The organism is Mesoplasma grammopterae ATCC 49580, from assembly GCF_000701525.1.
Taxonomy (GTDB): Bacteria; Bacillota_I; Bacilli_A; order Mycoplasmatales; family Mycoplasmataceae; genus Mesoplasma; species Mesoplasma grammopterae.
The window spans coordinates 230,686-288,356 of record NZ_JNJC01000001.1; the positions used below are offsets into that span (position 1 = coordinate 230,686).

56 protein-coding genes, 1 other RNA gene and 1 riboswitch (2 of these 58 only partly in view) are annotated in these 57,671 nt (G+C 27.1%); of the genes, 10 read left to right on the forward strand and 47 right to left on the reverse strand.

All coding sequences use genetic code 4. The annotated features are described in order from the left end of the window. From T314_RS0101105 to T314_RS0101125, 5 genes are all read right to left on the reverse strand, one after another. A protein-coding gene (locus T314_RS0101105) for a hypothetical protein (protein ID WP_029511814.1) crosses the window boundary here: on the reverse strand, positions 1-1,856 show its 5' portion. 22 nt of this gene lie to the left of the window's left edge; the window shows 1,856 of its 1,878 coding nt (coding positions 1-1,856); its start codon is at positions 1,854-1,856; its stop codon lies off the left edge, out of view. Between the two features lie 105 nt (positions 1,857-1,961). Next, complete coding sequence (gene rpmE / locus T314_RS0101110) at positions 1,962-2,240, reverse strand: 50S ribosomal protein L31 (RefSeq protein ID WP_029511815.1); 279 nt, start codon at positions 2,238-2,240, stop codon at positions 1,962-1,964. Positions 2,241-2,369: 129 nt separating this feature from the next. Next, the gene (gene fba / locus T314_RS0101115) at positions 2,370-3,260 is read right to left on the reverse strand and encodes a class II fructose-1,6-bisphosphate aldolase (protein WP_029511816.1); all 891 of its coding nucleotides are present in this window, start codon (positions 3,258-3,260) and stop codon (positions 2,370-2,372) included. A 70-nt stretch (positions 3,261-3,330) separates the two neighbouring features. Continuing rightward, positions 3,331-4,194, reverse strand: coding sequence for an ABC transporter permease (locus tag T314_RS0101120; RefSeq protein ID WP_029511817.1), 864 nt, complete (start codon positions 4,192-4,194; stop codon positions 3,331-3,333). After that, complete coding sequence (locus T314_RS0101125; RefSeq protein WP_029511818.1) at positions 4,194-4,898, reverse strand: ABC transporter ATP-binding protein; 705 nt, start codon at positions 4,896-4,898, stop codon at positions 4,194-4,196. The genes T314_RS0101120 and T314_RS0101125 overlap by 1 nt, the downstream gene beginning before the upstream one ends. Positions 4,899-5,002: 104 nt before the next feature. Here T314_RS0101125 and T314_RS0101130 point away from each other — a divergent pair, with 104 nt between their 5' ends. Then, a complete protein-coding gene (locus T314_RS0101130; protein WP_036237406.1) occupies positions 5,003-5,515 on the forward strand; it encodes a GNAT family N-acetyltransferase in 513 nt (170 codons plus the stop codon). A gap of 8 nt (positions 5,516-5,523) precedes the next feature. On the opposite strand, the gene T314_RS0101135 is transcribed toward T314_RS0101130, so the two are convergent. Together T314_RS0101135 and T314_RS0101140 are read right to left on the reverse strand one after the other, a co-directional pair. Then, entirely contained in the window at positions 5,524-7,347 is a 1,824-nt protein-coding gene (locus T314_RS0101135) for a PTS transporter subunit EIIC (protein WP_051612873.1), read from the reverse strand. Positions 7,348-7,455: 108 nt separating this feature from the next. Next, the gene (locus tag T314_RS0101140; protein WP_029511821.1) at positions 7,456-7,767 is read right to left on the reverse strand and encodes a hypothetical protein; all 312 of its coding nucleotides are present in this window, start codon (positions 7,765-7,767) and stop codon (positions 7,456-7,458) included. Between the two features lie 206 nt (positions 7,768-7,973). On the opposite strand from T314_RS0101140, the gene T314_RS0101145 reads away from it, so the two are divergent. The 4 genes from T314_RS0101145 (at position 7,974) to T314_RS04065 (ending at position 10,160) form a co-directional block, all read left to right on the forward strand. Continuing rightward, positions 7,974-8,882, forward strand: coding sequence for a DUF7916 family protein (locus T314_RS0101145; protein WP_029511822.1), 909 nt, complete (start codon positions 7,974-7,976; stop codon positions 8,880-8,882). Positions 8,883-9,017: 135 nt separating this feature from the next. Beyond that, complete coding sequence (locus T314_RS04055) at positions 9,018-9,275, forward strand: hypothetical protein (protein ID WP_199785486.1); 258 nt, start codon at positions 9,018-9,020, stop codon at positions 9,273-9,275. A gap of 101 nt (positions 9,276-9,376) precedes the next feature. Beyond that, the gene (locus tag T314_RS04060; RefSeq protein WP_199785487.1) at positions 9,377-9,643 is read left to right on the forward strand and encodes a hypothetical protein; all 267 of its coding nucleotides are present in this window, start codon (positions 9,377-9,379) and stop codon (positions 9,641-9,643) included. A gap of 25 nt (positions 9,644-9,668) precedes the next feature. Beyond that, positions 9,669-10,160, forward strand: a complete 492-nt coding sequence (locus T314_RS04065; RefSeq protein WP_199785488.1) for an amidohydrolase family protein — start codon at positions 9,669-9,671, stop codon at positions 10,158-10,160. Between the two features lie 16 nt (positions 10,161-10,176). On the opposite strand, the gene T314_RS0101155 is transcribed toward T314_RS04065, so the two are convergent. After that, a complete protein-coding gene (locus T314_RS0101155) occupies positions 10,177-10,842 on the reverse strand; it encodes a copper homeostasis protein CutC (protein ID WP_029511823.1) in 666 nt (221 codons plus the stop codon). A 2-nt stretch (positions 10,843-10,844) separates the two neighbouring features. Further along, positions 10,845-11,570, reverse strand: coding sequence for a glucosamine-6-phosphate deaminase (gene nagB / locus T314_RS0101160; protein ID WP_029511824.1), 726 nt, complete (start codon positions 11,568-11,570; stop codon positions 10,845-10,847). Between the two features lie 122 nt (positions 11,571-11,692). Between nagB (T314_RS0101160) and T314_RS0101165 the strand changes: the two genes are divergently transcribed. Continuing rightward, positions 11,693-12,529 (forward strand): MurR/RpiR family transcriptional regulator, encoded by an 837-nt coding sequence (locus tag T314_RS0101165; protein WP_029511825.1) that lies wholly within the window; start codon positions 11,693-11,695, stop codon positions 12,527-12,529. Positions 12,530-12,551: 22 nt separating this feature from the next. Here the strand turns inward: T314_RS0101165 and T314_RS0101170 are convergent, their stop codons facing one another. The 6 genes from T314_RS0101170 to T314_RS0101195 all read right to left on the reverse strand — a co-directional run bounded on the left by T314_RS0101170 (position 12,552) and on the right by T314_RS0101195 (position 20,468). Next, positions 12,552-14,153, reverse strand: a complete 1,602-nt coding sequence (locus T314_RS0101170; protein WP_029511826.1) for a CTP synthase — start codon at positions 14,151-14,153, stop codon at positions 12,552-12,554. A gap of 72 nt (positions 14,154-14,225) precedes the next feature. After that, positions 14,226-14,639 carry a DNA-directed RNA polymerase subunit delta gene (gene rpoE, locus T314_RS0101175; RefSeq protein ID WP_029511827.1) on the reverse strand — a complete coding sequence of 138 codons (414 nt, stop codon included), beginning with the start codon at positions 14,637-14,639 and terminating at the stop codon, positions 14,226-14,228. A 24-nt stretch (positions 14,640-14,663) separates the two neighbouring features. Next, positions 14,664-15,872: an HD domain-containing protein gene (locus T314_RS0101180; RefSeq protein ID WP_029511828.1), complete on the reverse strand. Its 1,209-nt coding sequence runs from the start codon at positions 15,870-15,872 to the stop codon at positions 14,664-14,666. Between the two features lie 9 nt (positions 15,873-15,881). Next, positions 15,882-17,330, reverse strand: a complete 1,449-nt coding sequence (gene gltX / locus T314_RS0101185) for a glutamate--tRNA ligase (protein ID WP_029511829.1) — start codon at positions 17,328-17,330, stop codon at positions 15,882-15,884. A gap of 47 nt (positions 17,331-17,377) precedes the next feature. Continuing rightward, positions 17,378-19,108, reverse strand: a complete 1,731-nt coding sequence (locus T314_RS0101190) for a dicarboxylate/amino acid:cation symporter (protein WP_051612874.1) — start codon at positions 19,106-19,108, stop codon at positions 17,378-17,380. A gap of 31 nt (positions 19,109-19,139) precedes the next feature. After that, positions 19,140-20,468 (reverse strand): FAD-dependent oxidoreductase, encoded by a 1,329-nt coding sequence (locus tag T314_RS0101195; RefSeq protein ID WP_029511831.1) that lies wholly within the window; start codon positions 20,466-20,468, stop codon positions 19,140-19,142. Between the two features lie 177 nt (positions 20,469-20,645). Between T314_RS0101195 and T314_RS0101200 the strand changes: the two genes are divergently transcribed. Then, positions 20,646-22,562, forward strand: coding sequence for a type IA DNA topoisomerase (locus T314_RS0101200; protein WP_029511832.1), 1,917 nt, complete (start codon positions 20,646-20,648; stop codon positions 22,560-22,562). 31 nt (positions 22,563-22,593) lie between these two features. Here T314_RS0101200 and T314_RS0101205 read toward each other — a convergent pair whose 3' ends face one another. The 31 genes from T314_RS0101205 to rpmH form a co-directional block, all read right to left on the reverse strand. After that, positions 22,594-23,112 (reverse strand): hypothetical protein, encoded by a 519-nt coding sequence (locus T314_RS0101205; protein WP_029511833.1) that lies wholly within the window; start codon positions 23,110-23,112, stop codon positions 22,594-22,596. Between the two features lie 124 nt (positions 23,113-23,236). Further along, a complete protein-coding gene (locus tag T314_RS0101210; protein ID WP_029511834.1) occupies positions 23,237-24,631 on the reverse strand; it encodes a uracil-xanthine permease family protein in 1,395 nt (464 codons plus the stop codon). Between the two features lie 179 nt (positions 24,632-24,810). Next, entirely contained in the window at positions 24,811-25,524 is a 714-nt protein-coding gene (locus T314_RS0101215; RefSeq protein WP_029511835.1) for a YgjP family zinc-dependent metalloprotease, read from the reverse strand. Beyond that, complete coding sequence (ychF, locus tag T314_RS0101220; RefSeq protein WP_029511836.1) at positions 25,496-26,590, reverse strand: redox-regulated ATPase YchF; 1,095 nt, start codon at positions 26,588-26,590, stop codon at positions 25,496-25,498. Before ychF ends, T314_RS0101215 begins: the two co-directional genes overlap by 29 nt. A 1-nt stretch (position 26,591) precedes the next feature. Continuing rightward, on the reverse strand, positions 26,592-26,789 hold the full coding sequence (locus tag T314_RS0101225; protein ID WP_084322426.1) for a DUF951 domain-containing protein: 198 nt from the start codon (positions 26,787-26,789) through the stop codon (positions 26,592-26,594). Beyond that, positions 26,789-27,493, reverse strand: a complete 705-nt coding sequence (gene rsmG, locus T314_RS0101230) for a 16S rRNA (guanine(527)-N(7))-methyltransferase RsmG (RefSeq protein WP_029511838.1) — start codon at positions 27,491-27,493, stop codon at positions 26,789-26,791. Before rsmG ends, T314_RS0101225 begins: the two co-directional genes overlap by 1 nt. 98 nt (positions 27,494-27,591) lie before the next feature. Next, positions 27,592-28,209, reverse strand: a complete 618-nt coding sequence (pgsA, locus tag T314_RS0101235) for a CDP-diacylglycerol--glycerol-3-phosphate 3-phosphatidyltransferase (protein WP_029511839.1) — start codon at positions 28,207-28,209, stop codon at positions 27,592-27,594. Continuing rightward, on the reverse strand, positions 28,178-29,767 hold the full coding sequence (locus T314_RS0101240; protein WP_029511840.1) for an APC family permease: 1,590 nt from the start codon (positions 29,765-29,767) through the stop codon (positions 28,178-28,180). The genes pgsA and T314_RS0101240 overlap by 32 nt, the downstream gene beginning before the upstream one ends. 114 nt (positions 29,768-29,881) lie before the next feature. Further along, complete coding sequence (deoD, locus tag T314_RS0101245) at positions 29,882-30,589, reverse strand: purine-nucleoside phosphorylase (protein WP_029511841.1); 708 nt, start codon at positions 30,587-30,589, stop codon at positions 29,882-29,884. A 28-nt stretch (positions 30,590-30,617) separates the two neighbouring features. Beyond that, positions 30,618-31,517: an ABC transporter permease gene (locus T314_RS0101250; RefSeq protein ID WP_029511842.1), complete on the reverse strand. Its 900-nt coding sequence runs from the start codon at positions 31,515-31,517 to the stop codon at positions 30,618-30,620. After that, a complete protein-coding gene (locus tag T314_RS0101255; protein WP_029511843.1) occupies positions 31,501-33,339 on the reverse strand; it encodes an ABC transporter permease in 1,839 nt (612 codons plus the stop codon). The genes T314_RS0101250 and T314_RS0101255 overlap by 17 nt, the downstream gene beginning before the upstream one ends. Positions 33,340-33,342: 3 nt before the next feature. Beyond that, entirely contained in the window at positions 33,343-34,878 is a 1,536-nt protein-coding gene (locus tag T314_RS0101260; RefSeq protein ID WP_029511844.1) for an ABC transporter ATP-binding protein, read from the reverse strand. Positions 34,879-34,887: 9 nt separating this feature from the next. Next, complete coding sequence (locus T314_RS0101265) at positions 34,888-36,264, reverse strand: type 1 periplasmic-binding domain-containing protein (protein ID WP_029511845.1); 1,377 nt, start codon at positions 36,262-36,264, stop codon at positions 34,888-34,890. Positions 36,265-36,321: 57 nt separating this feature from the next. Beyond that, positions 36,322-36,384, reverse strand: a riboswitch (nucleoside riboswitch). 88 nt (positions 36,385-36,472) lie between these two features. Then, positions 36,473-37,552: an HU family DNA-binding protein gene (locus T314_RS03885; protein WP_051612875.1), complete on the reverse strand. Its 1,080-nt coding sequence runs from the start codon at positions 37,550-37,552 to the stop codon at positions 36,473-36,475. Positions 37,553-37,615: 63 nt separating this feature from the next. Continuing rightward, positions 37,616-39,496 (reverse strand): tRNA uridine-5-carboxymethylaminomethyl(34) synthesis enzyme MnmG, encoded by a 1,881-nt coding sequence (gene mnmG, locus T314_RS0101275; RefSeq protein ID WP_029511847.1) that lies wholly within the window; start codon positions 39,494-39,496, stop codon positions 37,616-37,618. A gap of 105 nt (positions 39,497-39,601) precedes the next feature. Further along, a complete protein-coding gene (locus T314_RS03815) occupies positions 39,602-40,219 on the reverse strand; it encodes a copper homeostasis protein CutC (RefSeq protein WP_051612876.1) in 618 nt (205 codons plus the stop codon). Between the two features lie 48 nt (positions 40,220-40,267). Then, positions 40,268-41,419: an N-acetylglucosamine-6-phosphate deacetylase gene (gene nagA, locus T314_RS0101285; protein WP_029511848.1), complete on the reverse strand. Its 1,152-nt coding sequence runs from the start codon at positions 41,417-41,419 to the stop codon at positions 40,268-40,270. 96 nt (positions 41,420-41,515) lie between these two features. Further along, positions 41,516-42,238, reverse strand: coding sequence for a glucosamine-6-phosphate deaminase (gene nagB, locus T314_RS0101290; protein WP_029511849.1), 723 nt, complete (start codon positions 42,236-42,238; stop codon positions 41,516-41,518). A gap of 5 nt (positions 42,239-42,243) precedes the next feature. Further along, positions 42,244-44,214: an ATP-dependent zinc metalloprotease FtsH gene (gene ftsH, locus T314_RS0101295; protein WP_029511850.1), complete on the reverse strand. Its 1,971-nt coding sequence runs from the start codon at positions 44,212-44,214 to the stop codon at positions 42,244-42,246. Between the two features lie 62 nt (positions 44,215-44,276). Further along, positions 44,277-45,473: a tRNA lysidine(34) synthetase TilS gene (gene tilS, locus T314_RS0101300; protein ID WP_029511851.1), complete on the reverse strand. Its 1,197-nt coding sequence runs from the start codon at positions 45,471-45,473 to the stop codon at positions 44,277-44,279. A 3-nt stretch (positions 45,474-45,476) separates the two neighbouring features. Next, entirely contained in the window at positions 45,477-46,199 is a 723-nt protein-coding gene (locus T314_RS0101305) for a tRNA1(Val) (adenine(37)-N6)-methyltransferase (RefSeq protein WP_029511852.1), read from the reverse strand. Next, positions 46,199-46,942: a hypothetical protein gene (locus T314_RS0101310; RefSeq protein WP_029511853.1), complete on the reverse strand. Its 744-nt coding sequence runs from the start codon at positions 46,940-46,942 to the stop codon at positions 46,199-46,201. The genes T314_RS0101305 and T314_RS0101310 overlap by 1 nt, the downstream gene beginning before the upstream one ends. Further along, positions 46,921-47,556 (reverse strand): dTMP kinase, encoded by a 636-nt coding sequence (gene tmk, locus T314_RS0101315; RefSeq protein WP_029511854.1) that lies wholly within the window; start codon positions 47,554-47,556, stop codon positions 46,921-46,923. Before tmk ends, T314_RS0101310 begins: the two co-directional genes overlap by 22 nt. A 1-nt stretch (position 47,557) precedes the next feature. Continuing rightward, positions 47,558-48,148 (reverse strand): recombination mediator RecR, encoded by a 591-nt coding sequence (recR, locus tag T314_RS0101320; protein ID WP_029511855.1) that lies wholly within the window; start codon positions 48,146-48,148, stop codon positions 47,558-47,560. Between the two features lie 2 nt (positions 48,149-48,150). Then, on the reverse strand, positions 48,151-50,046 hold the full coding sequence (dnaX, locus tag T314_RS0101325; RefSeq protein WP_029511856.1) for a DNA polymerase III subunit gamma/tau: 1,896 nt from the start codon (positions 50,044-50,046) through the stop codon (positions 48,151-48,153). A gap of 172 nt (positions 50,047-50,218) precedes the next feature. Continuing rightward, positions 50,219-50,647, reverse strand: coding sequence for a nucleoside deaminase (locus T314_RS0101330; protein WP_029511857.1), 429 nt, complete (start codon positions 50,645-50,647; stop codon positions 50,219-50,221). Positions 50,648-50,655: 8 nt separating this feature from the next. Further along, positions 50,656-50,751: signal recognition particle sRNA small type (ffs, locus tag T314_RS03925), an RNA gene on the reverse strand. A 28-nt stretch (positions 50,752-50,779) separates the two neighbouring features. Continuing rightward, on the reverse strand, positions 50,780-51,580 hold the full coding sequence (locus tag T314_RS0101335) for a Cof-type HAD-IIB family hydrolase (protein ID WP_029511858.1): 801 nt from the start codon (positions 51,578-51,580) through the stop codon (positions 50,780-50,782). 99 nt (positions 51,581-51,679) lie between these two features. Next, entirely contained in the window at positions 51,680-52,903 is a 1,224-nt protein-coding gene (yidC, locus tag T314_RS0101340) for a membrane protein insertase YidC (RefSeq protein WP_411710772.1), read from the reverse strand. Positions 52,904-52,943: 40 nt separating this feature from the next. Then, positions 52,944-53,276 (reverse strand): ribonuclease P protein component, encoded by a 333-nt coding sequence (rnpA, locus tag T314_RS0101345; protein ID WP_029511860.1) that lies wholly within the window; start codon positions 53,274-53,276, stop codon positions 52,944-52,946. Positions 53,277-53,288: 12 nt separating this feature from the next. Next, complete coding sequence (gene rpmH, locus T314_RS0101350; protein WP_011183579.1) at positions 53,289-53,423, reverse strand: 50S ribosomal protein L34; 135 nt, start codon at positions 53,421-53,423, stop codon at positions 53,289-53,291. 298 nt (positions 53,424-53,721) lie between these two features. On the opposite strand from rpmH, the gene dnaA reads away from it, so the two are divergent. Both dnaA and T314_RS0101360 read left to right on the forward strand, forming a co-directional pair. Continuing rightward, on the forward strand, positions 53,722-55,053 hold the full coding sequence (gene dnaA / locus T314_RS0101355) for a chromosomal replication initiator protein DnaA (protein ID WP_029511861.1): 1,332 nt from the start codon (positions 53,722-53,724) through the stop codon (positions 55,051-55,053). 223 nt (positions 55,054-55,276) lie between these two features. After that, positions 55,277-56,398, forward strand: a complete 1,122-nt coding sequence (locus T314_RS0101360; protein ID WP_029511862.1) for a DNA polymerase III subunit beta — start codon at positions 55,277-55,279, stop codon at positions 56,396-56,398. A 25-nt stretch (positions 56,399-56,423) separates the two neighbouring features. Here T314_RS0101360 and T314_RS0101365 read toward each other — a convergent pair whose 3' ends face one another. Then, the gene (locus T314_RS0101365) at positions 56,424-57,398 is read right to left on the reverse strand and encodes a rod shape-determining protein (protein ID WP_029511863.1); all 975 of its coding nucleotides are present in this window, start codon (positions 57,396-57,398) and stop codon (positions 56,424-56,426) included. A 68-nt stretch (positions 57,399-57,466) separates the two neighbouring features. Between T314_RS0101365 and rnmV the strand changes: the two genes are divergently transcribed. After that, positions 57,467-57,671, forward strand: the 5' portion of a protein-coding gene (gene rnmV, locus T314_RS0101370) for a ribonuclease M5 (protein ID WP_029511864.1). It continues 323 nt past the right edge of the window; the window shows 205 of its 528 coding nt (coding positions 1-205); the start codon lies at positions 57,467-57,469; its stop codon lies off the right edge, out of view.

Here is a 57,671-nt window from a genome sequence, read left to right on the forward strand (position 1 = left end):
TGTTCTTCAAAATAAAGAACTGCATCATTTTCTCTTTCAAATGTTTTATCTTCAGAATAAAAATATATTTTTGTTTTATTTTTTGTTATTCCAAAGTACATATTTTTATCATGATATTTATTTGTTCTTATAATTCTAACATTTATCGGTACAGAATTATTTTCAATGAACTCAGTAGATATCTCAAGAGGATTAATAAATATAAACCCACTTTCATTAAATTTTTTTGTGTTTACATTTCATAATCTATTTTCTACATCAATTAAATTGTCAGATTCTTTTGTGTAAGAAAAAACGTTTGATTCACCTAATTCATTTTTACAAATATCTATTAAATTTTTTTCAAAAAATTCATTATTTGTTGTTTTAACTAATTCATTATTTCTTGATCAGTATATTTTTTTGTCTTTAGACATATCACTTATTGTGAAAGTTCTTGAATGCAGAATAATAAATGATATCTCTGGATAAAATTCATTAATCTTATTTATTGTATCAAAAAGCATTTCATAATCTTTATTTGTTAATAAATGTAAGAAATCAGATAATATAATATTTTTCTTACCTAGATTTATCGCTTTCAATATTTTCACATATATCATGTTTAATGATGTAAGCTTAAAACTTCCTTTTAAGAATCATTCAAAATTTATATCTAAGTTTTTAAAGTTATTTTCCATTCATAATTCAGCTTGCTTAAAAATAGGAACTATTTGTTTTTTGTAATGTTTTCTTAGAGATAGAAATTCATTCTTGTTTCCGTACTTTACTTCTCCAGTTAATATTAACTTGTGATAATTATGAATATTTGAAATAATAAATTTTGTTAACAATGAAGATTCAGTTTTAATAAAATTGAATAAGAATTTTTTTTCTGTCAATTTTTGATCTGATACTTTATCTTTAATAACTTTTTTTCAATTATTAAGTTCTGATGATATTTCTTGTTGAACTTCTTTAGCAACAGAATAAGTTTTATAAAACTTATCTAATTCAAATTTAAATTGAGTACTTATTGTTCTTTTTCTAAAAAATAATAAAATACTTTCCAGTCTTAGCTTATTTAATCTTATGTTTAAAAACTTTAATTGTTTTTCTACAATGAATTTTGTTTGTTTGTATTCAAAAAGATTTTTTCTTTTTCTCAATAATTTATTATTTGATTTTTTTGTATTGAATTCACATGTGCAAGAATCACGCAATTCATTTAAAGATTCAATTCTATCGTAAAGAACTTGAACAAATTTAAATTCCATTCCTTTAAGTAGTTTTTCTTTTTCAATATCAAATAAAGCTTTTGATAAAACTTTTACTTGTGGTGAAAATTCATTAAACATTTTTTGAGACATACTCTCATTTAATTTTGATAAAATATCATCTAAGTTATTTATTATTTTTTCATGTGATTCGTTAGAAAAATTAATAAATTTATTTATAGCTTCATCAATATCTCTTCTTAATTTTAAATCTGATAAATCATTTTTTGAATCTAATAAAGAAAGATACTCGTATTTTTTTTCTGCATATTTAATTCTTGCATTTCTTAAAAATTGTAAATCAGACAATAGCGAAAGAGCTAAAATTCATTTTGTAGGCACTAAACGTTCAAACCATGTATCGGCTTTTATGTACTCTGTACGCAATTTAATAAAATTCTTGTTAATAACATCTTCGTTGTCAACTTGGTATCTACCAGTTTTATTTTTTTGTCTTCCAAGTATGATTCTTTTAAATGATTTTTGTTTTTTATCTTCTAAATAAATATTAGTTATTTGACCTGGCTTAGACTCAAAATCAACTTTTTTAAGTGATTCTTTGTTATTAGAAGGGCTAAAATTTTTTATTTTATATGACATATTTTTCACCCTCCTTTAAAAGACATAACATTTATTATATTTTAAATCATTTAGGACTTTAATTAAAGATATTAACTAAATAAAAGACCACTATTGTGGTCTAAATTATTTATTTTCTTTGTTTTTTGATTTTTGATCTTCAGAATTTTTTTGAGCAGTTGCGTTAATAGCTTCTTTTCTAGCAAATTTTGATTTAAATTGTTCAACACGACCTGTAGTGTTTGCAAAGTTTTGTGCACCTGAGAAGAATGGGTGACAGTTTGAACAAACGTCAATTCTCATTTCTTCTCTTTTTGTAGTTCCACAAACAAATTCATTAGCACATGTTGTACAAATAAATTTTGCTTCCTCGAAGTATTTTGGTTGAATATCTTTTTTTGGCATAGATGTATCTCCTTTCACACTATGTTTTCATTTAGATACTTTTTCAGTACTTAAAAATTATATAACATTTTTATTTAAAAGCACAAATAAAAAACCGCTTTCGCGATTTTTTAATTATTTGATTAAATATTAAGCTTTACCTTTACATCCGAATCATTCTGTTAATTCGTTAAATGTTTCTTTTAATGCTTGGTATCCTGGGTTTAATAATTTTCTTGGATCAAAACCTTTTGTTTTATCATCTAAGTCTTTTCCAGCTTCAATATATTTTCTTGTTGCATCTCTAAAAGCTAATTGTAATTCAGTATTAACGTTGATTTTTGAAATCCCCATTGAAATAGCTTTTTCAACTTGGTCTTGAGGAATTCCACTTCCACCATGTAATACCATTGGCATTTTACATGCTGCTTGTAATTCTTCTAAAGTATCAAATGATAATCCTGTTCATCATTCAGGGTATTTTCCGTGGATGTTTCCGATTCCTGCTGCTAACATTGCAATTCCTGTTTTTGAAATTTCTGCTGCTTGAGTTGGGTCACCTAATTCACCGTTTCCAACAACTCCATCTTCTTCTCCACCAATTGAACCAATTTCAGCTTCAACTGAAATTTCATGTTCGTTAGCAAAAATTAATAATTCTTTAGTTTTTGCTAAGTTTTCTTCGTATGGTAAGTGTGATCCATCAAACATAACTGATGAGTAACCAGCTAAAATACATTTTTTAGCCATTTCAATAGATTGTCCGTGGTCTAAGTGTAATGAAACTGGTACAGTAATGTTTAATTCTTCTAATAAACCATTAACCATTCCAACAACAGTAACTGGTCCACCCATATATTTAACAGCACCTTCACTTGTTCCTAAGATAACAGGTGTGTTTGAAGCTTGAGCTGCTTCTAAGATTGCTTTAGTTCATTCTAAGTTGTTAATGTTAAAGTGACCGATTGCGTATTTATTTTCGTGTGCTGCTTTAACCATAGCTGTAGCATTAACTAATTTTTCATGATATAGTCTTGTCATTTATTTATCCTCTTTCTTTTACTTCTTTAAAATTATACAACTTTATAACTTTTAAACAAATAATTTTATATTATCTTTTTGCTGTTCATTTAAATGTAAAAGTTGTTAATGTAAATAATCCAGCAAGAATTGCCAATGAACCTACTATTGGTTGTCAGCTTGATGTAAAACTATTCACAGCTCCTTGGAATGTTACTTGAGTTCCTTGCATTCCTTGGTATGTTTCAGTTCATCCAGTTTTGCTAAATGAATACATATATAAGAATACTGGATATTTATGCGGGATAAAGTAAGTAAATATAACCATACCTTGACTTTTAAATAGTGACTCAGTTGGTAACATTATTCCAGATAAAAATATACTGAAAAAATATACCATCATTACAATTCCTTGTATTGACCCTGATGAATTTGCAATACCTCCAAAAAGAGTTGCTAGTGCAATTGATGTTGCACAAATTAAAATAATTGATAACAATAAATATCCGATTTTAATTGAAGAAAAAGCTTTTAAGAATGAGTTTGAATCACCTGTACCCAAAGCAATTATACTTAGTATTGCATTAAATGATAAAACAACAATATAAAAGAATATTCCTGCTAATAAATACACCAGCCATATAGACCCTATAAACATGCTTTTTTTAACACCTGTTATATCAATTCTTTTTAAAAACACTGAGTTTTTTCACTCTACTATTGCAGGAGTAAGAGATGTTAAAACAGTAAGGCATGGAAGAAGTGCATAATTAAATAATGTCTTTCCATCTTTTCCAAAAATAAAGAAAAACATAACTGAAAAAAATATTGGAACAACTAACATAAAAATAATACTTCTTGGTTCTTTAATAAATGATTTATAAACTAATAAAGTTAAATTTTTAAATATGCTTGATTGCTTTTTAAAATTAAATGTGTCAATTTTCTTAAACATTATTTTAACTCTCCTTTAAAAAATAAATTCATTAAGTCTCTAACAGAAACATATTTTTTTATTACAGCAGAAATTTTTTTGTCAAAAAATATTCCACCGTCTTTAATTATTATTATTCGATCACATAATATTTCAACTTCTTCAGGATGATGCGAAACAAGCAATAATGTTTGTTTTGATTTTTTAACGTTTTCTTTAAAGAAGTCTGTAATTTTGTATTGAAGTTCCATATCTAATCCTGTTGTTAATTCATCTAGTATAACAATCTTTGGATTATTCATAACAGAAATCATAGCATTGAATCTTTGCTTTTGACCACCTGAAAGTTTTTTTAATGGTACTTTAATAAATTCTTTAATATCAAAAACATCAGCTATTGTATTTTCTCATTCTTTTGTAAATTTAGGATATATACTTCTATAAAAAGCTAGCATATCTAATGGTGTAATTCCAGCAGGTCAATCTCCTGTTTGTAATTGAATTCCAATTTCATTTTTAATGTTGCCTTCTAAATTAATTTTTATTGTTCCTTTATCAGGATTGTTAAATTGAGCTATCATTTCTACTAATGTTGTTTTCCCACAACCATTTGCACCCATGATCGCAACTCTTTCGCCTTCTTTAATATCAAGGTTTAAATTATTTAATACAACTTTATTTTTAAATGCTTTTCTTAAATTACTTATTTCAATTATATTTTTCATAATGTCTCCTTTTCATATAAATATAATATTAGCACTAATAAGATAAATAGGAATACACAAAATAAAATATTAGTATAGAATCAATATAAATATGGAGGACAAATATGAAACTTAAAATTGTTAAACCTCAATGAGAACATATGGACGAAATTCTAAATGCTTTGGAAGATTTTAAAAAATATCCAAATGAACTTAAAGAAAACATTTCGGGATCTTCAGATATACTTTCATTTGAGAGAACTGAAGATTGATTAGACTTTGTTCAAGAAGGGGTTGGAAATCCTGGGTGAATGCCATTTATTCAATATCTTGCATTGGATGAAGAAAATAAAGTTATAGGTTTTATTAATTTAAGACTAAAACTTAACGAATTTCTTTTAAATTTTGGTGGTCATATAGGTTATGGTGTAGTTCCTTCTCGCAGAAAACAAGGATATGCTACAGAAATGTTAAAACAAACTTTAAAGATAGCCAAAAAAGAAGGAATAGATGAAATTTTAATAACTTGTTTAGATTCTAACATTGCTTCTGAAAAAGTCATTTTAAATAATGGCGGCATTTATGAAGATTCAAGAATTGATGGAGACAAAAATATTAAAAGATTTTGAATAAAATAAAAAATCTCTTATGAGATTTTTTTGTGCAATTTTTGCATTATTTCAGCAACATGAACAACGTCTAAACCTATAACTATTTGCATTGCTTCAGTACCCATTCTTTTTATTCCGTAAGAACCAGCCTCTTTAATCTTACTTTCATCAATTTTAGAATTATCTTTTAAAATTAATCTTAGTCTAGTCATGCAATTATCAATAGATACTATGTTATCTTCGCCTAATGCTTCAAATATTTTTTCAGCCATTACTTGATATTTATCTTCTGCTTTTGCATTATTTTGTTTTTTATCTTTAGATGCAACAGTTACTTCATTTTCTTCTCTTCCTGGTGTTGGAAGATTTAATTTTTTAATTGTTGTATAGAATATTCCAAAATATGTTCCAAAAGCTATTGGTGTTAATAATAAAACTCATAATGGGTTAGATGTAATTTTAAACACACCTTCTTTTGAAGCTGCAAATCCTCAAGATTGAGCAAATGATGCAATATAATCAATTAATCCTGCACTAAATCCAAATCCTAATTGAATTTGCATACCTGTAGAAATTGCTACAAAAACACCAGCAAGTAACGCATGAATTACTAATAATATAGGAGAAATAAATACAAATGAGAATTCAATTGGTTCAGTTATTCCTGAAACAAGTGAAACTAATGCGACCCCGCCTAAGAATCCTGCGATTTCTTTTCTATTTTCAGGTTTAGCTGTACATATCATTGCTATTGCAATTGCAGGTACACCACCCATCATAACAGGGAAGAATCCTCCTTGGAATAATCCTGATCCTTCAATTCCAGCAGCAAATGCATTAATGTCACCATTAACAATAGTTTCAGCTCCTGCATTACCTGTTATCGGATCAATTATATGTCCCTGAATAGGTAATTGGAATCAGAAGAATGTATTTAAAATGTTATGTAAACCAAAAGGTAATAATAATCTATTTAATATAGCGTATATAGCTGTACCAGGAATCGCAACTGCTGGATTAGTTGGGTCAGCTACAGCTCTTCCAAATAACATTAATACGTACTGAATTCAAGGTCAAATTATTGAAAAAAGTAATGCTGTTGGTATTACAGCAATTAAAGCTACCATTGGAACAAATCTTCTTCCACTAAAAAATGAAAGAGCTTGTGGTAATTGAATATCTTTATATTTGTTATAGAAAAACGCTGATAAACAACCTGCTGTAATTCCTCCTAAAACTCCAATATTTAAAACGTATGCACCATCTGAAACATATTTAATTAGTTCTCCATTTGCTCCTTCATAAGTTGAGTTAATAGGAACATAAAAAAGTCCAGATAGTTTTCCTGATACTTCAACACCGATTACTTTTCCGGCATCATCAAGAATTGGTTTATAAATATCAAATCCCAAAGTTTTACCATATATCATTGATGGTAAACTTCTTTCTACACTTGTTAATGCAATTAATGCAATATAAAATACTGCACTTACTAAAGCTACTTCTCCTCTATGATCTTTTGAAAGACCAAACGCTATACCAATTGCAAAAAGTAAAGCTAAGTTATCAAAAACAATTTGACCAGGTTGCTGAATTACAAATGAAATTCAATATCCTATTGAACTTCCAACTCCATCTAAAATAGCACCTGTCGAATCAGTTGTATATGTAACTCCAAGAGCTCCAAATCTGTTTAAAATAGCGGCAAAAGGTAAAACTGCAATTGGAAATGCTAAAGCTTTTCCAAGTTCTTGTAATTTTGTTAAAATTTTGTTTCACTTGCTGCCACCACTTGTATTTAAAGCATTCTTTTTTCTATTTTTAGATTCAGAATGCTTTTGTTTTAATTGTGTTAACATGAAAATCTCCTTTCAAAATAATTTTACTCAAAAACAAAATAATGTTAAAAAAATGATAAGGAAATTTTTTCCACTATATTTTAGAATAAATAGAAATAAAAAAATAATTTAGGCTACACCCGATATTCCTATTGCAAACATAACTATAGCAGCTATTATTGTTGCAATAATCATAAAATAAAAAGCATAACTTGATCCTATGTCCATATATTTATATTTTCCTGAAACAATTTTAAAAGTTTGTTCCTTTTTGTATTTCTTTTTACGTGAATAAGAAATTGTAATTAAAATAAGTAAAATAGCCAGAATAACTAGTAATAATGATCCTAAAAGAAATAATCATCCTGCTTTTTCAGAAATTTTATTTGTCTGTTCTGCAGCTGCTAATAAAGTAATTTTATTTAAATTATATTTAATCATTTTATCTCCTTCAAAATTCTTTAGTGTGTTTTATATTTTTATTCTGTATTCAATAAGATTTTTCTTAAAAATACATTTATCTTGATTTTAATATTAAATTGAGAAATTTGTTTTAAAAATAGCATAATAGAAAAAAATTCCAAATACATTAACTTAGTTTGTTTTATCTTTGAATTGGGTATTATTAAGATATAAGGGGGAATAATATGAGATATTTATCTTTAACTGCTTCAGAGATTGAAAAACTTAATTCAAGTGAGTTAATTCAGTCAATAAAAAATTGCGAAGGAAGGATTTTGGTTAGTGAAAATATAGTTACACTTAATCCTTTACTACAAACTATAACAAATTCAGAATTAGCTGCCGCAATGGGAGCAGATATTTTATTATTAAATTTATTTGATGCTGAAAAACCTGAAATAAAAGGAATGCCTAAAGAAATTAAACCATTTGAATTAATTAAAAAGTTAAAAGAATTTACAGGTAGATCAATTGGTGTAAATTTGGAACCTGTTGATCCAAATTTTTCTGATCAGAATAAAGAATTTTGAAAAATGACTAAAGGAAGATTCGCAACTGTAGAAAATGTTAAAAAGTTAAAAGAACTTGGAGTTGACTTTATTGTTTTAACAGGAAATCCTGGAAATGGAATAACAAATGAAGAAGTTGTTAAATGTACAAAAAAAATTAAAAAAGTTTTTAATAACAATATCGCAATCTTTGCTGGAAAAATGCATGGAGCTGGTTTAGGAGATGCAATACTTAAAGATGAAGAAATAAGAGAATTAAAACTTGCTGGAGCTGATGTTATATTAATTCCTGCACCAGGGACAATTCCCGGAACAACAGTTGATTTAATATCAAAAAAAATTAATCTTATTCATGAGTTGGGATTATTATCTATGACATCAATTGGTACTTCTCAAGAAGGGGCTGACTCACAAACAATAAAAACAATTGCATTAAATGCTAAAATGTGTGGAACTGATATTCATCATATAGGAGATACAGGTTATCCTGGAATAGCTGTGCCTGAAAACATTACAACATATAGTATTGTTATAAAAGGAATTCGCCACACTTATTTTAGAATGGCTTGCTCAATTAAACGATAAAATGAAAAAGCGTTTATAAGCGCTTTTTTTATTACGTCAAAATATTAAAAAACAATACAAAAAGAGAATTATTTTCATAATTAGTTTTTTTATTGCTTCTTTACCAAATGTATAATCAATATATAACAGGAGCGATTGTTTATATTAATTAAAAATGGAAAGATTGTAACTCTAGAAAAAATAATCGAAAATGGATATATCAAAATAAAAGATAATAAAATATTTTTAATAAATGAAGGTTCTACAATTTTAGAAGGAATTGATGTTCAAGATTCATGAATAATGTCAGGTTTCATTGATTGTCATGTTCATGGTGGATATGGTGTTGATTTTGAAACAGGAAATAAAAATAGATTTGAAATATTTTCAAAAGTGTTGCTAAAGAAGGAATAACAAAATATTATCAAGCTACAGTAACAAACTGTGAAATAGACAATAATAAATATTTAAAAGAATTCAAAAAAATTTATGGAAGACAAAAACGAAGGTGCTAAATGCTTAGGAATTCATATGGGAGCTCCTTTTATTTCAACAGAAAAAAAGGAGCTCACGATGAAAAATTATTAACACCACCAAATATTGAACTAACTAAAAAATGAAATGCGATTTCAGGAAACAATATAAAAATAATAACATTTGCTTCTGACTTACAAGATGGTGCTTTTACTAGATATTGTATTGCTAATAACATTTTGCAAAGTATTGGCCAATCAAATATGGAGGCTAATCAATTCAAAAAAAGATTATTTATTATGTGTTAAACATATTTGTCATATTTTTAACACAATGAGTGGTATTGATCAAAGAAGGCCAGGTTTAACGACAGCAGCTTTAAATTATTCTGATGTTTTAGTAGAAATTATTTCTGATGGTGTTCATATAGATGATGAAGTATTAAAATTAATTTACAAAATTAAAGGCCCAGATCAAATATCTATAATAACAGATTCAATGAACGCTAAGGGTTTAGATGATGGTAAATATAAATTAGGTAATTTAGAAGTTATTAAAGATGGTATGACAGCAAAATTAAGTTCTAATGAGGCTCTTGCTGGAGCAGGAGCAACTTTTGATCACAATGTTAGAAATTATAAAAGAGTTTGTAATTTGGAAATTACTGATTTGGCAAAAATGGCTTCAACCAATATTGCTAAACAAATGAAATTATCTGATACAGGACCAATTGAAGTAGGGAAGCTTGCCGACATAGTTATACTTGATAATGAACCAAAAGTTTTATTAACAATTGGCAAAGGAAAAATTATTTATAAAAAATAAAATAGTAATTTAATTACTATTTTTTTACTATTTTTTTAAATTTGTTTATTTTATCAATATCTATTCCTGAGTTTCAAGTTCCATCAATTCTTGCAGCTGTACCTATATGAATTTCATCTGCGACTGGTATTATTTTTAAAATATTTTTTTCATTAACTCCGCCACCCGCTAAAACTGTCACTTTATTTAAATTTTTAATTTTATTCAAATTTTCTGTATTTAACTCTATTGTTTCACCACACGCTGTCAATACTGTATTAACGCCCAATGAGTAAAGAGTTTCAATTCCTTTTTCAAAATTTTTAACTTGATCAAACGCTTTATGAAATGTTACGGTTTTATCACCTTTTAATTTCATTATTTTTTTCATTCTGTCTATATTTATTTCGCCTTCAGGAGTAATTATACCTACCACTATACCTGATACTTTTGTATTTTTAATATATTTTAAATCTTTTAGCATTTTTTCAAATTCATCTTCTGTATAATAAAAATCTCTTGCTGAAGGTCTTAAAATTACATTTACTGGTAACTTAGAATTTTCACCAGCTTGCTTAATTTCTTCATAGCTTGGAGTTAATCCGCCAACTTCAAGACTTGTGCAAAATTCAATACGATCAGCATTTGACTTATTTATATGTAAAATATCTTCTAAATTTTTTGCAATAATTTCTAATATCATAATTATTTGTTTCCTAACTGAGATGCAGCTTCTTCATCTACTATAACAATCACATTTGAGTGTTGTTGTAATATTGTACAAGGTCACTCAACAGAAATTTCGCCTTGAACTAAATGCTTTATTGCTTTAGATTTATTTTTACCTGTTGCTAACAAAATTATTTCTTTAGCATTCATAATTGATTTAAGGCCCATAGAAATTGCTTTTTTTGGAACTTCATCAATATTTGTAAATAATCTAGAATTTGCTTTTATTGTTGATTCAGTTAATTTTACTTCTGAAGTTAATGACTCAAAATCTGTATAAGGTTCGTTAAATCCAATATGGCCATTTATTCCTAAACCCAATATTTGTAAATCAACCCCACCATTTTTACTAATTAAAGAATCATATTCTGAAGGATTTTCAACATTTATGCCACTTGGAACATGTGTATTATTTAAATCAATATTAATATGATTAAACAATTTGTCATTCATAAAATATCTATAAGATTGACTGTGTGTTGGTTCAAGTCCTTTATATTCATCTAAATTAAAAGTTTTAACTAATGCAAAATCAACTTCTCCTTGATTGTAAAAATTTATCAAATTATTATATAAAGGTATTGGAGTAAAACCTGTTGCTAATCCAAGCACTATATTATTTTTTTCTTTTATTTTTTTTATTACTATTTGCGAAGCTTCAAGTCCGACTTGCTCTTCATTTTCAAGTTTAATTACTTTCATATTACTCCTTATTTTATTTCCTTATTATTTTAATCTAAAAAACAAGCATTTTAACTTGGCCTAATTGGAAATAATTTTAATGATGTATAATTAAAAAAAAGAATAATGGGGCATTATTTAAAATGAATAAAGAAATTTTTAAAATTGATGAAGAAGAAAATATCGATTCAACAAAAAACAATATGATTAAATACATAAATGAGAATACAAGTGATTTTTTGGCAATTAGTATCGACTCTATTGCAAGAAAAGTTGGTATTTCTGTTTCTTCTGTTTCAAGATTTTCACAAAAAATGGGTTTTAATAGTTTTAAGGATTTACAACTATATGTTAATGAAGAAAATATTAAAAAAAATAAAAGCTACATTATAAACGATGGAACTACAATTGAAGAAATCATTGAAAATATTACAACATATAATTCTTATACAATAAAGGAAACATCTGATATTTTAAATAAAAATGAAATTGATAAAATAACTAAAAAAATTATTACTTCAAAGGTTGTTTTAATATACGGTGTTGGAAGTAGTGCACTTGCCGCTCAAGAGCTAAATACTAATTTAAAAAAGACAGGTATAAACTGTGCGTACTTTTCAGATTTTCATAGTGTTTTAGCAATTCTATCAACTTTTAATGATGATGGTTTGGTTATTTTAATTTCATCTTCTCTAAAAAGTCATGAAGTAAAATTTATTTATGATTATTGTTATAAAAATAAAATGCAAAATTTATTAATTACAAAAGATACAACAATATTAGAATATGAACCATCTTATAAGATAACTTTCAAAACAATTGATCAAAAAGAAAGATATTCATCTATTTCATCAAAAACCGCTCAACTTTTTATTGCAGATATTATATTTAATAGTGTTGCAAATGATTTTGTTAAAAACAAAAAAGAATTAATAAAAAAAACAAATGATTTAATTTCTGAATGAAATGAAATGAAATAAAAAAATCTCTTTCGAGAGATTTTTATTTTGTTTTCATAATTATAGCTTCCACAAATCCTTTGAATAATGGATTTGGTTTATTTGGTCTTGAAGTAAACTCAGGATGATATTGGCTACCAACAAAAAATGGGTGATTTGGTAATTCAATCATTTCAACTAATTTTTTTTCTTCATAAATACCTGAAAACACTAAACCTTTTTCTTCTAATGGTTTTTTGTATTCGTTATTAAATTCATATCTATGTCTATGTCTTTCAAAAACTTCTCTACTTCCATAAAGTTTTTCAGCTTTTGTTCCTTCTTTAATTGTTGTTTTATAGAATGCTCCTAATCTTAATGTACCACCTAAATTTTGAACATCTATTCCTCTGATGAAATCAAAGATAAGAACAGCTCCTGAGTTATCAAATTCAGTTGAATTAGCTTCTGGTAAATTCAATCAATCTCTAGCCATTGAAATAGTTGCAATTTGCATTCCTAAACAAATACCCAAATATGGAATACTATTTTCTCTAGCAAATTTAGAAGCTAAAATCATTCCTTCGATTCCTCTGTCTCCAAAACCTCCAGGAACCAAAATACCTTTTGCATTTTGTAAAACTTCTTTATAATTTGACTCATTTAATTTATCGGCTTGAATTCAATTGATTTTTAATTTTCTTTTAAATTCATATCCAGCAATTTTTAAAGATTCAATAACTGATAAATATGCATCCTGTAATTCAATATATTTTCCTACAAAAGTAACTTCGAATTCTTCTTTTGATGCTTTTATTTTTTCACAGAATTTTATTCAAGATTCCATGTCTGTTATTTTAGTTTTAATTTGCAGTTGATCTAAAACTAAACCATGTAAGTTTTGCTCATACATTTCTAAAGGAACTTCATATATTGATTCTTTATCGATTGCATCAATAACATTAGTTGTAGGAATATTACAAAATAATGAAATTTTTTCTTTAATTTCTTTTGAAGAATGTTTATCAGTTCTTTGAACAATAATATCAGGTTGGATTCCTAAACTTAATAATTCTTTAACTGACATTTGAATAGGTTTTGTTTTGTATTCTTTTGATGCATTTAGATATAAAAGTAAAGCAACATGAATAAACACAACATTTTCTTTTCCTTGTTCCATTCTTATTTGTCTAATAGCTTCAATGAACGGTTGAGATTCAATATCACCAACAGTACCACCAATTTCTGAAATGATAACATCAGCACCTGATGATTTAGCAGCTTGGTAAACTTTATTTTTAATTGAATCAGTTATGTGTGGAACTACTTGAATAGTTTGTCCACCTCAATCCCCACGTCTTTCAGCATTAATTGTTTCTAAGTAAATTTTACCTGCTGAAGTTGAAGACATTTTTGTTAACTTTTCATCTATAAATCTTTCATAATGACCTAAATCTAAATCAGTTTCTCCACCATCATCAGTTACGAAGACTTCTCCATGTTGATATGGACTCATTGTTCCTGGGTCCACATTTAAATAAGGGTCAAATTTTTGCATAAAGACTTTTAACCCGCTCGCTTTTAATAAATTACCTAATGAACTTGCAGTAATTCCTTTACCTAAGCCAGAAACCACTCCACCTGTTACAAACACAAATTTTGCCATAATACTATCTCCTTTTTTTAAAAAAATAAAAAAAGTTGCTAAAACATAAAAGTCGCAACTTTTCTTTAATTATTACATACTATCTTCATCATCATTGTAATAAATTGATGTTGAATCTTCTTCTTCCTCTTCGACAAAAAGGTCATCATAAACCTCTGGGTTTTCATCATCTTCATCTTCTGAAACCACTTCATCATTTTCGTCATCAGATTCATTTTTTTTCTTTTTAACTGGTTTTGAGTCAAATTTTTTCTTGATGTCCTCAATTTTTGAGTCGTCGCTTAACGCTCATTCACCTTTAGTAGAAAGAGCGAATCTAACATCAAGAACTAAATCACTATATAAATCTGCAATAGCTTCATTTTCATCATTTTTGTGATTTATTGCTTTATCTTTGATTGATTCTCAAATAGCCATTAATTTCATTGGACTTTTACGTTTTCTTAAAAGCTCATAAGCCAAGTCAATATTTGATAAACTTTCCATTCTATTCACCCTTACTCTCTATATTTACATTACTTCTTTTGGAAAAAAGTATTTTTTAATTGTTTTTTCATCTTCAATTAATTTAACTGTATTAGCCAATAAACTAAATTTAGTTAATGATTTCACTACATTGTTTTTGTCAACTATATAAATAGTTTGATCTTTGCCATCTGTTACACCATCTTTATAAATGCTAGGTTTTTTAACCTTAGGTTCAATAAAATAGTATTTAGGATCTTTGCCGTCTTCTTTTAATAAGGTTTTAATTTCTCTTATTTTAAATTCATCTGCCTCTTTTAATTTTAAGAAATTTCTATTAATTAGCCGATCAGATAAATCATTAAGAATATGGTCATTTTCTTTTTGACAACTTTTCATGATATCAAACATTGTAAAATCATCTAAAATTAAGTATAAATGTATTGGAATATTTTGTCCATTAAAAATATAACTAAAATAATTATTTATTCTATCATCCAAAAATTTATACCCTTTTTCATTTAAATCAACAATTCTTTCAAATCAGCTTATAAGTGTTACATCAAAAGCTGTTGATATTTTATGTTCATAAACTTGCTTATACATGTGGTATCTTCCAAGTAAATATGACTCAATTGCATGAATTGTTTTTTTAGGAAATATAATTTTGTCATCCATAATTCTAACATTTCTAATTAAAAATTCTGTATCTAGTGAAGAATAATTAACACCGCAATAATATGAATCTCTCATCAAGTAGTCTATTCTATCTGCATCTAATTGACTGCTAACTAATGAATTTAAAACTTTATTTGGATATTTACCTTCTAGTATAGCAATTATATCTTCAGGATCAATCTTGTGTTTTTTTAGAATTTTTGAAATGTTTCCTTCAGGATTTCTAATTATATCAGCACTATATTCTTCATGACTTCTATTGCTTATTTTTTCAAATGTATGAGAAAACGGGCCATGACCAATATCGTGCATTAAACCTGCAAGTAAAACTATTTTCTTTTCTTTAGCTGATATTTTTTCAAAATCAGGCGCTTTAAGAAATTGAGAAATGATATGGTAAACACCTAAACAATGAGTAAATCTTGTATGTGTTGCTCCAGCATAAGCAAATTGAGCTCCACCTAATTGAAGAATTCTTCTTAATCTTTGCATTTCTGGTGAATTAATTATTTCCATAAAAATCTCATCATGAATAAATATGTCACCGTGAATACTATCTCTAAAAACTTTTTCCATAATAATTACCTATTTAACCTTAGCTATGTTTACTAAAACTTTATCTTTACCTAATAAATAAATAACATCAGCTAGTGAAGGCCCATGTTCAGAGCTTGAAGAAGCAATTCTGATAGGCATAAATAAATGTTTACCTTTTTTACCAGTATTTTCGCTAACTAATTTAATTAAAGATTTAATATTTTCGATTTCTCATTCGTTTAAAGTAGATATTTGTGTTTCAAATTCTTTAATAACACTTTCGTGTTCTTCAATTGTTTTCAATATTTCAATTGTTTCACTTGTAACATCAACTTCATTAAAGAATATATTTAAATGATTATTGATTTGATCAGCAAACTCTAATTCTTTTTTAAATAAAAGTAAAACTTGATTTAGTCAATCTTCAGATTTATCTTTAGTATTAAACATTTCAGTATTAATATATTTTTTAGTAAATTCTAAATATTCTTCTTCAGATAAGGCTTTCATATATTGAGAATTTATTCACTTCATTTTTGTCATATCAAATGTTGAAGGAGATTTACTAAATCTCTTATCATCAAACATTGAAATTAATTCTTGCTTAGTCAACAATTCTTTTTCTCCAATTGGTGATCAACCTAATAAAGAAATGTAATTAAACATTGCTTCTGGTAAATAACCTTGATTTTTATACTGTTCAATGAAAAATAAAGCATTACCACTTCTTTTTGACAATTTTTTACCAGTAGAATCAACAATTAATGACATATGTCCAAATTGAGGAGTTTCTCATCCAAAAGCTTGATAAATTAAAATTTGTCTTGGTGTATTTGAAATATGTTCTTCACCTCTTAAAACATGAGAAATTCCCATGTCAAAATCATCAACAACAACAGCAAAGTTATATGTCGCTATTTTATTAGTTTTTAAAATAACAAAATCTCCTAACTCTTTAGAATCAAAAGTAATTTCACCTTTTATAAAGTCTTTAATATTCAAAGTAGTTTCAGGAACTAAAAATCTAATTGAAAAATCTTTATTCGATTTTAAATTTGACCCAATTTCACTTTCACTTAATCTTGCACACTTTCCAGAATACTTAGTAGCAACTATACCTTTTGCAACTTGATCTTCATAGTCTTTTTCCAATTCTTCAGTTGTACAAAAACAACGATATGCTTTTTTTATTGAAATAAGTTTTTCAGCAAGTTCTTCGTATCTACCAAATTTTTGAGATTGCATGTACTTACCATATTTCTCTTCACCAGGTTTTAAAAATGATTCATCTGCATTTATTCCAAGTCAATTTAAGTTTTCAAATTGTGATTCAATTGCTCCTTCAACATTTCTTTCTAAATCAGTATCTTCTATTCTTACAATAAAATCTCCATTATAATGTTTAGCAAATAAATAATTCATTAAAGCTGTTCTTGTATTTCCAATGTGTAAGAAACCGGTTGGCGATGGCGCATATCTTAATCTGAACTTAGTCATGTATTCTCCTTTGTAATTTTCAAACTTTATATATTTTATCAATTTTTTTATTTGTTTGTTTTCTTTTTAGCTTTTGACGCTTTTTTTAAGTTTTCTTTTTTTTCTTTATTTTCAATTAATGCTGTTAATTTTTTTTCTGATATTAACTCTGTACCTTCTTCAAATAATAATTCATCTTTTGCAACAAGCGTGGCAGCAAAAATTCCACCAGTAACATTTGTTGCTGTTCTACCCATGTCAAATAAACCATCAATAGCACCAAAAATTGCATACACAGGAGCAAAGAAAGCTCCAAAACCAATTCCATTTAAAACGGCAGATGTTACAACAGTTGCAGTACCTGGAACACCGGCAATACCAATACTTGCAACAATTGTAGTAAATAGTCCTAATATAAAGAATGCAAATATGTTCATTGTTGCAACAGTTTCAGAACCTGTGTATAAAACAGAAGTAATTAATCCCGCTTGAACCCCAGCACAAGCAACAAGTCCAAGTGAAGTAGATAGTGGAGCTACTATGCTTGTTACTTTATCTTTAATTTTCATTCCATTAGACAATGTGTCCATAGTTACTGGCAGTGTTGCATTTGAAGACTGTGTTGAGAAAGCTTGAACAAAAGGTCTTCAAGCATGTTTTCATCAAGCTTTAACATTAATTCCTGATAAGAATAAAATTAAAGTCATAACACCTAACATAATTATTAAACCTAAATATCCAACGCCTAATATTAAACCTATAGAAGCAAGTGCACCTATAGCTCTTGTTGTAATTGAAGTTGTCAACATGGCCATTACTGCTAATGGCATTATTTTCATAAATGTCATTAATATAGACATAACTATATCTCAAGCTCTGTCCATGAAATTCATTAAATTATCCATTGACTCAGGATGTTTTTTTCTTACGAATGTTGTTGCATATCCAACCAATGCAGCAAGCACAATAACGGGTATGATTGCTGTTGCAGATAATGTAGCAACAAAATTAGAAGGTATATATCCCCAAATTATTTCTGGTAAAGCTTTAGAATCTGTTCTTCCAGAACCACCAGGTATTTGTTGATCAAAATTTAATCCTTTACCAATTTTTAATACGTATCCTATTCAAAAAGTAATTGTAAATGCAATAGCAACATTTATTAATAAAATAGCTACAGCTTTTCCAGATATTCTTCCTAAGCCTTTACTTCCAGGTTTAGCAACAACTCTAAAGATTGCAATAAATACAACTGGTATTGTAATTAATAAAATACCATTAATAAATATTTGTTTTAACATTGATGCTCATGTATTAAATTCAATTATTCAATCTATTCCAGACTTAATTGACTTTTCAGCGACAACAGAACCAACGAAAGCAACCTTATATCCTTCTACAAGAGAAGAGTCTGGCATAAATATTTCACCTTGAATAAGTTGAGCTGCCTCTGGTTTATTCACAATAGTTGAAATCATGACATAATCATTACTACCTTTAATATAATATTTAGAAATATCTAATCAATTGCCATCAACAAGCGCCCAAGCTGATTGTCCATCATGTGAAAATCATGAACCTCCAGGGAAACCTATAATAGCTTGAATTGCTATACCAAATATTAAACCTATAGATATACCTATAAATATTCTGTATACAAACTTAATTTTTATTTGTCTTAATCCATATCAAAACCCACCCATTAAACCAAAAAACAATACAATCGCTAAAAGTGATTGTCATGTGCTTATGCTTAAAAAGTTTTGAAGGAAAGTTTCTTTAAAACTGCTTAATAACATTTTTATATCCTCTTTTTTCTCTTTATTTAATCTATATTAACTTACTTAAAGCAATGTGAATAATATCTGTTGTTCTTGAAAACGGTGGAGAGTATGGTAAATCAATCTGCTCTAAATCTTCATCAACTTTACTTCTTGCCCAAATTAAACCAACTAATCCATAAATTCTTAAAACAGATTTATTTTTTCCTATCATTTGCACGTTAATAATTTCTTTAGTTTTAACATCTACGATTATTTTCAATCATAAATCTTCTTGACCAGTTACATAATTAGTGTGATCCTTATCTTTAATTAAAACTTCTTTAGTTTCAATACTGTTCATATCAATAAACATTCTATTTTCACCGGTTCTCGCTAACTCTAAATCAAAGAATCTTATTATTGTTGTTCCTAATGCCCCAACAAATTTACTTGATTTATTTTTATTAATATTATTTGCTATTATTTTCGCTTGTTTATTTGCTACTGTTGCTAAATAAAATGTTTTTGAGTTTTTATATAAATAACTTAAACTGCTACAACAATCTCCGCCTGCGTAAACATTAGGAATATTCGTTTCACAATATTCGTTAATTTTTATTGCACCATTATTTTCTAACTCTAAATTAGTATCTCTTAAAAATGAAGTGTTTGGTGTAACACCAATACTTAAAATAACCACATCACATTTTATTATTTCACCATTAATTGTTTTAGCGCCAGTTACTTTGCCATTATTATCTTTAACAAATTCTATAACTTCATTATTTTTAAATAGCTTTATTTCTTGATTTGAAATTTCTTTTTCTACTAATTCAGAAAACTCTTCATCAAATAAATTTTTTAACACTCTATCTGCTTTTTCAATAATTGATATTTTTGCTCTTGTACTATGTTTAATATTTTCAACCATTTCTAAACCAATTAAACCTGATCCTATTATTAAAACGTTACTATCATCATTGATTGTTTTTCTAATTTCAATCGCGTCTTCTTTTGAATTAACAGTAAATATATTTTTGGCATCTATATTTTTAATTTCAGGAGTTATTGGTTTTGCACCAACAGCAATAACTAAATTGTCATAAGAAATCTGTGACTCCTCAAAAATGACCTTTTTATTTTCAAAATCAATTTTGTTTACTTTTGAATTACTAATAACAGAAATCTGTGACTCCTCAAATTTTTCAATCTTTCTTGCAATTAAGGTTTCTGGATTTTCAAAATTATGACCTATATAATATGGTATTCCGCAAGCTCCAAACGAAACATAATCCTTATCCTGAATAACAACTATTTCATTTTGTTCATTTAATCTTTTAAGTTTAGCTGCAACACCCATACCTGTTGCTGAACCACCAATAATAACAGTTTTCATTTTGCCTCCATTTTTGAAATTATTAATATTATAGTCTTATTTTTTAAAAAGTAAAAAGTTATTATAAAACTATAGTTTTAATTTAATAATATATATAAGCCTAAAATGAAAAAAATAAATTTTAGTTGAAATTATGTTTAGAAAAGGTTTAAATTAATCAATGAAAGAAGTGTGGACATGGCAAAATATTTAGTATTACTTGAATCACCATCAAAGGTTGAAAAGATTAAACATTATTTAGAAAAAAACTTTCAAGAAGATTCTTTTGAGGTTTTAGCTAGTGGTGGTCATATTAACAGAATAGCAGACTCTGGACCTTGAGGGCTTGGAATAGACCTTCAAACAATGACGCCAACATTTAAAATAGAAACAACAAAGAAAAAGAATGTTTCTGAAATTCTGAAGGCTGGTAAAAGTGCTGACAAAATTATTCTTGCTTCCGATCCCGACCGTGAAGGAGAAGCTATTGCTTGACATTTAGCAAATCTTTTTGCTAAAGATAATAAAGAAATAAAAAGAATAACATTTAATGAAATTACTGAAAGTGCTGTTGTTAAGGCTTTTGGTGAAATGAGAGAAACAGATTTAGATTTAGTTAACGCACAGTTATCTAGACAAATGTTAGATAAAATAATCGGATATATGGTTTCTAATTCTCTTCAAAAAAGTACGGGGTTATTAAGTGCAGGTAGGGTTCAAACACCAGCATTAAAAATACTTGTTGATAGAGATAAAATAATTAAAGCTTTCATTGAAACTATTTATAAAAAGATTTTTGTTATAGATCAAAAACAAAATGTTAAATTATTTTTATATAAAGACGATAATAACTTAGTTATAAATGATCCAAAAAATTATTATATTTCTGAAGAACAATCTAAAGTTATTATAAATAACTTAGGTGAAGATTATAAATGTACAAAATATAAAGCTAAAGAATTTGAAGTAAGAAGTTTTAAGCCTTATTCAACAGCTAGTTTGCTACAGGACGGTTTTAGTAAATTAAGAATGAGTGCAGCTCAAATTACAGTTGCTGCTCAAAAACTTTATGAGGCAGGACTTGTGACATATATAAGAACAGATTCTAATAGATATTCTAGTGATTTTGTTCTTGAAGCTAAGAATTTCATTGATAAAAATTTTAAAGGTGATCTTTTTAAAGAAGCTGTCCCTGTAAGAACTCAAGCTAATGCGCAAGAAGCCCATGAGTCAATTAGACCAACAGATTTAAATCAACGACCAGAGAACATATCTTCACAAATAGAAGACAAAAATATGATAAGACTGTATAACTTAATTTGATGAAATACAGTTAAATCATTAATGAAAGGTCCTAGTGGTTTCTATCACAACTGAACTTTCTGAAATAACGGTTATGAATTTAAGCAAAGTTGAAAAGAAGTATTGGATTTAGGATACAACAAATTGGATAAATTTGAAACTGATGAGGATGTTGAGCTTGATGAAAATGATGATGAAATTTCTAATGATGATGAAATTAAGCCACCCTTTGAATTTAAGGAAAATTATGTTTTCTCAATAAATAAGAACGCAATAGTCATAGAAGAGGCTAAAACATCTCCACCAAGAATGTTTAACCAAGCAAGTTTGGTTAGAGAACTAAAAGATTTGGGTATTGGAAGACCTTCAACTTATACTCCAACTCTTTCAAAATTAAAAGAGCGTGAATATGCAATACCTCATAGAGGTAAACCGTTTGAAGTTACTGAAAAAGGGTATCAAGCAGAGGAGTTTTTATATGATAAATACGAAGATTTCTTCAATGTTAACTACACAGCTAAAATGGAAGAGAATTTAGATGAGATAGCAGAGGGTAAATTTGATTACAAAGATTGAATTAAGACAATTTATGAAGACTTAAATGCATCTGTTAAAGCTCAAATTCAAGAAGCTAAAACTAGTGACATAAAATGCCCTAGATGTCATGAAGGTAGTCTTGTATTTATTAAATCTAAATTTGGTAGAGGTAGAGGTTGTTCTAACTTCACAACAACTAAATGTGGATATCGTGAATACGAACAAAAAGATGGTTCATGATTAGAATACGTTGCTAAAGCAAAAGAAACAAAATAAAAAACAAGGATTTTTAAAACCTTGTTTTTTATTATATTTTTAAAGATTTTAATAAAGTTTCTTCATCAATCAAATATATTTGCTTGTTAATTAGATTACAATTTATAACAAAAAAACTTTGTAACACAAAACCTGAAAATTTTACTTGTTTAAATCTTTCTTTTAGTAAATCATTGTATAAAACAACTTGTAATGCTTCTTTGTTTTTAACAAGTAATTTAGTTGTTTTAATATCTCCTATTACATACTTTTTAAGTTTTGTATTTATTAGTAATAAATCAAGTATTTCAACGTATTCTTTTCCTATCATTGAAAGTTCGCTTATTATTTCTCACCCTTCAGATTCAGGATAGTCATTAAAAATTTTGTTTAAAACTCATAACAATCAATCTTTTATTTCAAAATGTGAATTGATTTCACAACAATTTTCTGTTGTTTTTTCATTTATAAAGTTTTCAGCTATTTTGTGTAAATGTATGTCTCTTGCAATTGCTAAATCTAATATTTGTTTGTGGGAGATACAATTTTTATTGATGGATTTGGATATCATAAAATCTATTGGTTACGAATTTGGTGAGCATTTAATTTATCCTGTTCACTGAAAAGAAGGTTTTAAAATAAAAGAGATTATTGCGAACAATAATCATCCTTATAATAAATTAAAATAAAAATTTTTATTTTTTAAATTTAGATTTTATTCATTCTATACACATGAAACCTTCATTTAATTTTGTCGGTAATATTAAATTTAAAATTATACCTGTAAATGCAGCTAGCCCCAATCCAGGTAAATTGAATGAACCCATGTCTATTCCTTCACCTAATACACTAAGAACGACTCCAATTACTAATACTGTAGCTGATATAAATACATTTCTCATATTCATAAAATCTGTTTTACTTGTTACCATTATTCTTACACCATTAATACTTATAAATCCAAACATAATCATTCCAACACCACCCATTACAGGTTCTGGTAGCATTGATATTGTTTGGTTAACTGGTGCAACAAATGACAAAATTATAGCTATTACCGCAGCTCCTCCAGTTACTCACACAGATGCAACCTTTGTCATACCAATAACTGCTGTATTTTCACCATAAGTAGTGTTTGGTGGGCCACCAACTAAACCATCAAATACTATAGAAACACCATCTGCGATAAGTGTTCTATGTATACCGGGATCTTTTACAAAATCTTTTTTAGTTATATATCCCATTGCTATATGATCACCAATATGTTCTGCCATTGCAATTATTGCTAATGGTGATATTGCTAATATCGCTGGCAATATATTTTTGGCTTCTTGTTTTCATAATGGTTTAAATGAAGGATATCACTCCCACTGAGATACATCTGTTATTTTTGTTGTATCTATTAATGTTGAATTTTTCATTGAAAAATGAATAATTAAACTCAAAACAAATCCTGATAATATTCCAATCATAACTGGAATAACTTTTGCTATCCCTTTAGCTTTCAATGTTACTATAATAGTCACCATAAAAGTAAATATTGCTATTAGTGCTGCAATTCATTGTGCATATCCCTTTGCTGAATCACTTCAGCTTTTTGCACTTGTTATACCCGCATTGGCTAATGCAGATGGTGCTGCACTCAAACCAATTACCATTATTAAAGGTCCTATAACAATTACAGGAAATATTTTTTCAATAAAACCAGTACCTAAATAATATACTAATATCCCAAATAATATATAAATCAATCCAGCAACCATTATGGCTACAAATACCGAATTTCCATATGCTTGATAATTCATTCCGATTGCTGTCATATATGCAAATGAACTACCTAAATACATTGGTACCTTTGCTTTTGTTAAAGCAATATATATTAATGTTCCAACACCAGAACAAAATAATGCCATTGAAGAAGTCATCACAACCTCTTTAGCAAGACCATTTATAATAATAGGAACAAGTACTGTTGATCCAAACATAGCAAAAACATGTTGAATAGAAAATACAAATCATTGTCCATAACTTTTTGGCTTTTCTCTTGGTTCTAAAGCAAGACCTATTTCTTCTTGTTTTAACTCTTTCATTTTTCCACCTCTTTCCGTTTTTACAAAAAAAATAATCGTCTATAAAAGACGATTATTTGGTTGTTAAAAACTTGCTTTCGATTATTGGTGGATTTTTAAAAAATTGCTTAATTAATGTTTTCATAAAAATACCTCCAATAAATCTTAAAATTTATTATAGTTTATTTAAGATAAAAAATCTATATTCCTGTTGAATTTAATTGAGTTTGCAATTCTTTATAATTTGGACAATATCTTTCAACGAAATGTCAAAATTCTTTTGAGTGATTTGGGTGTAAAATATGTGTTAACTCATGAATGATAACATAACTAATGATTTCATCATTAAAATGCAATAATTTTGTGTTGTACGCTATTTTAGAATCTTTAGGCAAACAATATCCTCATTTAGCCTTCATAAGTTTAACATTGACATTTCTAAATTGAACATTCATTTTCAAACTTCAATCAATTGTTCTTGAAATGAATCAATTTTTATAATGCTTAGCTAAAATACTATAAAGCTTTTTAACTTGTTCTTCTTGGTTAAAGTAATTTTTCATATAAATCTTATTGTTTTCAATTTTAGATCTTGTTAAATTTTCATCTATTATTATTTCCAGCTCTTGGTCAAAAACTTTTACTCAAGGTTTTAAAGTATTGAAATCATATACTGATGCAATTATATGTTTATTTTGAACTGAAACTATTTTTGAAATATTTTTATAAATAATTTTTTCAACTTCTCAATCAGGTGTATTAATAGGTGCACTAATTCTAACTTCGCCTTGTATAACTCTTAAAATGATGTGTTTCTGTTCTTTATATGTAATTGTATAGCTTAAGTTGTTGCCTTGGTATGACAACGTTTTTTTAATTTTTAAACTAGACATTAAATTTAAAGAAACAAACATCACCGTCTTGCATTATGTAACCTTTACCTTCAAGACGCATTTTTCCAGATTCTTTAACTTTCTTTTCATCCCCTAATTCAATAAGGTCTTGGACATTATAAATATCTGCTTTAATGAAGCCTCTTTCAAAGTCGGTATGTATCACACCTGCACATTGAGGTGCTGTTCACCCTTTTTTATATTGTCAGCTTCTAGCTTCTTGTGGCCCTGCTGTAAAATATGTTTCTAAGTCTAGTGCTTCAAATGCTGCTTTTATAACTTGTTCTAAACCAGAATACTTAACACCTAAGTCATTTAAAAACTCAGTTTTTTCTTCAGGTGTTGCTTCGCTTAAATCTTCTTCAATTTTGGCACAAATTTTTACAACTGAAGCGTTATTATTTGAAGCAAATTCTTTAACTTGTTTAACATATTCATTGTCTTCAATTAATTCATCATCATTAACATTAGCAACATAAATAAAAGTTTTTGCAGTTAAAAACTGAAAACCTTTAAGAATTTTATCTTCTTCATCATTTAATTCTAATGTATTTAAAAGTTTATTTGAATTTAAACATTCAGCAGCCTTTTTTAGAACTTCCATTTCAGCTACCAAAGTTTTATCTCCACCACGAACTTTTGGAGTTATTCTTTCAATACGTTTTTTAATTGTGGCTTCATCAGATAACATTAATTCTAAGTTTATGATTTCAATATCTCTTATTGGATCAACACTTCCCTCAACGTGTGTTATATCTTTATTTTCAAAACATCTAACAACTTCACAAATTGCATCAGTTTCTCTAATGTTAGCTAAAAATGCATTACCCAAACCTTCACCTTTTGATGCTCCTGCAATTAAACCTGCAATATCAACAAATTCAATTGTTGTAGCTATTTTTTTCTTTGAACTAAATATTTCATTAATTTTATCTAATCTTTCATCTGGAACTTCAACAACACCTACATTTGGTTCTATTGTTGCAAATGGATAATTCGCTGCTTCTACATTTGAATTTGTTATTGCATTAAATAAAGTTGATTTACCTACATTTGGTAATCCTACTATTCCTACTTTTAAACTCATCTTATTCTCCTTCTTTTTTTAATATTTGTTTTATTTGTTTATCTAAAACACTTCTTCTTAATTCTATAAATAAATCAAACTTGTCAGTACTTTTAAATTTGTATAGCGCACCAATGCGAATTAGTTCTCATTTTATAGTTCCACTTGGGTGCGATTTTTTAAAGACAACTAAATCACCAATTTGTAATTCTGTATGCATTATTTTTTACCGCTCTCTTTAACTATTTTTGCATATTCTCTTGGGTAAAGTTCTGGGGTTGATTTTTCTTTTTCATAAAATAAATTTATTCTTTCTCCAAAACCTGTATCAGCAAGAGACTGTTTATTAATTAATTTTATTTTAAGTTTTTGATCAATATTTTTTGAGTTTGTGATTTCCTCATCAGCTCTTGGTCCTTTTAACAAAATTAATTTTCCTTGAACCTTTAAGAATCTAACAGCTAATTCTAAAATCACATCCAAATACGCAACTGCTCTAGAAATTGCTATATCATATTTTTCGTTTTCAATTCTAGCCAATTCTTCTGCTCTTGCGTGTTTTGCTTCAATTTGTTTTAGGCTTAGTTTTTTAATTACAATGTTAAGAAAATTTATCTTCTTATTATTTGAGTCAATTAGAGTAATATCTGTTTCAGGAAAAAATATTTTTAAAACTATTCCTGGGAAACCAGGGCCTGTTCCAATATCAATAATTTTTTGATTATCAATTTTTGTTTCCTTTGTAAATAATAAAGAATCTAAAAAATGTTTTTCATAAACATCTTCTTCATTTGTTATTCTTGTTAAATTATATTTTAAGTTTTCTTCAACAAGTATTTTATAATACTCACTTAATTTATCTTTTATTTCTTCTGATGGAACAAAGCCTAAATTATCTTCAAAAATTTTTCAATTATTAAACATTGTTCACATCTCCTTTTCTTCTTTTAACTTAAATTATTATAGCACATACCTTCTTTTTTGATTGCTAAATAAAAAGGAACATAAGTTCCTTTTGTTTACTAAAATAAATTTTTTCTTGCTTTTAAGAAATAATCTAAACCACTATATAAACTGAATGCTACAGCTATATACATTGGAATTAAAATCAACTGTTCTTGTCAAACTTCTATATCAAGAGTAAATGAGCTAAAAAAGAATAAAATTGATAATCCAATCATTTGAAAAACTGTTTTTAATTTTCCAAAAATTCCTGCAGATAAAGTTATATTTTTTGAACTCAATATCATTCTAATAAAATCTACAAATATATCTCTTAGGATTAAGACTAAAGTTACTCAAACAGGTATAATAGAAATACTTGAAGCGAATAAAATTAAAGTTGCATTAACAAGTAATTTGTCTGCTATTGGATCAAAGAATTTCCCAAATTCTGTAACTTGATTATTCTTTCTGGCTAAGTATCCATCTAAAAAATCTGTGAAACTAGCTACGATAAATACAATACCAGCTAATAGCATTGTTAATGTTATGTGGAATGTTGAAGCACAAGTTCCAATTATATAACTTTTATCTCAATAACAAATGTTTGATATAACGAGCATTACAACAACAGGAACTAAAAGTAATCTTATTAGAGTCAATCAATTAGGTAGATTTAATTTTTGCTTTTGTTTCATTATTTAATTCTCTAAGTTCTTGGGCTTCTTTGGCTGCCATTCAGTTATTAACTTTCATGTTTTTATCAATTTCGCCTTCAAATCCATTTTCAAATGGATTTATTTTGAACATTCTTTCTTGTAATAATCATATAACAAAAGTTGCAACCAAAGTTATAATAAAAATTATTGTAAACATCATACCACCATTTGTAGTTCAATCATTTTTTTCAGGATTGACTAACTGTGGTGCTAAAAGAACAATAAACCCACAAGTTGTAAAAAATAATAATAGAACAGAAGAAATAATAGCAGCAGGTCAAAAAAACTTAACTTTTTCAACTTTAACTTTTTGAGTTTTTCTATTAATCATTGCTGAAATAATTAAAAATGCAATAACTGCAAATATTAAAACAACGCAAGCTGACGACATATTTTCAATATATGTAATAGGACCTGTTATAGATCCACTATTTCAATTAGTTAAAGCACCTAATAAAATTAAAACAACATAAAATGAACAAGAAATTGCTAATTGAGTAAAAGCAGATGTTTTAAAACTTGCTTTGCCTTTTTTTAAATAAATCAATTTCATATTATGATCAGATAATAAATTTGAAGTCCCAAAGTGAGTAAACATATTTATGTTAAAGAAAAATATTAAGAACATTATTGTAAACACGATTATTTCAGCTGCTTTTCTTGCTTTCATATTATCAGTATCTTTAAATCCTGAAAAAACTTTAACTAAAACGGTTTGAACTGTTCCATCTCCTCCTAAAAAAAGAGAAAAAGCCATTAAAACATAAAATAAAGTTATAAAAAGTAATCCTAATATTATAGCTACTGGAACAACTTTTTTATTTTTTGCACTTTTTTGAGTATTCGCTGTAAAAATATAACCATCAAATGAAAATAAAATTGCACCAATTCCTCCTAAAAAATTCATGAAAACTAATTTAGTCGGTTCAGTTTGCCCTTCTTCCATAGGAATACTCATTCCGCTGCCACCTTGGTTAATAGCAAATAAAATAAAACCTGCAAAAAAAGCTAAAATTAAAGGTATGAATTTTATGAACATTGTTCAAAATTGCATTTTTCTTGATAGATTAGGTGTAAAAATGTTTATAAATGCAAATAAAACATAAAGACCTACTCCAAATATTAAATAAATACTTAAAAGTGCACCTGGATTTGGTGTTAAACCCGTCGCCATTAAAAAATACGCAATAGTTAAGCTCACAAATATTGATTGATAAGCTGGCATATAAATAGTTGTATATAATACAGAAACAAATGACGCAAACTTTCTATTAATAAATAATTTACATCAGTTACTTACTGTTCCGTTTCCTTCTTTTTCAGTTGATTTTGCTATTTCCATAAAAACAACAATTGAAATAACACAAACTAAACCAATTACAAGTCATAATACAGTTGCTATTCATGGACTTTTTGTTTGTTCTAATAATTCTTTATTTTTAGCATAAATTCCTGAACCAATACAAATTCCTACAATAAGTAAAAATAAGTATCAAAATTCATAAACCTTAGAACTTTTATCTCTTTTTTTAAACATCGATTTTTTCTCTTTCTTTTTTAAGTTAGTTATAAAAAAATATATCAAAAAAATAGAGGCAAAACAAGTCCAAGTAAAAAGACACATATAAATGTGCCTTTAAAAAGTATATTTTTAGTTAGATTCAACAGCAACATCTAAAGCAATTTCAACCATTTGCATAAAATTGTTTTGTCTTTCTTCGGCTGTTGTAACTTCTTTTGTTACCAAATTATCTGATATTGTTAATAAACATGCAGCTTGTTTTTTAGCTTTTATTGCATTTGCAAATAAAGCAACTGATTCCATTTCAACAACATCTAAATTGTTTTCTTTTACAAATTCAGTAATATCATCATGACGGTAAAATACATCTGCTGAATGTGCTCTTCCAGTTAATGTTTTAACTTTTTTATCTTTAGCAATTTTTTCAATCAATGAATAAAGTTTATCTCCTGCTTTAATAACTTTATCATCAATATTTGCTGCTAATTTAGCATAGTTACTATCTCCATACGCTTCTTTTACATTGTAAACATCATAAACTTTGATTTCTTCTTTGTAACTTCCAGCTGAACCAATTCTAATAATGTTTTCTACATTATAAAAATTGAATAGCTCATATGAATATATTCCAATACTTGGGCAACCCATTCCACTTCCTGCTATTGTTACTTGTATACCTTTATATGTTCCTGTGTACATGAACATATTTCTAACTTCGTTAACTAACTTAACATTTTCTAAATATGTTTCAGCAATTTTCTTAGCTCTTAATGGGTCTCCTGGCATTAAAACAGTTTTTGCAATTTCTTCTTTTTTTGCACTAATGTGTGGTGTCATAATAATTCCTCTTTTTTCTAATATTATTTTATCTTAAAGTTTTATCAAATGGTACACCACTTGCTTGAGGCGGTGATGATCATTTTGATGCAATAACCATTACAACAATTGACATGATGAATGGAAGTGCTCTTGGTAATGAGTTTCATCCCGTAATTTTTTGACCAATGCTAAACATTATTGAAAATATTATACATAACATAACAATTAAGCTTACTCTTCATTGACCAATTATCATAATAGCTAATGCAATAAATCCTAATCCTTGAACACTTCCATTAAAATTTTGAAGTGATTGGGTAACGACAAACATTGTTCCTGCTAAACCAGCTATAGCACCTGAAATAATTATACAAACAAATCTATATCTATTAACTTTAACTCCTGCTGCGTCTAGGGCTTGTGGGTTTTCCCCAGCGGCTATATGTCTCGTACCTACTTTTGTAAAAGTAAAATATAAACCTATTGTAACAGTGACTAGCATTGTAAATATGGCATAAGCAATAAAGTAATTTAATGATATTAGCTTAGGACTTAGTGACCCTAAAATAGTACCACCAGTTCCGAATCCTTGAATATGAACAATAAATAATGCAATACCTTGCGCTAATAAATTAATCACTGTACCAGAAATAATTTGATCAGTTTTTAATTTTAAAACCATTAATGTTTGTAGCAATGAAAATAAACCTGCAACAACCATTGAAAATAATGCACCAACTAATAAGTATAAGACATGTAAGTCTTCAACGTTATTTGATGTTTTTTTAACCATAAAGCAAAATGATACATATGCCAAAGCACCGATTGTCATAAAACCTTCAATTCCAAGGTTTACAACCCCTGATCTTTCCGAAAACATTCCTGATATAGCTGCTAATGTGAAAACAACAAAAAATCCTAATGCTAAACTAAATATTGCTTCCATAAATTTTTACAACCTCCATTTGTTTTTCTAGTAGATCGATTTTTAATTTTCTAATTTTTAATTTTTTAAATGTTCTAGATGCTTTTTTTGCTTCTAACTCTTTTATTTCTTTTTTATAAATTAGTTTTAAATCATTTAAATATGTTTTCGCTTCTTGTTTTGTTGATGCAAAATTATTTTTAAAATATTTTATTTGTGACTCTTGCTTATTAATTAAAGAAACAGCCTTTAATTCTAACTTATTTTTCTTAGCTATTAATTTTTCTTGTTCTTTAATGTTTGAGTTTGATAAAGATTCTTTTATATTTTGTATTTCAGATTCTAGTGAAACAACCTGATCCAAAATAGGAAATGTTGTAGAATTGTATTTACCTTCATAAACTTTTTTCAAACCTTTAATTGAATGTTCATTATATTTATCTAACTCTTTATTTATAAGTAAGTGTTTTTCCATTTTTAAATCTTTTATTTTATTTTTAATTTTTGAGATTTGGAATGCTTTATTTTCTTTATACTCACTTGTTAGACTATTTAATTCATTTCTAAAAATTTCAATATTTTCTGATTTATTTTGTTTTTGCTTTTTCAACTCTTTTATTTTTAATTTTTCATTTGTTGAATCTAAATTCAAAATAAGAATATTTTTTTCTTTTTTCAATTCTTTAACATGAGAATTTATAATTTCAATTTCAGATTTAAATTTTGGATTTCTAATTTTATGAATAATAATATTTACATAATTAGAAATATTTATTTTCATTAATAATAGATACATAGTTGAAAACAATATTATTATTCCAAATAATAAATCTGATGTTTCTGAAGGAAGTCCCATGTATTGAGGTGAATTCATAGTTAATTGAATTCCATCTTTTAAAACAGCTCACAATATTGCAACTGGTATTATTCCCAAGAAGTTATTAAATGCTACTAATGCAATTGGTATACCATCAAATCCTAATAAAGGCATAATGTCATTTGTTACAGATATGTTACTCTTTAATCCAAAATAATAAAAAAATCCAGCAGCTGATATAAATACCCCTTGTAACGCTGTTACACCAATAATAAATGAGTTTGTTTTTATACCTGCATATTTAGCTGCTGTAGATTGAGTTCCAACAACCTTATATTTATAACCAACTGTTGTAGTTTCACAAACAACAAATACCAATACTATTGAAACTATTGCAAAGAAAATTGCAAAGACTCACAATTGTGATCCAAATACTTCAGGTAAATTTGGTGAGTTTAATTGAGTATCAAATTTAATAAATAAAACATATTTAAGTAAATATCATAATACTCAGTTTATAACTATTGAAGTTGCAACTTCATGAATATTGAATAAAACTTTTAATATCCCAGTAAGTGATGAAACTATTGCACCTGATACTATAAAAATTAGAAATAATAAAATTCCATATCCACCAGGTAAATTAGAGAAATCAGAACCACCTGTTACAGCATTCAAGAATAGATATGTTATTAATAAACCACCTATGGCTTGACCACTACCTCCCATATTGAACAGTTTTATTCTAAAACCTAATGCTAATCCAAGACCCAAAAGTATAAATACAGCCAATAATATAACTGTCCCTTCTGGTTCAACTGGTGAAGTAAAAGGTTTAATTAAGCTACTGAAAATAAAACCAAACCCATTCATACCAAAGCAATATAAAAATATAATTCCACAAAGCAATCCTAAGATAATTGAAATGAATGATACTTTGACATAAGAAGTTTTTGTTTTAAAAGTGGTTGATTTAACATATGCTATTGATTTTGTTTTAAATTTTCATTGATTAATTTTTCTCATAAATTACTCCACCATCGATGAAACCATCATCTCTCCTAATTTTTCCCTTGTTGCATTTTTACCCGAAATTTCTCCAACTACTTGACCTGAATTTAAAACTAAAATGCGATCTGATAGTTGTAATATTTCTGATAACTCATATGAAATTAATAAAATAGCTTTTCCTTCTTCTTTTGCTTTTAATATTTCCGAATGAATAAATTCAATTGAACCCACATCTAAACCTCTTGTTGGCTGAAATATTATTATGAAATTGTTGTCTCTTGAAAGTTCACGGCCAATTATCATTTTTTGTTGGTTACCACCTGATAGTTGTCTAGCTATCGCAAACCCTGCATCAGCATTTCTAACATCAAATTTACTAATTATTTTTTGTATATGAGTTTGCATTGCAGTTTTGTTTATAAAACCATGCTTACTATATTTCTTAGTTGAAATATCTTGAAGTGCAACATTGGTAATTAAATTTGCATCTAAAACTAAACCAAATTTATGTCTATCTTCTGGAATAAACCCCATTTTATGAACATTATATCTTTTGCTTATTGATTCATTAGTAATGTTTTTATCATTGACATATATTTTTCCACTATCAACTTTAGTCATTCCACTTAATGCTTCAGCCAATTCTATTTGTCCATTCCCTTCAACACCAGCTATTCCCAAAATTTCTCCGGCTTTGATTGTCGTTGAAAAATTCTTTAAACCTAAAACTTTGTTATTACTATGTTTTTTTACGTTTAAATCCTTAATAAGAATTAAGTCTTCATTGTTATTTTGTTTATGAGTATTTTTTATTTCAATTATTTTTCTTCCAACCATGGCTTCTGCTAATTTGCTTGCAGAAGTTTTCTTAACATCAAAAGTTCCAACATAATGTCCTTTACGGATTATGGTCGCTCTGTCTGCAACTTCTTTAATTTCTGCCATTTTATGTGTTATTAAAATTATTGTTTTTCCCATCCCTTTTAATTCTTTTATCACTTTTAAAAGACCATCTATTTCTGATGGTGTTAGAACAGCTGTTGGTTCATCAAAAACCATTATCTCAGCTTTTCTGTAAAGAATTTTTAATATTTCTACTCTTTGTTTCATTCCTACAGAAATATCTTTAACCTTGGCATTTAAATCAACTTCAAGATTATATTCCTTCATTATTGAAGTTAAATCTTCAATAATTTTTTTCTTATTAATTATTTGTTTATACTGAGTTTCTTCAGAACCTAAAATTATGTTTTTTCAAACAGGAAATATATCTACCAATTTAAAATGTTGGTGAACCATTCCTATTCCTAATTTAGTTGCTTTTACTGGCGAAGAAATTATTTCTTCTTTGCCGTTTATAAATATATTTCCCTCTGTTGGCTCATAAATTCCAAACAAGATTGACATTAATGTAGATTTACCTGCACCGTTCTCGCCCATTAAAGCATGTACTTCACCTTTTTTGACATCTAAATTAATGTTTTTATTTGCAATGATTTTTTTATTGAAAACCATTGAAATATTTTTCATTTCTACAGCATTAATATTTTTCATGATTCTCCTTTACTCATTGATTTTTTCTGTACTTTTGTTAAGTTCGTTTAGTATGGTTTTGGTGTAATCATCAATTGGTTCTTGCGCGATTATAGTTCCTGTTGAAGGTATTGTTCCATTGATATATTTAGAAAATAATGATTTTGAAGCTTCTGTTAGAGCTTCTGCAGTGAAGTATTCTTTAATTTTGATAGCTAAATCTTCATCTAAAAGATTTGATCCTCCATAAGACATTGTTCCGTTAACCCAAACATCAGTGCCTGTTCAAAGTTCTTTGTCACCTATGTTTACATCCACAAATTCTGATTTATTATCATTTATAACTTCTTTTGTTATTTGAATTTTATCTTTAAAACCTTCATCCACTTTTTTCAAAATATCTGGGTATTGCTCATTATACATTCATTCCGGAGTGTGAGCCAAAGAAACTATTGCTGCATTTTTTAAATCTTTTTCTGCTGAAGTAATGAACCTATTTTCAGCATCTTTCCCATATGATTCTGCTTGATTTGTATCAACCCCAATCACTTTTCAAGATGTATCATAACTAAGCGCATCAGAAGTTTGAGGGCCTGCAACAGGCATTAAAACATTTGGCTTGATTGATTTTGAAGTGTCTCTTAAATTATCTAATACTAGTTTTGATTGACCTATAAGAAAACTATTTGAAAACCATGTTGTATCATCTTTGGATTTTGGTCAACCTTTTTGAGCTTTTGTAACAGTTACATTTCTAGCCGCTTCAGGGATATTAAAATAATTTAAGAACTCTTCATCTTTTTTTGCTAAATGATTGTAAACCTCTATTGAAGCCAAATATCCAACAATAAAATTATCTACCGATGCTGGATTAGAAACTCCACCATAAGCACCTATTGATAATGTATTATTTGCATAATTTTCGTTTTTTAATGAATATATTATTGATGACATTCCGGCATAGAATCCAGAAACATCTCCTCTAAACACAACTCCTATTTCATTGTTTGCAGCGGTGTTTGAATCTAATATTATTGTAGATCCTGAGTTTTTCATAACTTCTGCAGCTTGGTGTTCACCTTCCCCAGGCATTGCATGGTGAAAACCTGGAAGTAAAAGTGTTTTTGCATTGTTGCTTTCAGCTGTTTTATAAGCTCTTTTCATTGTTTTTGGCGCTGTTGACTCAGGTTGTATGTATGCAATTTTTTGGTTTATTCCTAAAATTTTTTGAACAAACTCTGTTCCAGCTTCGTATGTTGATTGATTAAAAGATTTATCATCTATTTTACCTGAATCGGTAATTAAATAGATTTCACCAAAGTGTTTTTCTGTTCCACAAGAAATTACTGTAGTGGCACTAGTGCTTATTATTGTAGTACTCAATAAAGCTAATAATAGTTTTTTCATTAATACTCCTTCTAAACAAAATAAAAAAAGGTTTCTTATTAATTAAAAAACCTCTGCTCTTATAGTCTTTGGATAGGTCCTAAGGCAGGTCGACAACCCTTTATGTTGTCATGTATAAGTTTTTTTATTCAATTGTTTGAAATATTATATCTCTTTTTATTTATAAATAAAAGACAAAATAAAAAACACCAGCGGCGTTTTTTACTAATTATTTTTTAATTTCTTTTTTAACTTTTGTTAAACCTGTTCATTTACCTTTTGACATATTTTCTTTTAAATGTTTATTGGCTTTAAATTTAACTGTATTTGACGCAGAAATATCAATTGTTTCACCTGTTGATGGGTTAATACCTTTTTTTGCTTCCTTATGTATTTTTGTTAGTTTTCCAAAATTTGAAATTAAAACTTCTTCATTATTTAAAATTGCATTACTCATGATTTCAAAAGCACTATCAACTACTTGTTTAACAGATTTTTTGGTAAATTCAGAATGAGTTTCTTCTAACTTAATTAAAAGATCTTTTTTTGAAACTTGATTGTAGTGTTTTTTAATAACATATTTTGATTCAGTTTTAGCTGTTGCTACTACTTTAACTTCTTCAACTTTTTTAGCTACTGGTTTAGCTGTAGTTTTTTTAGCTACTGGTTTAGCTGTAGTTTTTTTAGTTGTTGGTTTTTTAGCTACTACTTTAACTTCTTCAACTTTAACTTCTTCAACTTTTTTAGCTACTGGTTTTTTAGCTTTTTTCTTAGCTGGTTGTTTTGCAATAATTTCTTCTTCTAATTTTTCTTCTAATTCAATTGCTTCTTGCTTAATTTCTTCTTTTGTAATTTCTTTAGTTTCTTCAATAGCAGTTGTACTTCCTTTTTCTGAAAGGATTTTGTTAATTTTATTTTCGTTTACAAAGCTCAATATTATTGAAACTACTAAGAATATGATTCCAACAAGAGCTATTCAATTAATTAATAAATCCCAAAAAATTGGCAACAAGAATGTACTGTATGTTTCTGTTGTCCCAACAGTTGCCACTAATTTGAATTGAGCAAATGATTTAAATCCCATTGGACCTGTTAAAAAGTGACTTAGACCTTTATCTGTAAATCACGCTGCATCTATGTGTTTACTTTCTATTAATCCAGAACCTGCGATTGTTTGTGCTCATTGTGATGTTCCATTTGTAGCTTGGTTTATAAGTTTAAATGCAAATATTAAAGCTATAAATAAAACTAAAAGAAATATTAAAGCAATGGTTCTTGTATGTTTTTTATTTTTCATTTCGATTGACATGTTTATGCCTCCTTCTTTTTTATATAATTATAAACAATTATTTTGGTGAGTGAACTTTTAGTGTTACTTTTGTTCGGATGCATAGTTATTTTTAAGATAAAACAGCAACATTTGTATGTCTGCAGGGTTAACTCCAGTAATTCTAGAAGCTTGTCCTATGTTTAATGGTTTAACTTTTTTTAACTTTTGTCTAGCTTCTGTTGCTAAATTTTCAACCTTATCATAATCAATATCTAAAGGTATTTTTTTCTTTTCAAGCTTAACAAGTCTTTCAACAGTTTTTCTTTCTGTTTTTACATAACCGGCAAATCTAGTTTCTATTACAATAGACTGAAGCTGATTATTTTTTAGGTTTTGTAAAGAACTAATGTACGGAATCATAACCTCTATATCAACAGTTGGTATTTTTAAAATTTCAATTCCACTATATCCATGACTTAAGTCTGCTTGACCCAATTCTTTTAATTTTATTGCTAGTTCAGACTTGGGAGTAAATCTGATTTCTTCAAGCTCTTTTATTGCGTTATTAATTTCTTCTGTGTATTTCAAGTATTCATTATATTCTGTTTGTTTAATTAAGCCTATCTTATATCCTTTTTCTTTTAACCTATGTTCAGCATTATCATTTCTTAACAATAATCTGTGTTCTGCCCTACTTGTTAAAAGTCTATAAGGTTCCCATACACCTTTGTTAATTAAATCATCTATCATGACACCTATATATGCTTCATCTCTTCTTAAAATTAATGGATCTAATCCATCAATTTTTCTAGATGCATTAATACCAGCAATTAATCCTTGGCCAGCGGCTTCTTCATAACCACTAGTTCCATTTATTTGACCTGCTGTAAATAAATTATTAATATTCTTAATTTCTAATGAGGGATTCAATTGCATAGGATTTACGCAATCGTACTCAATGGCATATGCCCAAGTTTTTACTTCAGCATTTTCAAAACCTGGCAATGATCTTATCATTAACAATTGAACATCTGTTGGCATTGAAGTTGAAAATCCTTGAATATATCAAGCATCACCTGAAATTGATTCTGGTTCAATAAAAATTTGATGAGTTTCTTTTGATGAAAATCTTACAATTTTGTCTTCAAAACTTGGGCAGTATCTAGGGCCTATAGATTCTACTTTACCTGAATACATTGCTGATTTTGTCAAATTATCTTCGATTATTTTTTTTGTATCAGAACTTGAATGAATTAAGTAGCAAAGTTCTTGTTCTTCAATTGGTGTGTATTCGTTTGTAGAAAAACTGAAAGCTAATTTTGCATCAGTGCCTGGTTCTTTAATAGCTTTAGAAAGATCAACAGAGTTTTTGTATATTCTTGGAGGAGTTCCTGTTTTAAATCTAAAAAGTTCAACTCCAGATTTTTTTAAAGATTCACTTATTCCATTAGATGTTGGTTCTTCGTTTGGTCCTGAAGAAAACTTTTCATGTCCTGTTAAGATTTCTGATTTTAAATATGTTCCCGTTGTTAAAACAACACATTTTGATTTTAAAATTTCTCCATCTTTTAATAAAACACCCGTTACTGTATTATTTTCAATAATAAGATCTGTTGCAATAGACTCTATTAATTCTAAATTCATTTGTTCTTCAACAATTTTTTGCATATATTTTGAATATTCTTCTTTATCTGATTGGACTCTTAATGCTCAAACACCAGGCCCTCTAGAAGAATTAAGTAGTTTTGTTTGTAAAGCTGTTTTATCAGCAGCTTTTGCCATTTCGCCACCTAATGCGTCAATTTCTCTTACAACTATACCTTTTGCAGGTCCACCAACACTAGGGTTGCAAGGCATTGCGGCGATTCTATCTTTATAAAGATTAATTAATGCTGTTTTTTTGTTTAATCTTGCAGATGCCAAGGCAGCTTCAACACCTGCGTGACCACCACCAATAACAATAACATCAAAATGTTTATTCATCGCAATTCTCCTTTTCTAGTTTTATGTCTATTTAATTTTAGTCTTTTTTTATGAATAAGCAAGAAAAGAAAAAATCTCAAAAAGAGATTCTTAATAATCACACCATTATTTGGCTAAAAGGTTTTTCGCTTTATTTATAAAATCAATATCACAATTGTCATCTCAACTATTGTTAACTCTTGCGAGTGTTCCTATATGAATAGAATTAGAACATTCTTTTACATTAGTAAAATTGTTTCAATTAACTCCACCACCTGCTAGAATTTCTATTTTAGTACTATTTGTTAATTGCTTTAATAATTCTAAATTATCATCAATCTTATTTCCTGCACTTGTTAAAATAGTTGAAATACCAATATCTTCTAATAATTTAACAGCTTCAATTTTATCTTCAACTAAATCAAAAGCTTTGTGAAAAGTTATTTTAATATTTTCACTTAAGTTTTCTTTAACAATCTTCATTCTTTTTACATCTATTTTATTATCAGGTGTTAATATTCCTATAACAATGGAATTAGCTTTTGTTTTATTAATAAACTTTATATCTTCTAACATCTGATTAAACTCAGCATCTGTATAGCAAAAATCTCTATCTGTATTTCTAACCATTACACTGATTGGAAGTTTTAAAATTTTACATGCTTCTTCTATATCTTCATAGTCTGGAGTGAATCCACTTTTTTTAAGTTCTTTACAAAATTCAATTCTATCTGCGTTAGACAAATTAATTATATTATGTCTTTCATATCAGTTGCTATAACCTCTAATACTTTATTTTTTTGCATATACTTTATTCCCTTCAACAAATGTGTATAGTACATTAAAATCTTTATCTAAAACAACAAGATCTGCTTTCTTATTAACTTCAATACTTCCTGTTTCAGAATATATATTTAATTGTTTAGCTATATTAATAGATGTCATTTTGATTAAATCTGTTAATTCAATGTCAGATGATTCTTTATAAAATTTAACATTATGATTATATGTAGCTCCTGATCCAGCTAAAACTCCATTGCCTTTTAGCTTTACTTCAATACCTTTTTTAACAACTTCTAAATCTCCAATTTTATATTGCCCATCTTCTAATCCTTTTGCGTTAATTGAGTCAGTAATTATACAAATATTTTCTGGCCCTTTTGTTTTATAAATTAGATCTAATATTTCTTTTTTCAAATGTATTCCATCAGATATAACTTCAACCAGCATATCTTTATGATTTAAGGCAGAAACAGCTAATCCGGGTCTATAATGATCTACTCCACTCATTCCATTAAATAAATGAGTTACATGTCTTAAACCTAAATTATAATCTTTTTCTATTTCTCATGCTTCTTGATTTGTATGACCAACAGAAGGGATTATATTATTATTAATTAAATACTTCGTAAATTCACCATTTTGTAGTTCTGTTGCATAAGTAACTATTTTTACATTATCACCAGAAGTTTGAATAAATTTTTGCATTAATTCAATGTTCGGGTTAACAAGTAATTTTGGGTCATGCGCACCTTTTTTTTCCGCAGAAATAAATGGCCCTTCCATGTGTATTCCTAAGCATTTTGCACCGTTATTTTTTGATAAAGAAAAATCAGAAAATTCTTTTAAATACTTAAGATTATTTTCTAAACTATTTGTAACACTTGCTTGAATATAAGATGTAATACCTTCTTTCACTACGTTTTTAGAAAATATTTCAAATCTATTTGCATCGCCGGTTTCAAAATCAACACCATAACCTCCATGAACGTGACAATCTATGAAACCAGGAAGAATTGTGTTGCCTTTTAAATCTAATATTTTTTCATTTTTATTAACTATTTCTTTTTCAGAAATTTGTGATATTTGTCCATTTTCAATAAGAATTTGTCCGCTTTCAATTATTTTATTTTCTAAGACTATTCTTGCATTTTTAAGTATCATAAAGCACCTCTTTTAATTAATTTTAAATGTTTTATTTTTTTATAGAATACTTTTCAAAATAAACAAATAAAAAAAGAGATCAAAATCTCTTTAATTCTATATTAATCTACCTGCTTCAGAATCTACAATGATTGTTACATCTTTGTGATTTCTTAAAATTGTGCAAGGTCAATCTTCAGATATTGTAGCATTAAGCAATGCATTTATTGCTTCTGCTTTGCTTTCGCCTGTTGCAATAAGTAATATTTTTTTAGCATTCATTATTGATTTTAACCCCATTGAGTATGCTTTTGTAGGCACTTCACTTAAGTCACCATTAAAGAATTTTTTAGCATTAACTTCAATAGTTTCTTGAGCTAAATCAACTTCACTTGTTAAACTTTCAAATGATGTTCCTGGTTCGTTAAAACCAACGTGTCCATTTACACCCAGACCTAATAATTGAAGGTCAATTCCACCATTTTCTTTTATTAATTCATCATAAGATTCAGGTCTTACATTATTAATACCTTCAGGCACATAAGTATTTTCTATTTTTATATCAATGTGATTAAATAATTGATCATTCATAAAATATCTATATGATTGTGGGTGTGTTGGTTGAAGACCTTCGTATTCATCTAAGTTAAAAGTCTTAACATCACTAAATGAAACTTCATTTGCTTTGAAAGCTTTAATTAAATTTTGGTATGTAAGTATTGGAGATGAACCCGTTGCTAATCCTAAAACAGCATTTTTATTTTGTTTAACCTCTTCTTTAATTATTTCTGCAGCTTTTTTTGCCACTTCTACTTCATTTGCTAATTTAATAATATTCATACTTATTATTCCTCAATATCTAAATCTTCTACTTTAATGTCGATGATTTCACCTTTTTTGATTTTTTCATCCTCTTTAGCCATTCTGTTTTTTTGTTCTAAAACTTCTTCTGGTAATTTTCTATTAACATTAATGTATTCAATTTGTTCAGCAGTAATAGTTTCTAAAACTCTTAATGATTCTGCCAATAATTCTAAAGTTTCCATATTTTCTTTAATTATTTTTAAAGCAATTTTGTATGACTCTTCAAGAATTTTTGAAATTTCAGCATCGATTCTAGCTGCTGTTTCATCAGAATAAGTACCTTCCATTTTACCGTATGACTCTTCAGCCATAGTTAAGAATTTTGTCATACCTAAACTTGACATACCAAATTGAACAACCATTCTTCTAGCTATATTTGTAGCTTTATCTAAGTCATCGTGAGCACCTGTTGTAACATTTTCTTTACCAAACATTATTTCTTCAGCGGCTCTTCCACCTAAATAACCTGCAATAGTTGCGAATAAGTCTTTTTTAGATGAGAATACTGTTTCATCTTTTGGAGTCATGATTGTGTAACCACCAGCATTTCCACGAGGTATAATTGTTACTTTTTGAACTTTTGATGCACTATCAAGTTTTAAACCAATTAAAGCATGCCCAGATTCATGATATGAAACAATATCTTTATCTTGTTTAGTCATTGCTCTTGATTTTTTAGCTGGCCCACCAACTACACGATCAATAGCTTCATCAATTTCAGTAATTGTAATAATGTCACGTTTTTCTCTAACCATTAATATAGCAGCTTCGTTTAAAACGTTTTCTAATTGAGCACCTGAGAAACCTGGTGTTCTTTCAGCAACTCTATATCAATCAACAGAACCATCAATTTTTTTACCTTTAGCATGTAATTCTAAAATAGCTTTACGTTCTTTAATATCAGGTAAAGATACTTGGATAACTCTATCAAAACGACCTGGTCTTAATAAGGCTGGGTCTAAAACATCAGCACGGTTTGTAGCAGCCATAACAATAATTCCTGAGTTAGTTCCGAATCCATCCATTTCAACCAATAATTGGTTTAATGTTTGTTCATTTCCACCTGAACCCATTCCATTATTTCTTTTTCTACCCACAGCATCAATTTCATCGATAAATATAATTGCAGGAGCGGCTTTCTTAGCATCGTTAAACATTTCACGTACACGACTTGCACCAACCCCAACAAACATTTCTTCAAATTCTGATCCAGCGATAGAGAAGAATGAAACTCCAGCTTCTCCAGCTACTGCTTTAGCAAGTAATGTTTTACCAGTCCCAGGTGGACCTTCCATTAGAACACCTTTTGGCGCTCTTGCTCCAGCTTCTGCATATTTTGCAGGGAATTTTAAATAATCTACTAATTCTACTAATTCTGATTTTTCTTCTTCAATTCCAGCTACGTTAGCAAATTTAACATCTGATTTTTCAGCACGAGCTCTATTTTTACCCATACCAAATATATTACCTGCTCCAGCTCCGGCTCCAGAAGAACTTTTCATCATGAATCAAATAATTCCACCAAATAATAATACATAAATTAATAATGGTGCTAATGAAACTAATAGCGCCATTCCTACAGATCCTTGATAAACAAGTGAAGGTCATGGGAATGCTGTTTCAAAACCTATGCTTTTCATTATGCTATCAAACTGAGTTGTGTTTAAGTATGCTACGAAATTAACAAACTTACCACCCGTTTCATTAAGGTATGATCCTTTAACAACAACCGTTCCATTAGAACCTTGATATATAATTACGTTTTTTCAAAACAGATCTGAACTTGGGTTAGTTTCTGGTTTGTGTTTTAGTAATCATGATTCAAAAGTTGTTCCACTTATAACCTGAGTTGTTCCTTTAACAGTAACGGCAATAATAATAATTGTAACTATAATAGCTAATAAGATTATTAACCAAAACCATAAAGTTGACTTACTTTTTTTAGTCTTCATTTTATTCCTCCATCTCAAGATTTTTATTCTATTTTAATAATACCATTATTTGTTTTATTACTCTACTTAATGGTATTTAAGATTTTCTTTGTTTTAGTACTGTAAACTACAGCTTTTAGCATTCTATTTTTATATCTTATTTTTTTATCAATCAAATATCTATTTGTTTTTTTACCAAATGTATAAGTATTTAATTTATAAGTTAAAAAATCATTTGTTATTATGTATGGATAATTTTCCTTATTTCTTTTAATTGCATTTAATAAATCCAATCAATTTATAAATTCTTCTGACAAATATAAATCTTCTTTTGATTTGATTAAAATTGTTTTAGGTTGTATAGCTTTTGTTTCAATAATAAATAAATTTTCATAATCTTTTATTATTGAATATTCACCTATATTTATTTCCCAAAAAACTTTTTCTGAAACTTTAATATTTTTAGCAATTTCAAAAATAGTTTTGTTTCTTCTATTCTGGATAACAAAATCTTTTCTAATTACTTCTAATCATTTATAAATTGTTCTTTGTATAAATTCTAGATCTTGGTCCTGTAAATTTTTATTTATCTTTAATTCATCAGCTGACATATTATTATTTACATATCAATTAACTTCTAAATTTATTGTTTCTAATTTTTTATTTAGTTTTTTTATTGTTTCTTCAAAATCATTAAAAGTTGATTCAGATAGATTTGCTCTTATTTTATTTCTTTTGTATTTTTCATCTTCATTAGTTGAGTCAATGGCAAATGCTATGTTTTGTTCTTTTAATGATTTAAGAATTTCAGATTTTAAAATATTTAGCATTGGTCTAACAATTGTTATTTCTTTATAAGTAGAAGTCTTATTTAAACCATAATGTTTAACATATCCTTTTCTGGCTTGTTGTAATAAAAATGTTTCAACTAAATCATTTCTATTGTGTGCTATAAGTACATTTTGAATATTATATTTCTTTGACATTTCAACAAAAAAATCATATCTAACATTTCTTGCTCAACTTTCAAAATTTTCTTTTAGTTTTGAATAATCTTGACTAATTACGAGTTTTTCAAGTTTTAAATTATTTTTTAAACAGAAATCTTCAACTAGTTTTTGATCTTTTCATGAGTCTTCTCTGAAATTATAATTAACATGGCAAACAACAATTTCTTTGATATTCATTTTAATTAATTCGTTTAACATAAACATACTATCAGGCCCACCTGACACAGCAACTAGATATGAAAGTGTTGTATTTAATTTAAATCTTTCCATACCTTAATCCTTAAAATACCTTAGTAGTTCATTTGTATAAGATTCATCATCTTTATGAGAAATAAGCGGTTTAAGTATTTGCATACCTTCATTGCCTTCTAATATAGCATCTATTAAAACAGTTTTGGCTTCATCATTAGCTTTTGAGTGAACAAACTGCATTCTTTTTGGTGCAAATTTATATTTGTACATTAAATTGATTATTTCACCAATTCTTTCAGGTCTATGAACTAAAGTGAATGATCCACCATTTTTTAAAATTAAACCTGCATTTTTAATTATTTCTTCCAAAGTGATTAAAGTTTCATGTCTCGCATTTACAACTTCTTCACTAATTTTTTTAACTTTTGATTCTTCATGTTTTTTAAAAAAGGGGGGATTGCATATTACTGCATCAAATTTATTTGCCATTTCTTTTGCATAAGTCTTAATGTCAGAATTAACAATTTCAACTTGCTCTGTTAACTTGTTTAACTCAATGTTTTCAATAGCCAATTCAGCAGCTTTTGCTTGAATCTCTACTCCTACAATTTTTGCATTTGTATATTTAGAAACTATTAAAGGAATTACTGCATTATTTGTGCCAAAGTCTACTATTTTTTTAATACTACTTTTAAAATTTATAAATCTTGCAATCAATACACTATCTAATGTGAAGTTAAACATTTCTGAATCTTGATAAATTTTTCTATCTTCATAACCTAAAAGGTCATTTAAAATTTTCATTACACTACCTCACTTATATGTATTAAGAAAACATCTATTGCTAAATTTGTTTGAAATGTAAATTTTAAATCATTAATTAACTGCAATGTTGCTTCTGCTACATTTAAATATTTTTTTATTATTGTTCTATTATATGCAACTTCTAGCATAGCAATTAATTCAGACTTATCAATCTTTTTTAAATTAGTGTTTGCAAGTAAAATTGAGTTTTTATCTTTTTCTAAAAGTTCTTCAATAATATTTTTAGATGATTGATCTTGATTTTCATTTTCTAAAACAATTAATTTACATCTTGATCTTATAGTTGGCAAAACTTGACTTTTATTTTTAGTTAATAAAATAGCGATTGTATTTTCAGGGGGTTCTTCAATAAATTTTAATAAAGAGTTTGCAGATTCATTTTTTAAATTTTCTGCATTAGATAAAACATATACCTTAAACTTATTAACTTCATTAGTCGTCAAAGAAAACTTTTGCATAAGCTCAACAACATCATTTTTGTTTATTGCAAGACTTCCATCTCCTAATACTACAAAATTTGACAAACTTTTATTTTCAAATCTTTTGCAGTTATCACAAGAATCTTTTTCAGTACTTAAGTTTTCACAAAAAATTGTTCTAGATAAATTGTTTGCAAAATCATTTAAAGCTTCTTGATTATCGTTTGAAATTAATATAGAGCTAAACATCTTTTTATTTTTTAATTGCTCAACAAATTTTTCTAACGCTTCTCTTTTTTTCATAATTCAATCTTTTCTAAGATAACTTTTTTAGTTTGTTCAAAAACCTCTTCAGGTGATTTTGAAGCATCAATGACAGTTATTCTATTTGGTTCTTTAACCACTAATTCTTCGAAAGCTAATTTTACTGCTTCTTTAAACTTTCTTCCTTCTTCATCTAATCTATTCTTTTCTTCAGGTCTTGCAGAAAGTCTTTTTTCAGCATCCTCAAAACTTAATTCAAAATATAAAGTTAGATCAGGAAGAAATCCTTGAAGAATATTTTTTTGTAACTCATTTAAGTAATCAACTCCAAGCCCTCTAGCTCCACCTTGATATGCGGTTGTTGAGTCCATAAATCTGTCAGATATAACTATATATCCTTTTTCAAGATAAGGTTTGATAACTTTTTCAAGGTGCTCTTTTCTTGCAGCAATAAAAAGCAAAGCCTCTGTTCAAGGTTCCATTCCTACACCATCCTTATTTAAAATTAATTCTCTAATTTTTTCAGATAGTGGTAGCCCACCAGGCTCTCTAGTCATAACTACTTTATAATTCAAATCTTCTAAATATTGTTTTACTCTTTGTAATGCAGTTGTTTTTCCACTACCATCCATTCCTTCAATTGTTATGAACATATTAAACCTCGTATTTCTTTCTATTTTTAAATGCGCTTTCAAGTGTTGTTTCATCCATATAATCAAGGCTGCCACCCATTGGTATACCTTTTGCTATTCTTGTTATGTTTATATTCATGTTTTTAGTTAATTGATAAATATAATTTGTTGTTAGTTCTCCTTCAAAAGTTGCATTTAATGCTAATATCAATTCAGTATTTTTTTCAATTCTTGATAATAAGCTTTCAAAATTTATATCTGATGGTGATCTTTTTTTGTTTAGATTTATTTCTGATCCAAGTACATGATAAAGACCTTTATATTTATTTATTTTTTCAATATTATTAACATCAAGTTGACTTGCAACAACACAAATAACATTCTGGTTTCTAGTTTCATCTGAGCAAATTAAACATTCATTTTTAATTTCATAGTAATTGCAAATAGGACAAATAGAAAAATTGTCTTTTATAAAATTTAATTGTTTAGAAAAATTGTCTAAAGCAAATTTATCTATAATTAAATTATTTACCAATCTCTCACTTGTCTTTTTAGTAAGTCCATTGTTTTTATTTACATTATTTATAATTTCTTCAAACAATTCGTTATTCATAACTAATCCTCTATTTCTAATTCATCTATATTAAATAATCTTGATGCTGCCTCAATTGTTTTGTCATCAAAATGACTTAGCACCATTGATTGTTTTTTCTTGTCAAAATATGAATCATAATTTATTTCTTCATAACTTGGTAATTGATTAATTTCTTTAAGTCTCTTAAATGATATTTTAACTTCATTTCAAAGAGTTTCATCAATTGGTAAAAATAAAGCTTTTCCAAATTCTTTTTGAATAGACTCTCTATATTCTTCATTTTGTAAAAATACTAATAGATTATTTACATTCTCAAAATCATCAGCTCTTAAAAGGATTTCATTTTGAGATGCAGCTATAACTTTAAAGTTGAAAAGATTAATATATTTTTTTGCTAAATCAGGATTTAATAAATTATTTTGTTCATCCACTTTAAAGAAGCTATTTATTTTATTTTCAATATCTTCTCTTTTATTTTTATTGGCTCCAACTAATAAGTTTATAACTTCATTAATTTCTACTTTATAAGTTTTCTTTTCTTCATTATCAACTAAATTTTTATTTAACTGTATTTTTAAATTTGTTAATGTTTTTAATTCATAATCATCATTTATTGAAACACTTTCTTCCTTTATTTCAATATCATTTACTTGTGTAATTTCTTCTTCAAATGTTTGTATTGGTTGTTGTATAACTTCTTCTTTTATTTCTTCAACTTTTTCTATTAAAATTTGTTTTTCTGTTTCTTGTATATGATTTGGTTCATCAATGACTTCTTTTACAATTATGTTTTCTTGAATTGTTGAAACACTTTCTTCAATTTTTATTTTATGTTCAGTTGGTGTTTTTAAAGTTTTTAATAAGCTAATTAATAAATAATTAAAATTAATATTTGTGCCTTTTGTTTTTGCATATGCTTCACTTAAATTATCAGCCACTTCAAATAATGACTTTACATTTACTTTGGCAAATTCATTTAAATCAGATTTGTCTAACATATTTAAAACATTTTCGTCATTTGTAAATTTGAACTCAATTATTTCTTTTATTATTTCTATTAAACTTAAAGTGAAAACATCAAAATCCATTCCTTGATTATTAGCTTTTTCAAAATAATTTATGATTGTTGCTGGATCATTATTTAAGATATTAGTTAATATTTTCATTTTTTCATTTTTTGTTGCAACATAAAAAACTGATTTTAAATCTTCAACTGTTATATGATCTGAAGTTACAGTCATTAATTGTTCAATTACGTTTGATGCATCTCTTAGTGATCCTTCTGAAATAATTGCTATTTCTTCAAGTACAGCTTTATCAATTGTATATCCTTCATTTTCACAAATGAAACTTAATCTATTCATCAATGATATTCTGTCTATTTTTTTAAAATTAAATATCTGACATCTTGAAAGTATTGTTGCTGGTATTTTTGCATATTCAGTAGTTGCTAAAATAAATATTGCATGAACAGGAGGTTCTTCAAGTGTTTTAAGTAATGCATTAAAAGCCGCTTTTGTTAACATATGAACTTCATCTATTATGTAAATTTTGTATTTACCTATAAACGGTAATGAATTAATATTATTTTTTATTTCTCTAATTTCATCAACACCATTATTAGATGCTGCATCCATTTCTATAATGTCAGGATTTCTTTGTTCATTTGAAGCTATACAACTTTCACAAACTTCACAAGCAAGTCCATCTTTAATATTTAAACAATTAACACTTTTGGCTAAAATTCTTGCTATTGATGTTTTTCCAGTTCCTCTTTGACCTGCAAAAAGAAATGAGTGACTTATTTTATTATTTTTTAATTCGTTCTTTAATATTTCAACAACATTTTGGTGCCCTGCTATGTCACCAAAATTACTTGGTCTATATTTTCTGTATAAAGCTTTATTTTGTTCCATGAATCCTCCAACTAATAAATTATATTTATTATTAATTTTAACATTTTTGAGTGTTTTTATAAACCTCTTGTGTGTAATTAACATATAAATCAATACTAATTTTAATATTGATCAAAAGCCTGAATAATATAGCTATTTTAAAATAAAAAAGCCCTATGGGCTTTGCTCTATCTTATCTTTTCATTTGAAAAAAATCTGAAATTATTTTTTGGTATTTTGATTGAAGTTCTTCATCATCAAGTTTAAGCATATTTACTTTAATTTGATCTATGTTCACATAGTTTCTAAAACTCAACTTTACATTTTCTGTTAAATAAATTATTTCTTTTATCTTTGCCTGTTTTATTGCACCATAACACATCAAACAAGGTTCTAAAGTTGTAAATAGTGTATATTCAGAAAGGTTACCATTTTTTATTTTTTTAAAAGCCTTGTTCATAACATTTATTTCAGCATGACCTGTTATTTTTTTAATTTTATAACTATTATTTTTTGACTTAAAAACTATTTTATTGTCTTTTATTAAACAAGAAAAAACTGGTATATCTTTTGATTTATTTTTAACTTTAATTTTATTTATATATTTATTTAAATTCTTCATATTTTAATTATAAACAAAAAACCGTGATACAAGACACATTCCCTTATAGCTGCTACCTTCCGGTCCTGACTCATTCGGGCGTAATCTTTATCACGGCAATATTATTATACATTTAAAATTGCTTTTTTAAAACTAATCCAATTTAATATCACTCAAACTATCAATAATAAATTTGGCTTTATCTCTTATGTTTTCATTATGTTCTTGCCTTACTATATAAGAATTGTCATAAAACTCTTTAAACATTGATAAATCATTATTATCATCACCAGCAACAATTATATCATCATTACATATATTGAAAACTTTCGCCATTTCTTTTATTGCATTACCTTTAGAAACATTTGCATGATGTATCTCATTAAAAGTTATTTCTTTTAAATTATTAGAAACATAACTAAACTTTAAATTTTTATTTTCAAGTGTTTGCATAAGTTTTGTTCAGACAGATGGTGTACAACTCATTTTAAAACATATTATTTGTTTACCATCTATGTAATCAAAAGATCTATTTTGTGGTTTCATACCCATAAAAGTTATTTCCATCCCTTCTTTTCAAAAGTCATGATAAAAGAAATCTTCTTCACCTTTAAATGAATAAACAAGACTAAATATTTCGCTTCTATTATTTTTAACAAATTCGATTATTTCTATTGATAAATTTTCATCTAAATATTGAGAAAAAATTTCTTTTCCTTGATTGTCATATATAGCTGCACCTGCATTAGTTAAATAATAATCAGGTAAAAAATCAGGATAGGTTTCTTTAATATGTTTATCTATATGCTCAAAAGGTCTACCAGTTGATATTATTATTTTATTTCCTTTTTGTTGTAAGTTCTTAACAAAATTCATATCTTTTTCAGATATTATATTTTTTTCATTTTTACTGTTTCTTAAAGTTCCATCAAAGTCTGTAAATAATCATTTCATTATAAAAATCTCCATATTTGCTTCTACAAAAATTATACATTTAATGCCTTATTTAAAATTAATTTTTAATAAAAAAATAACAGTTTCCTGTTATTTAAATTATTTACTTAGTTTTGTTAATCTTCTTTCTTCTTGTCGTTTTCTACGTTGAACTTCTTGCACAGAACGATTTGCTTTGTGTTGATTTCAGAAGAAGAAACCTAGAGTTTGAATTATTTGGAAAGTTGATGAGAATATTCAATAAATTGCAACCCCTGAGGCAACTGACGCAACAACAAAGATAAATACAAAGGCAAATACACCTTGCATGATAAATTGTTTTTTACGTGATTTTCTTTGTGCTTCAGTTAATGTTATTGATTTTTGTTTAATTGATTGTAAAACAAGTGGTAATAACATTGAGATGATTTGCAATGGTAAATAAACAGCAAGTAGTGATAGATAGATTACTTCACCATTTAACATTTGAGATCATGGTTTTTCAATTAATGCAATCATACCTACGTTAGCAATTTTTAATGATTTTGTTGATCTAACAATGGCATAAATAGCGAATAGGAATGGCATTGATGCGAAAGCCCCTGCCATTGATGAAAATGGTGAGAAGCCTTCCTTCTTTTGAAGAGCTTGCATCTCAGCTGACATTTTTTGTCTTGCCTGAGGTGATTTATCACCTTTATATTTAGCTTGAATGTCAGCTTGTTTTAATTGGAAAGCTTGTTGTTTGTGCTGATTTACTTGAGATTTTCAAGTAAATGCCAACGAAATAGATTTAATAATAATAACTGTAAACAAGATAGCAAATATAACTGATACACCATAACTTGTATTACCTAGTTCTGGATTCAATGTTCCGGACATACCTTTTATTAATGAGTTAAGTAATAAGGCTGTTGGATAAACGAAGAATCCATAGAAAGGTGAGCCTGTTTTTGAGAATGCTTCTGATCATGAACTAATAACATTATAAGCATATTGCTGTCCATTTAAACCTGTTACAATAACAGCTCAGTTTTGAGAAGGTTTTTCACCCAATGCGGAAATAACTATTTCAAATGAAACCCCTGGCATATATACTCTTCTACCAGTCATATCTGTTACTTCTTGAATTAAATATGGATCTTGATACATTTGTACACAACCTCAAATCATTGAGATTATAATGAATAAAAATCCTAAAATTTTAAATCATTTTCAAATTAACTTTAATATTCTTTTTCTATCATTACTGTCTGACATTTTTTGTCAAAAAGTTTTTTTTGTTTTTGTGGTGCTATTTGAGTTCATGTATGACATAACCCCGTTTTTCTTTGGGTTAGACATAAATAATTGATTTTCATTATACAAAATTAGCACCTCCTTGCTATTTTAAAAATCTAACAACTAATTTGTTTAATTCCTTTTGATTTTGATCAAATGAATTTTGCATCATTCTGTTTCTTGCGATAATTATGATATCGTATGAGAATTCAGGCAATATTTTTATCTGATCTTGAATCATCATTCTAATTTGTCTTTTAATTTTATTTCTAGTAACTGCGTTGCCTAATTTTTTACCAACACTTATACCATATCTAAAATATCCTTTATCGTTTTTAGAATAATAAATTACAAATGCAGAATTTCTATGAAATTCTTGCTTACTTATTATTTCTTGAAATTCAAAATTCTTTTTTATAATTTTTTTATTTTTCATTACACAAAAAAATTAAGCAGTTAATTTAGCTCTACCTTTTGCTCTACGAGCTTTGATAACTTTTCTTCCATTCTTAGTAGCCATTCTAGCTCTAAAACCGTGAACACGAGCGTGTTTAATTTTTGATGGTTGTCAAGTTCTTTTCATTGTATTCAAACCCCCTTTTAAAGTTGATAATTCTTGTTAATTATAATATAAGTGCTGGAAAAAGTATAGTTTTTTATTGTTATTTTTAAGAAAATTCATCCATTGTGTTTTTATATGAATTTTTTCAACATTTTTTATAACCTTTTGTGGAAAAGTGGAAAAAAGATATATAAATACTAAACTATTGCTTTTTGTCGTTATTCATTATGTTTATTTCATTTTAAAATATTTTTTTATCCACACATTGTGGAAAACTTTTATTATTATGTGTTTTAATTTATTTTATGGGGGATTTAATATGGAAACAAAAGCACTATGAGAAAAATTAATTAATAAGTTGAAGAAAGAAAAATTAATAGATCAAGACATTATTGAAGAATATATTGTTACTTCAGAATTAATTAAAATTTCAAATACAGAGTTTATAATCCTTGTTAGATCTAATCTTGGTGTAACTATTTTAAATGAATTTAAAGAAGTGTTTATTTATGAATTTAAATCTGTTTTAAGCAGTTATGTGTCTGTTGAATTTTCAACTAAAGAAATTTTTGAAAAAAATACAAAAAAAGAGAATAAAAAAGAACCCGCAAATACTGTTTTACCTGAAAATGCACTTACTTTTGAGAATTTTATAGTTGGATCAAGTAATAAACAAGCTAATTTAGCTGCTAAAAATGTTGTTGCAAACCCTGGTATGAGTTTTAATCCTTTATTTATTTATGGAGATTCAGGACTGGGTAAAACACATTTATTACAAGCTGTTAAAAATCAAGCAGAATTAAATGGTAAAAAAGTTTTATATTTAACATCTGAAGAATTCACAAAAAGAATTGTTAATGCTTTAAATAAAGGTGATTTAAGTGAAATAGAAGAATTAAAAACTGAGATAAATTCTAATGAATTCTTTATCTTAGACGATGTTCAATTTTTAAGTAAAAAAGATAAAACAAACGAGTTTTTCTTTAACATTATTAATAATTTTACTGAAAATGGTAAACAATTAGTTTTTTCTAGTGATAAAACTCCTGAATTGTTAAATGGTTTTGATAAAAGAATGATAACTAGGTTTAATTCTGGTTTATCAACACCTATTAATGCTTTAGATATTCCAACTGCCAAATTGATAATTGAAGCTGAAATTAAAAAGCAAGGTTTAAAACAAAAAATTACAGAAGATGCTGTTATTTACTTAGCTCAAAACTTTAGCGATGATGTTAGAAAAATCAAAGGTTTAGTCAATAGATTACTTTTCTTTGGTATTCAAAACGATTTAGGTCACATTATTGACTTGGAAGATGTTATTGACTTGTTTAAAGATACACCTTCAGCTAATTTGGGATTATTAAATGTTAAAAAAATTAAAGAAGTTGTTGCTAAAAAATACGATGTTACTATAAAAGCTATTGATGGTAAGGCAAGAACAACTGCTATAAAAAATGCTAGGCATCTTTCTATGTATTTTGCAAAAATAATTTTAAACCATACATCAACTCAAATTGGTGCAGAATTTGGTGGAAGAGATCATAGTACAGTTTTAAGTGCTATTTCGCGTATTGAAAAATTAATATATAAAGAAAAAGAATTTAAAAAAATAGTTGAGTCTTTAAAAAACGAAATAATAGGAAAATAGATGTTAATCTACATCTTTTTTTGTGTGGAAAAGAATTTAAACTTGTTGAATAAAAAGTGGCTTAAACCTTTATTTATCTTTGTTTGTGAGTGTTTTCCACATATCAACTGCATTATAAATATTACTTATATAAAGAATAATATAATATATAAAAGCATACGTGTTTCTTTTGTTTTTATTTAATAAATATGAGATAATATATATTGTACATAAGAGGTGTTATATGAGATTAAGTATAAATAAATCAGTTCTATTAAATGAACTAACAAAGGCAAGTAAATTAATTGAACTAAAAAATGTTAACCCAGCATTACAAGGGGTTTACATGGAAGTTAGTTTTGATAAACTTGTTATAGTTTCATCAAACACGTCTACATCTTTTAAAGCTGAATTAAATAATGAAAACTCAGATTTAATCATAGAACAACCAGGACGTATATTAGTTAAACCTAAATTTATTTTAGAATTACTTAGAAAGTTAGACAGTGAGTTTGTAACACTTTCTACATTTGCTGAAAATGAATTAGAAATAATAACAGAAAAATCAAATTTAAAAGTTTCTATATTAAATGTAGAAGAATTCCCATTAATTGGTTTTGTTGAAAATGGTTTAGAATTATCTATTGATTCTCAAGAATTTAAAAGCACACTTAGTCAAACTATAAGTTCAATTAATGAATGAAACCAAAAAGTTGTTTTAGCTGGAATGAATTTAAAAATAAAAGATAACAAAATATCATTTGTTACAACTGACTTATTTAGAGTTAGTTTAAAAGAAATTGTTTTAAATGAAGCAACTAATCAGGAAGTAGATATTATTATTCCATACAAAACTTTAATGGAATTAAGAAACTTAATAGAAAACGTTAAAGAATTTAAAATTATAATACATGATACTAATGCAACATTTAAATTAGATAATGATTTATTGCAATCTACTTTAATTGATGGAAGATATCCAAATGTTCATTCAGCTTTCCCTACAACACATGAAATTAAATTAGAATTAAAAGCTAAAACATTATTAAAAGTTTTAAGTAGATTTGAATTAACAAATGATCAAAACATTACTTCAGTTGTTAATTTAGAAATTGAGCAAAGTGGAATTATATTAAAAACAACAATTGCTGAAACAGTTAAATATGAAGAAAAATTTACAGAATATAAATATGAAGGTTCAAGTAACTTAAATATTAACTTTAATACAAAATATTTAATTGAAGCTATAAGAAGTTTTGATGATCAATTAATTCATTTAACTTTTAATTCTCAAAACAAACCTGTATTAATAACAGGAGCACAAAAAAGAGATTTAAAACAAGTAGTTTTACCAACTTATGCATAATAAAAAATCAGGAAACTTCCTGATTTTATTTTTTTGCATTATTAAATTTTAAAGAACCTTCAATATCTGAATATCCACGTTTTTTTGAAATAGTAACTGGGAAGTTAAAGAAATCTTCAAAGAAATCTTTAACACCACTTATACCAGCTAATTCACCAGTAACATATAATCCGTTTTTAACAACACCACTTCTAACTAATGCTGAAGAATTTTCTAAAACAGTTGTTATTAAACTTTTGTAGTTTGTAAAAGATTTAATAAATATCTTTTTAAATTCTTCGCTAACACAAACAACACTTCTTCTTTCGTTAGTAATAATATCTTTACCAATGATACTTAATTCTAATTCATCTCTTAATTTAATAATTGTTCCAAGTGATCATTTAATTTTTTCAATCATATCGCTATCAACAGAAATAGAATATTCTTCTTTAATAAATTGATTTAAAGAATCATCTAAAAATTTCTCAGCATAAATTGTTTCTTTTTCTTTAATTATTTTTCCTTCAACAATTAAAGCAACTTTAGCATAAGCTTGATTAATATCTAAAATTAATACTCCGTATTCATCTTTAATATCTGCATTAGCACCTAAAGCAGAAAGTATTATTCTTGGAGAAAAAGAAATTGAAGCAAAGTTTGTATTTTCGTTAAATAAATTTTGGAAGAATTCTTGAATGAAGTCATTATCTGAGTTAGGACAAGATATAACAATTTTAGCTCCATCAAATTCATCTTTGAATCTTTCAACAAGTATTGTTACATATTGTTTAAAGATTTCTAAATCTTGAATAACATACTTATCAAGGATATTAACAACTTTTAAAGGATCATCTAGTCTACCAATAGTATTTTTAACATCACGACCATATAAAACAATTTCAGTTGTTAAAACGTTTCAACAAACTAAACTGAAGTCATCGTAGATTTTACCTTTCTCAGATGAAATTATTCTTGTAAATTCTTCACCAAAAACTATTCCTATTTTTTTATCACTCATAATATTCCTCACTTTTCTCACATTAATTATAGTATATAATAAACTTAATGTTAGATATAGGTGAATTAATGGCAAATGAAATAATTATTGTTGAGGGTAAATCAGATTCACAAAAATTAAAGAAAATTTATGGCGAAAATTTAATAACATTTGAAACAAATGGACTAGGAATTGATGATAAAAAATTAAATTCCATAAAAGAATTAAGTAAAAAAAATAATATTATAATTTTTACAGATCCAGACGGACCAGGTAAAAAAATCAGAGAAACAA